Source organism: Streptomyces sp. NPDC088707 (genome assembly GCF_044752725.1).
Taxonomy (GTDB): domain Bacteria; phylum Actinomycetota; class Actinomycetes; order Streptomycetales; family Streptomycetaceae; genus Streptomyces.
This window is the reverse complement of the sequence record NZ_JBIVLV010000005.1, coordinates 111,885-168,560: the sequence shown is the minus strand read 5'-3', so window position 1 is coordinate 168,560 and position 56,676 is coordinate 111,885. Positions and strand designations below refer to the sequence as shown.

Here is a 56,676-nt window from a genome sequence, read left to right as displayed (position 1 = left end):
CGGAGCGGTACTGGGCGCTGGCGACCGAACCGATCTGGTCGCGCAGGGTGTTGAGCTCCTGCTGGCCCCGGGCCACCTTGTCCTGGAGGTTGCCGATCTCCTCCTGCAGCTTGCCGCGGCGCTCCTCGGCGAGGTTGTACTGCTCCGTGGCCTCCTCGGCCTCGTGGTGCAGCTTGTCGACCTTCGACTTGACCTCGTCGATCTTGGGCTTGGCGGGGGCCGCCTGGGCGCCCGTCTGGGCGGTGAGCGCTACGGCGGCGGCCGCGGTCGCGGTGAGTACGGTCACGCGCATGCGGCTCGGCTGCTTGGGTCGACGGTGGGACGCCACGAAGGCGAGCTCCTTCTTCCTCAGAGCCGCCCAACCGGTAAGGGCAGGCGGTTCCTCCGCCGCCACCCCGGATGGGTGATCAACCGCGCGAAGGTTCGAGCTCCGACCCTAGTGACCAACTTGTGATCAGTTCAAATCCCACTGGCAAAAATATCGCTCAGGGACCACTTAATTTACACGCACCACACAGGCAGTGATGGCCACTTGACGGTCCGCCCTCCAGAATTCGGGCATAAGACACAACAGTTGCCATGTGTGGCGATGCATCAGGAGAGCCGCGAAAGCCGCTTCAACAGCAACGCGGACGCCACGGGGCGCGCCCCGGCCTTCGCCACCCCGTCGGCCACCTCGCGGTCGGTGGAGACCACCACGACCGGCCGGCCCGGCGGCTCGGCCCGCACCAGCTGGCGGATCAACTCGTCCGCGGTCACACCCGGCTTGGAGAACAGCACCCGCACCCCGCGCGGCGGCGCGAGGAGCACCGGCGCCGCCAGCTCCGCCCCGTCGAAGACACAGGTGACCTCGGCGCCCGAGCGGGCCGCGAGGGCCGACAGACTGCCGAGCAGCCGCAGCCGCTGCTTCTCCAACGGCATCGTGGGATAGCCGGTCTTGGTGACGTTGTAGCCGTCGACGACCAGATGGGCCTGCGGCAGCGCAAGCAGCTGGTCGAGCAGCGCCGGGTCGGTCTCGGAGAGCGCCCGCGCCGCGATGTCCTTCGGGGACATCCGGCCCGGCTCCACCGCGTCCACGGTGTCCGCCGGGTGCACCGACACGGGCGGCAGCGCGAGTTCGCGGCGCAGCCCCTGGGCCGCGTCGAGCACGGTGTCGAGCAGCAGCCGCAGCCGCATGTCCTCCACCGAGCGCCCCTCCCGGGCCGTCCTGCGGCTCGCCTCCAGGGCGGCCTCGACCTCGCCGAGCCGGGCCTTGAGCCGACGGCTCTCGCTCTCGGCGGACGACACCTGGGCGGCCGCCTCCGCCTTGGCGGCGTCGATCTCGCCCTGGACGCGGCGCAGCGCGGCCTCGCCGCGCTTCACGTCGCTCTGGGCGCTGCGCAGCTTGCGGTGAAGCGATTCCGCTTCCTTCCGGGCCGCCTCCAGATCGTGCCGCAACTGCTCGGCCTCGCCCCGCGAGCGGTCCCGGGCGGCGGCGAGTTCCTCGCGCAGCCGCTCCAGCTCGCGCCGGCCCGCCTCGTCGGCCCGCTCGGCGTCGACGCGCAGGGCCTCCTCGCCCGCGGCCGCCACCAGCTTGACCCAGCCCGGCGGGCGCAGCACATAGGCCGCGGCCGCCACGTCGACGGGGTCGGCCGCGGCGGGCGGGGTGCCGGTCTCGACGGCTCCGGCCAGCTCGGGCTGGCCCTGCTTGAAGCGCTCGCCGATCCGCTGCCGGAACAGCGGGTCGCTCTCCAGGGCCGCCGCCATGGCGTTCCCGGCGAACTTGGCGCGCCGGGACGCGGTGAACCGGGCGTACTGCCTCAGGGGTGCGGGCAGCTCCGCGACGGTCAGCCCGCCGAAGGCGTCGGCGACCAGCGCGACGACCCGCCGCCGTACGCCTTCCGGCAGTGGGTGGTCGAGCGTCTCGGCAGCGTCACCTGCCGCGCCGGCCGGCTCTCCACCGTGCGCGGGCTGCTCCACGATCCGTCACCCCTATGTCGTCCGCGCCGTCCCTCAGGAGGCGGCGCCCGGCCTGTCCACCAGTTCGATCTGATCCACCGCGTTGCACCAGCGACAGCGGACCGACTCGATGGTCTCACTGACCACCTGCCGCTCCTCGACCGTCGGGTCTCCCGCGAGGTCCAGATGGACGTACTCCACGACCTTGGAGGAGCGCGTCACGTCGAAGCGGGTCAGGTTGCCGCAGAGCGTGCAGCGCCACCGGGTGTCGGCGGTCGGCAGGGGAACCGTCGTCATCGTGCCGTCCTTCTTCCTGTTGCGTGGTACCAGGTGCGGGAGCCGCGGTGCGCCGTCGAACTGCGGTCGTACTGCCCGTTACCCTACGGCCTCGCCGGTACGCGGGGGCACGGCGAGGCACTCTGTCCAGTTCGGCCCCGGTACGCCATGATCTGTCCATGATCGACTGGCGAGATGCGGTCCGCGCCGTCCGGGGGTCCTGGCGGGGCACCCTCGATGGCCCCACGGTGACGTACGGACTGATCGCCGCCTGCTGTGTGCTCTTCGTGATCGGCCCGGTCTCCGGGCTCAACCCGGTGTACGGCACGGGGGACGGGCTCCTCGCGGCGCAGGGCGAGTACTTCCGGCGCTGGGGCGTCGTCCCCGCCGAGCTGATGAGCGGCGACCCCCGCGCCCTGCTCACCCCGCTGACCGCGCTCTTCGTCCACGGCAGCTGGCTCCACCTGCTGGGAAACATGCTGTTCCTGTACGTCTTCGGGGCCATGGCCGAGGAGCGCATGGGTCCCGTCGAGTTCGCCCTCTTCTACCTGGGCACGGGCTACCTCGCGCTGCTCGGGTACGCGGTGGCGCACGCGAACAGCGAGCAGACCCTGGTCGGGGCGTCCGGGGCGATCTCCGGGGTGCTCGGGGCCTTTCTCTTCCTCTTCCCGCGCTCCCGGGTCACCAGTCTCTTCCCGTTCCTCTTCTTCCTGCCGCTGCGCTTCCCGGCCTGGATCGTGCTGATCTTCTGGTTCGTGCTGCAGTGGCTGGCGGCGCGGGCGGCCGGCGCCGGTCCGGGCGTCGCCTATCTGGCCCATGTGGTGGGCTTCTCCGTCGGCTTCCTCTACGCCTGGGGGCGCTACCGGGGTGGGGATAGAGTGAAAGCCCCAACCGCGGCGACCGAGGGAGAAAGCCAGCCGTGATCACCGCGATCGTGCTCATCAAGACCAGCGTGGACCGCATCCCCGAGATCGCCGAGTCGATCGCCGGGCTCGACAGCGTCAGCGAGGTCTTCTCGGTGACCGGCACCTACGACCTCATCGCCATGGTCCGCGTGCCCCGTCACGACGACCTGGCGGACGTCATCCCCGGCAGCATCAGCAAGATCCCGGGCGTCGAGGCCACGGACACGCATGTCGCCTTCCGTACGTACTCCCAGCACGATCTGGAGGCGGCCTTCGCCATCGGTCTGGAGTCCTGAGACCGCGTTCACGGCATGCTGAAGGGGGCCTCCCGCTGGGAGGCCCCCTTCACCCGTACGAGTGAGTGATCAGCCGCGATCGGGGACGCAGCGGCCGTCCTCGGTACGGTACTTCCACTGCGCGCCGTCGCGGACGAGCTCCTTCACGGCGCCGACGAAACGCTCCACGTGCTCGTCCGGCGTACCGGCGCCGAAGCTCACCCGGATGGCGTTGAGCGACCTCTCCCCCGGGGCCGCCTCGGGGGCGCCGCACTCGCCCGGGTCCTGCGGGTCGCTGCCGAGCAGCGTGCGGACCAGCGGGTGGGCGCAGAAGAGACCGTCGCGGACGCCGATGCCGTACTCGGCGGAGAGCGCGGCGGCGAAGTGGGAGCTGTTCCAGCCCTCCACGACGAAGGAGATGACGCCGACGCGCGGCGCGTCGTCGCCGAACAGCGAGAGCACCTTGACCTCGGGGACCTCGGCGAGTCCCTCCCGGACCTTGGCGATCAGGTGCCGCTCACGCTCGACGAGGGTGTCGAAGCCGGCCTCGGTGAGCGCCTTGCAGGCGGAGGCGATGGAGTAGACGCCGATGACGTTCGGGGAACCTGCCTCGTGCCGGGCCGCGGTGGTGTGCCACTCCACGTCCACACCGCCGTCGGCCCGACGGGCCACCTTGCGGGAGGCGCCGCCGCCCGCGAGGTAGGGCTCGGAGTCCTGCAGCCAGTCGGCGCGGCCCGCGAGGACGCCGGAGCCGAAGGGCGCGTACAGCTTGTGCCCGGAGAAGGCGATCCAGTCCACGTCGAGCTCCTGGACCGAGACCGGGTGGTGGGGCGCGAGCTGGGCGGCGTCGAGCACGATCCGGGCGCCGTGGGCGTGCGCGGCGGCGGCGAGCTCCTTCACCGGCCACAGCTCACCGGTGACGTTGGAGGCGCCGGTGACGCAGACCAGGGCGGGGCCGTAGGGGTCGCGGTCGGCGAGCGCCCGCTCCAGGGTGGCGACGGCCTGCTCCGGGGTGCGCGGGGCGTTGAGGTAGGTGACGCGGGCGTCCCGCCAGGGCAGCAGCGAGGCGTGGTGCTCGGTCTCGAAGACGAAGACCTGGCAGTCGGCCGGGAGCGTGGCGGCGAGCAGGTTGAGCGAGTCGGTGGTGGAGCGGGTGAAGACGACCTGGTCGCCGGGGCGGCAGTCGAGGAACTCGGCGACGGTGACGCGGCTGTTCTCGAAGAGGTCGGTGGAGAGCTGGGAGAGGTACCCGGCGCCGCGGTGGACGCTGCCGTAGTAGGGGGCGTACGCGGCGACGTCGTCCCACACCCGCTGGAGAGCGGGGGCGCTGGCCGCGTAGTCGAGCGCCGCGTAGGTCACCTCGCCGCCGGTGACGAGCGGGACGGTGACGTCCCGGCCGAGCACCGGGAGCGGGGCGGCGCAGCAGGGATCGGCCGATTCGGCGGCGGTCTCGGCGGAAGCGGTCTCGACGAGGGTGGCGGCGGGGGTGGCGGCGGTCTCGGCGGTGGCGACGGCGTCAGGGCGTGCGGACATGGCGGTATCTCCCGGCGGGCGGTGCGGAATGGCTTCGGTGATCCCGTACGCGGCCGGAGAGGGCGGGGTACGGGTGAGAGGCCTCGGAAGACACGGGTGCACAGGTGCACGGGGAGACTCAGGGGTACACGGGGTACGCGGAAGTGACCCTGATCCGATGATCCGAGGGTGAAGAAGGGGCGTACTCGCCCTATCGCATTCGCTTGCTCACGGAAAAAGCTCCTCGAGAGACCAGGACCCCTGGTGTTCGAGGGGTCCGCGCTTGCCGTAGACCTCGCTGCCTACGGCCTGGTCATCACCCGGGGCACCCCGCCACGGACGGAGGGTTGCCGGACAGCAAGCCGGGGCCAAAACGCTGTCACTCGTGACCTGTAGAGCATCCTGCCACATGATCGCCGAAGCGCAAGACCCCGGTCCGCATACTGGACCGGGGTCGTGGGCGTGCGCCGTGCGGAGGTCAGGCGTTGCTGGCGGCGACCCAGCGCTCCAGGGCCCGGCGGGCCTCGCCGGAGTCGATGGCCTCCGCGGCCTTCTCCATGCCGGCGCGGATCTGCTCCACCAGGGTGCCCTCCCCCGGCGCGAGCGCGGTCAGCGCCGCCGCCGAGTTGAGCAGCACCGCGTCCCGTACCGGACCGGTCTCCCCCGCGAGCAGCCGGCGGGCCACGTCGGCGTTGTACGAGGCGTCCGCGCCGCGCAGCGCCTCCACGGGGACGAGGTCGATGCCGACGTCCCGGGGGTCGAAGGCCTCCTCCCGCACCGCACCGTCGCGGACCACCCAGACCCGCGAGGTGGCGGTGGTGGTCAGCTCGTCGAGGCCGTCGTCGCCGCGGAAGACGAGCGCGGAGGAGCCGCGCTCGGCGAGCACCCCGGCGACGATGGGGGCCACCCGGGCGTCGGCGACACCGGTCGCCTGGGACCGGACGCGGGCCGGATTGGTGAGCGGACCGAGGAAGTTGAAGACGGTCCGGATGCCGAGCTCCTTGCGGGCCGTCGCCACATGGCGCAGCGCCGGGTGGAACTTCACGGCGAAGCAGAAGGTGATCCCGGCCTCCTCGGCGACCTCGACGACCCGCTTCGGGGTCAGGTCCAGGTTGACGCCGAGCTTCTCCAGGACGTCGGAGGCGCCGGAGGCGGAGGACGCGGCCCGGTTGCCGTGCTTGACGACCTTGGCGCCGGTGCCGGCCACGACGATCGCCGACATCGTGGAGATGTTGACGGTCTTGGCGCCGTCGCCGCCGGTGCCCACGATGTCGACGGTGGCGCCGGGCACCTCGATCGTGTTCGCGTGCTCGTACATGGTGCGGACGAGGCCGGTGATCTCCTCGACGGTCTCGCCCTTGGCGCGCAGGGCCACGACGAAGCCGGCGATCTGGGCGTCGGTGGCCTCGCCGCGGAGGATCCGGTCCATGGCCCAGGCGGTGTCCTCCGCGCTCTGGTCGCGGCCGGACAGCAGACCGTCCAGGACGACGGGCCAGGAGCGGCCCGCCGACGTAGGTCCTCCAGCGGGGGTCGCAGCGCTCATGGCAGCTCCTGGTCAGTCCGGTGACGGCTAGGGCTCCACCCTATCGACCCCCGTGGACGGCGAAGAGCCCCGTCCATCGAATGGACGGGGCTCTCACCGTGGCGACTTGTCGAAAGTCGGGAAGTCAGGTGATCAGTGGTGGCCGTGGCCGCTCTGGATCTCCTTGTACTCCTCGACCGTGGGCTTGGCGACCTGGCTGTCGCCGCCGTAGTAGCCCTTGTTGAGCTTGACCCGGAGCTTCTCCATGCGCCCGACCTTGCGCTCCACACCGTTCTCGTCGACCGCCGGCGGAAGCTCCGCCGCGTCGTACTGCTCGTGAGCGGTGAGGCGGTGCAGCTCGCCCTGGCTGAGCGGCTCGTGGATCTCGACGAACTCACCGTGCGGCAGGCGCTTGATGATGCCGGACTCGCGACCGTGCAGCACCTTGTCCTTGTCGCGGCGCTGGAGGCCGAGGCAGATCCGCTTGGTGACGATGAACGCGATGACCGGGCCGACGAAGAAGAAGATCCGTACGAACCAGGTGATCGAGTTGAGCGACAGGTGGAAGTGGGTCGCCCAGAGGTCGTTTCCACCACCCACGAGCATGATCATGTACGCGGTGATCCAGGCGACACCGAAGCCGGTGCGCGTCGGAGCGTTGCGCGGGCGCTGCGCGATGTGGTGCTCGCGCTTGTCGCCGGTGATCCACGACTCGATGAACGGGTAGACCGCGATCGCGGCGAGGACCGCCGGGAAGATCGCCAGCGGGATCATCACGCCCAGGACGAGCGTGTGGCCCCAGAGGTTGATCTCCCAGCCCGGCATGACACGGATCAGACCCTCGGCGAAGCCCATGTACCAGTCGGGCTGGGCGCCGGTGGACACCTGGTCCGGCCGGTACGGGCCGATGGCCCAGATCGGGTTGATCGAGGCGATCGCGGCGACGATCGCGATGACACCGAAGACCAGGAAGAAGAAGCCTCCGGCCTTGGCCATGTAGACCGGCAGCAGCGGCATGCCCACGACGTTCTTGTTCGTACGGCCGGGGCCGGCGAACTGCGTGTGCTTGTGGAAGAACACCAGGATGAGGTGGGCCACCACGAGGCCGAGCATGATGCCGGGCAGCAGCAGGACGTGGGCCGAGTAGAACCGGGCCACGAAGTCGCCGCCGGGGAACTCCCCGCCGAACAGGAACATCGACAGGTAGGTGCCGATGACCGGGACGGACAGGATCGCGCCCTGCATGAAGCGGACACCGGTGCCGGAGAGCAGGTCGTCCGGGAGCGAGTATCCGGTGAAACCGGTGAACATGCCCAGGAAGAACAGCAGGAAGCCGAACAGCCAGTTGATCTCACGCGGCTTGCGGAACGCACCCGTGAAGAACACGCGCATCATGTGCACGAACATGCCGGCGAGGAAGATCAGCGCCGCCCAGTGGTGGATCTGCCGGATGAGCAGACCACCGCGGACCTCGAACGAGATGTGCATCGTCGAGTTGAACGCCTCGGACATCAGCTGTCCCTGGAGCGGGACGTACGGTCCGACGTACTCCACCTCGTTCATCGACGGGTGGAAGAACATCGTCAGATAGACGCCCGTCAGGATGATGATGAGGAAGCTGTAGAGGCAGATCTCACCGAGCATGAAGGACCAGTGGTCCGGGAAGATCTTCCGCATGTTGGCCTTGGCCAGCGTGTAGATCCCCAGGCGTCCGTCGGCCCAGTCGGCTACCCGCTCACCGGCGGGTGCCTTCTTGGTATCGGTCACGGTGCTCATCCGCGCTCCCAGAAGGAAGGACCGACGGGCTCGTCGAAGTCGCCGAGCGCCTCCAGGAAGCCCTTGTCGTTCACGCCGATCCGCAGCTGCGGGAGGGCGTGACCGGCCGGGCCGAAGATGACGCGGGCGCCGTCGGAGAGGTCGAAGGTGGACTGGTGGCACGGGCAGAGGACGTGGTGCGTCTGCTGCTCGTACAGGGAGATCGGGCAGCCCACGTGGGTGCAGATCTTCGAGAACGCGACGATGCCCTCGTGCGACCACTCGAGCTCGCGCTTGTCCTTGATGTCCTCCGGCTGGATCCGGACGATCATCAGGGCGGCCTTGGCGATCTCGGTCTGGAAGTGGTGGTCGTGCTCCGAGAGGCCCTCGGGCATCGCGAAGGTCAGCGAACCGACCGCGACGTCCTCGGGACGCAGCGGCTCGTGCGTGTTCATGTTGATGAGCTGAAGACCCTTGGCCCACATCGTGGTCCGGAGCTTCTTCTCGGGCAGCGGGCCCATGTCACGCAGCAGCACGATGCCGGAGAGCGGAACGAGCGACAGCGCGCCGAACATCGTGTTGCGGATGAGCTTGCGACGGCCCATGCCCGACTCGGCGGCACCGGCCGCGAAGTCCGACATGACCTTCGCCTTGGTCTCGGCGTCGGCCGCGATCGGGTGACGCTCGTCCGCGATCTCGACGTCGGACATCAGGGTGCGGGCCCAGTGGACCGCGCCCGCGCCGATGAAGAAGAGCGCGAGACCCAGGGTCCAGCCCAGCGCGAAGTTGAGCGCGGACACCCGGCCGAAGGGCCAGATGTACACGATCTTGTCCACCGGGAAGATCACGTACGAGGCGATGAAGCCGATCGTGGCCAGCATCGACAGCGTGAACATGAACGCCACCGCGCGCTCGGACCGGCGCGCGGCCCGCTCGTCGATGTCCTGGATGCGGGGCTTGTGGGGCGGGAGGCCCGGGTCGGCGAACGGGTCGTCGGCGACCTTCACCGCGCCGTGCACGGTGTCCTGCCCTGCCGGCAGGTTCTCTTCTGGAATCTCTTGGCTACTCATGACTTCTTGGCCTTAGCGGTGTGGGCCGCGACCCAGATGGCAACTGCGATCAGCGCACCCAGGCCGAAGACCCAGGCGAACAGGCCCTCGGAGACGGGGCCGAGGCCACCGAGCGAGAGACCGCCCGGACTGTCGGCCTTGTCGCCGTTGACGGCCTGGACGTACGCGATGATGTCCTTCTTCTCCTTCTCCGGCATGGTCGTGTCCGGGAAGGAGGGCATGTTCTGCGGGCCGGTCTGCATGGCCTCGTAGAGGTGCTTCGGGCTCACGCCTTCGAGGTTCGGGGCGTACTTGCCGTAGGTCAGCGCGCCACCCTCACCGGTGAAGTTGTGGCACTGGGCACAGTTGGTGCGGAACAGCTCGCCACCCTTGGCGATGTCGGCACCGTCAGGGCTGTACTGGCTCTCGGTCGGCGTGATCGGGCCGGCACCGAGAGAGGCGACGTACGCCGCGAGCTGATCGATCTCAGCCTGCGAGTAGATGACCTTCTTCTTCGGGACCTGGGCGCCCGGCTGCTGGGCCGGCATGCGACCCGTGCCGACCTGGAAGTCGACGGCGGCCGAACCGACGCCTACGAGGGAGGGGCCGTCAGTGGTGCCCTGACCGCCGGTTCCGTGGCAGCTGGCGCAGCCGACGGAGTAGAGCTTCTTCCCCTCCTCGATGGCGAGGGACTGGGCGGTTTCATCGGCCTTCGCCGTGCCCGCGGGCGCGAACGCGGCGTACAGCCCCCCAGTGGCCGCCAGCGCGAGAAGTAGGACGACGACCGCCGCCAGCGGATGGCGTCGTCGTGCGGAGAGCTTTTTCACGGATTACCCCGGTGTCAGGATCTTCTGCGTCGATGCTTGCTGGATGTCTCGGTCCGCCGGGTCGGCGGCGCCGACTACTTGATCATGTAGATCGTGGCGAAGAGGCCGATCCAGACGACATCGACGAAGTGCCAGTAGTAGGACACGACGATGGCAGCGGTTGCCTGCTCGTGAGTGAACCTCTTGGCGGCGTACGTCCGGCCGAGGACCAGCAGGAAGGCGATGAGACCGCCCGTCACGTGCAGGCCGTGGAAGCCGGTGGTCAGGTAGAACACGGAGCCGTACGGGTCCGACGAGAGCGAGAGGCCCTCGTGCTTCACCAGCTCGGTGTACTCGAAGACCTGCCCGCCGATGAAGATCGAACCCATCACGAACGTGATGATGAACCACGACCGGAGCTTCTTCACGTCGCCCCGCTCCGCGGCGAAGACGCCGAGCTGGCAGGTGAGTGAGGAGAGCACCAGGATCGTGGTGTTGGTGGCCGAGAACGGGAAGTTCAAGGCATCTGCCTTTTCCGCCCAGAACTCGGCACCCATCACCGATCGAAGGGTGAAGTACATCGCGAAGAGGGCCGCGAAGAACATCAGCTCGGAGCTCAACCAGATGATGGTTCCGACGCTGGTGAGGTTCGGTCGATTGACCGACGGGTGCGCGTGCCCTGTTTCTACTGTCGTTACTGTCGCCACGACCGACATTATGTCGGTCGCTTATCCCGCCCTCACTCCGGGGGGTGCCGTTCGGAGTGTCAGAGGGGTGTGTCCAGCCCGAACGGCCCAGTGCGCGGGCCTCCTGGCACCCTTCGAACAGGTGTTGAACGGGTGTTGACGGGGTGTGGACCGGAGTAGCATCCGCGCATCGGTCGACGACGACCCACCCGCCTTCCCAGCCGGAGGAACGATGCAGTCGAGTGCCACGGTCCTGGTCTACAGCGACGACGCGAACACCCGCGAGCAGGTACGGCTGGCGGCCGGGCGCAGGCCCGCGTCGGACGTCCCCCCGGTGGAGTTCGTGGAGTGCGCGACGCTGCCGGCGGTGCTGAAGCGCCTGGACGAGGGCGGCATCGACGTGTGCGTCCTGGACGGCGAGGCGGTTCCCGCGGGCGGCATGGGCGTCTGCCGGCAGATCAAGGACGAGGTCTTCCGCTGCCCGCCGGTGCTGCTGCTCATCGGCCGTCCGCAGGACGCCTGGCTGGCCACCTGGAGCCGTGCGGACGCCGCGGTCACCCTTCCGGTGGAACCGGTCGAGTTCGCGGCGTCCCTGGCCTCCCTGATCCGCTCGCGCCTGTCGATCGACGCGTGAGCTGATCAGATCGAGGGCCTGAGGCGGGCCTTCTCCGTGGGGGCCACCGGGTTGCCGGCGGCCTCCACCAGGGCGCTGCCCTCACGCCACTTGGCCCACGGCAGGTTCCAGTCGCCGAAGCCGTTGCCGAAGGTGTCCATCGTGTCGCCGTAGCTGTTGACGACGCGGACGATGTCGCCGGGGCGGACGGTCTCGTAGAACCAGGCCGCGTTCCCCGTCGACATGCCGACACAGCCGTGGCTGACGTTCGCCACGCCCTGCGAGCCGACCGACCAGGGCGCGGCGTGGACGTACTCACCGCTCCAGGTGACCCGGGTGGCGTAGTAGACCGGCAGGTCGTACGACTCGGAGCTGCCCTCCGCGATGCCGATGCTGGTGCCCCGCATCCGGACGTAGTACTCCTTGCCGAGCACCACTTTGATGCCGTTTCGGGTGGAGAAGCCCGGTTTGCCGGTGGTCACCGGAATGGTATTGATCACTTCTCCGTTGCGCCGCACGGTCATGTAGTGCGACCCGGCGTCCGCGACGGCCTCGATCCGGTCGCCGATCGTGAGCTTCAGCGGCTTGGACGCGCCGCCGTAGAGCTTGTCGCCGACCTTGAGGCCGTCCAGGTTGCCGGTGACCGTGACGCTCGCGCCGGCCGGCCAGTACTCCTTCGGGCGGAAGTGCAGCTTCTTGTCGTCGACCCAGTACCAGGCGCCCTCGACGGACGGCGTGGAGCGGACCTTGAGCGCCCGTTCGACGACGGCACGGGCCGCGCGGTCCTTGACAGGGAGGCTGAGGTCGGCCGTGATGGGCTGTCCGACGCCGTACGTGCCCGCCTCCGGGCCGAAGGTCGCGGTGAGCGCCCGTTTGGCCGGGGCCGTCTCGAAGGTGAACGTACGGGCTCCTGGAGCCCCGTCCTCGTCCTCGGTGGCGACGCGGACCGTGTAGCGGGTGCCGGCCGCCAGGGCGGCCGTGGAGCGCCAGCGCTGCCCGTCCGCGGTGAGTTCGCCCGCCAGGTGGTGGCCGGAGGCGTCGACGGCGGTGACGTCGGTGATCCTGCCGTCGTCGCCCTTGGCGGTGACCTCCAGAGGCTTCTCCGGGTCCGCCTTGGCGCCGTCCTCGGGGGCGCTGACCGCGAGCTGGTCCGCCGCGTCATACGCCCTCGCCGACAGCGGATGGCCGTCGGAGCCCGAGCACGCCGAGGCGGCTGCGGTGACGGTGACGGCCAGAAGAGTGCAACTCAGAACAGTCCGAATGCGCGGCGTGTCGTTCATGACTTCACGCTAAGGACAATCCTCGCTCCCAGCGCGCCGAGTGCTGCAAAAGAGGGGCCCGGGCACTTCGGTGACGAAGTGTCCGGGCCCCTCGGGTGCTCCGGTGCGGAGCGGGGTACCGCTACTGGTTCTGGTTCTCGCCGCGGTAGAACTCGAAGACCCAGCCGAACAGGCCGACGAGGATCAGCGGGGCGGAGAAGTACAGGATCCACCAGCCCATCGCGATGGCGAGGAAGGCGAGCGCACCGCCGACGGCCAGCGACAGCGGCTGCCAGCTGTGCGGGGCGAAGAAGCCCACTTCACCGGCCTCGTCCGCGACGTCGGCCTCCTTGTCGTCCTGCGCCATCGCGTCGACACGCTTGGCCGTGAAGGCCAGGTAGTAGCCGATCATGATGGACAGGCCGAAGGCCAGGAACAGCGCCGTCGTACCGACCGGCTCCTTCGACCACACGCCGTACAGGACGGCCATGGCGAGGATGAAGACGCTCAGCCAGATGAACATCTTGCCCTGGATCTTCACTTGCCGGCCTCCTTGCCGCCCGCGAGGGCCTCGGCCACGTGACCCTTGTTCTCGAGCTGGTCGAGAGCCGCGATCTCAGGGTGGTGCAGATCGAACGCCGGGGATTCCGAACGGATCCGCGGCAGGGTGAGGAAGTTGTGCCGCGGCGGCGGGCAGGACGTCGCCCATTCGAGCGAACGGCCGTAGCCCCACGGGTCGTCGACCTCGATCTTCTTGCCGTACTTGGCGGTCTTCCAGACGTTGTAGAGGAACGGCAGGATCGACAGACCGAGCAGGAAGGAGGAGATCGTCGAGATCGTGTTCAGCGCGGTGAAGCCGTCGGCGTCGAGGTAGTCCGCGTAACGACGCGGCATGCCCTCGGCACCGAGCCAGTGCTGCACCAGGAACGTGCCGTGGAAGCCGATGAACAGCGTCCAGAACGTCATCTTGCCGAGCCGCTCGTCCAGCATCTTGCCCGTGAACTTCGGCCACCAGAAGTGGAAGCCGGCGAACATCGCGAAGACCACGGTGCCGAAGACGACGTAGTGGAAGTGCGCGACGACGAAGTACGAGTCGGAGACGTGGAAGTCCATCGGCGGCGAGGCCAGGATGACACCGGTCAGACCACCGAAGGTGAAGGTGATCAGGAAGCCGATCGTCCACAGCATCGGTGTCTCGAAGGACAGCGAGCCCTTCCACATCGTTCCGATCCAGTTGAAGAACTTCACGCCTGTCGGTACGGCGATGAGGAACGTCATGAAGGAGAAGAACGGGAGGAGCACGCCACCGGTGACGTACATGTGGTGCGCCCACACGGTCACGGAGAGACCGGCGATCGCGATGGTCGCGGCCACCAGACCGATGTAGCCGAACATCGGCTTGCGGCTGAAGACCGGGATGACCTCGGAGATGATGCCGAAGAACGGCAGCGCGATGATGTACACCTCTGGGTGGCCGAAGAACCAGAAGAGGTGTTGCCAGAGCAACGCTCCGCCGTTGGCCGCGTCGAAGACGTGTGCACCGAACTTGCGGTCCGCCTCCAGGGCGAACAGCGCGGCCGCGAGGACCGGGAAGGCGAGCAGGACCAGAACACCGGTCAGCAGCACGTTCCAGGTGAAGATCGGCATGCGGAACATCGTCATGCCCGGAGCGCGCATGCAGATGATCGTGGTGATGAAGTTGACCGAGCCGAGGATCGTGCCGAAGCCGGAGAAGGCCAGACCCATGATCCACATGTCGGCGCCGACACCCGGCGAGCGGACGGCGTCCGACAGCGGGGAGTAGGCGAACCAGCCGAAGTCGGCCGCACCCTGCGGGGTGAGGAAGCCGGCCACCGCGATGATCGAGCCGAAGAGGTACAGCCAGTACGCGAACATGTTCAGCCGCGGGAACGCCACGTCGGGCGCGCCGATCTGCAGCGGCATGATCCAGTTGGCGAATCCGGCGAACAGCGGCGTCGCGAACATCAGCAGCATGATCGTGCCGTGCATCGTGAACGCCTGGTTGAACTGCTCGTTCGACATGATCTGCGTACCCGGACGGGCCAGCTCGGCGCGCATGAAGAGCGCCATGAGTCCGCCGATGCAGAAGAAGACGAACGACGTGACCAGGTACATCGTCCCGATCGTCTTGTGATCGGTGGTGGTCAGCCACTTGATCACGACGTTGCCGGGCTGCTTGCGCCGTACGGGCAGCTCGTTCTCGTACGAGTCCTCAGCTGCGGCGGCACCCTGGGTTTCGTTGTGGATGCTCACAGTTGGTTCTTCTCCGCATTCCTGGCCGGGTCCGTCTGCTCGATGCCAGACGGGATGTAGCCGGTCTGCCCCTTCTCGGCCAGCTCCTTCAGGTGCTGCTGGTAGCGCTCCGGAGAGACCACCTTGACGTTGAAGAGCATCCGGGAGTGGTCGACACCGCACAGCTCGGCGCACTTGCCGAGGAAGGTGCCTTCCTGCGTCGGGGTGACCTCGAAGGCGTTGGTGTGACCCGGGATGACGTCCTGCTTCATGAGGAAGGGGACCACCCAGAAGGAGTGGATGACGTCACGGGAGGTCAGGACGAACCGGACCTTCTCGCCCTTCGGCAGCCACAGGGTCGGGCCCGGGTTGCCGGTCTGCGGGTTCCGGTCACCAGGGATACCGGCGTCGTAGACGCCGCCGGCGTTCGCCGGGAAGTCGTCCTGGAACTTGTCCGGGATGGCGGCGAGGTTCGGGGCCGTCTGCGCGTCGCCCTTCACACCCGGCACGTTCTCGATGTAGTTGAAGCCCCAGCTCCACTGGTAGCCGACCACGTTGATGGTGTGGGCCGGCTTGTCGGCGAGCGAAAGGAGCTTCGACTCGTCGCGCGCGGTGAAGTAGAAGAGGACCGACACGATGATGAGTGGCGTCACCGTGTACAGCGCCTCGATGGGCATGTTGTACCGCGTCTGCGGAGGTACCTCGACCTTGGTGCGGGTGCGCCTGTGGAACATGACGGACCACAGGATCAGCCCCCAGACCAGGACGCCCGTGGCGAGCGCAGCCGCCCACGAGCCCTGCCAGAGGGAGAGGATCGTAGGAGCCTCTTCCGTGACCGGAGTGGGCATACCCAGGCGGGGGAAGTCTTCCCAGTTGTACGAGCAGCCGGTGGCTGTCGCCAGGATCAGGCCCGCAGTCAGCACCTGCGGCAGCTTCCGCCGCATCGGGCGCCGCGACGAGCGGTCGGAGCCGTTGGGACTCACGTAGCGCCTTCCCGAGAGTCTCGGCCCGCGTTGGTCGGCCACGGCCGTCCGTCTCGCTGGTCGGTCGCCGCCCCGGCCGCGGGCAGGGGTTTGGATGTTTATGCGGACCAAACCCTACTGGACGCTATTTGGGGTCGCGCGGGGAGGGTGCCCAACGCGCCGTCCGAGTCCCCGAAGGGGTGGACTCCGGGGTTCCGGAGGGGGGTCGGACGCGTCCGTTCGGCGGTCTGCCGGTCTCAGGGGAGACGATTCTGACGAGGGCTCACGGAGGGGATGGGGCGGGTCGGGGGACAGCGCTCGGGGTGAGGGGACGGGCCGGGCGGAGCGCTGGGGGACGGGGCTCGCGGCGGTCCCGGCCGGGACCGGCCACGGGCTCACCCCGACCGGCCACGGCCGTGCTGCGGGCAGGCCCGGGGAACGGGCCGCCGACAGGCCCGGACAAGCGGCGGACAGACCGCGGACGGGCTGTGGGCAGGCCCGGAGCCGGACCGCGGCCCGGCTCGGGGCAGGCCCAGGGCCGGGCCGCGGCCCGAAACGGCGGCCCCGTCGCGGGCGCCACCCGGGTGCTCGAAGGGCGCCGGAGTACGGGGTCCGCCCAGGCCCTACCGTGGACGGATGCCGTACTTCGACGCCGCGTCCGCCGCCCCGTTGCACCCCGTCGCCCGCCAGGCACTGCTCGCCTCCCTCGACGAGGGCTGGGCCGATCCGGCCCGGCTGTACCGGGAGGGGCGGCGCGCCAGGCTGCTGCTCGACGCCGCGCGGGAGGCCGCGGCGGAGGCCGTGGGCTGTCGCCCGGACGAGCTCGTATTCACTCCTTCGGGGACGCGCGCGGTTCACGCGGGAATCTCGGGAGCTCTCGCCGGGCGTCGGCGTGTCGGAAACCGGATCGTGGTCTCCGCGGTCGAGCACTCCTCCGTACTGCACGCGGCCGAGAGCCATGCGGGGGCGGGCGGAGCGGTGACGGAGGTTCCGGTGGGGCGGACCGGGGCGGTGGACGCGGACGTCTTCGCGGCCGCGCTCGACGCCGGGGGCGCGGACGCGGTCGCCCTGGCGTGTCTCCAGTCGGCCAACCACGAGGTGGGGACCGAGCAGCCGGTGGCGGAGGTGGCCGAGGCGTGCCGGGCGGCGGGCGTTCCGCTGCTCGTGGACGCGGCCCAGTCGCTGGGCTGGGGGCCGGTGGAGGGCGGCTGGTCGCTGCTCGCGGCGAGCGCGCACAAGTGGGGCGGGCCGGCGGGGGTGGGGCTGCTCGCCGTACGCAAGGGAGTGCGGTTCGCGCCCCAAGGCCCGTCGGACGAAAGGGAGTCGGGCCGGGCGCCCGGGTTCGAGAACCTGCCGGGGATCGTGGCGGCGGCGGCCTCGCTGCGGGCGGTACGGGCGGAGGCGGCGGCCGAGGGGGCGCGGCTGCGGGCTCTGGTGGACCGGATCCGGGCGCGAGTGCCGGAGCTGGTCCCGGACGTGGAGGTGGTGGGAGACCCGGTGCGGCGACTGCCCCACCTGGTGACCTTCTCCTGTCTGTACGTCGACGGGGAGACGTTGCTGCACGAGCTGGACCGGGAGGGTTTCTCCGTTTCGTCCGGTTCGTCGTGTACGAGCTCGACACTGACGCCCAGCCATGTGCTGCGCGCGATGGGGGTGCTGAGCGAGGGGAACGTACGGGTGTCGCTGCCGGTGGGCACGGCGGCGGAGGACGTGGACCGCTTCCTGGATGTGCTGCCGGGGGTGGTGGCGGGGGTGAGGGAGCGGCTGGGCGCGCCGGCGACGTCGCCGGCTGCCTCGCCGGGGCCCGACTCCTTGGTGGTGGACGCGCTCGGCCGTCGCTGCCCGATCCCGGTGATCGAACTGGCGAAGGTCATCGGGGACGTGCCGGTGGGCGGGACGGTGACGGTCCTGGCGGACGACGCGGCGGCGCGGCTGGACATTCCGGCGTGGTGCGAGATGCGGGGCCAGGAGTACGTGGGCGAGTCGCCTGCGGCGGGGAGCGGGGTGGCGTACGTGGTGCGCCGACTGAACTGACACCGGCGCGTAGCGTGCCGCCCCGGCTGCGGGCCCGCCCGCCCGGACGCCCGCGCCTCGCGGGCCGCGCCCGCCCCTGTCGCCCGCCCCGTGTGGGCGGCGGGCGGGCACCGCCCCGGCGGAGCGGAAGGGCCACAGCCTTGGGCGGGTGGGCGGCGCGCCAGCGGGGCGGAAGGCCACGACGTGGGGCGGCGGGGGCGGCGCCCCGCCCACGACGGCGGGTGGCCGGGCAGGGCCCGGGTCCGCAGAGGGTCCTGGGGGTCAGGACAGGTGGGACTGGACCTCTGACGCGGCCTCTTCGCCGTACGCCTTCTTGAAGCGGTCCATGAAGTTCGCGCGCCGCAGCGTGTACTCCTGCGTCCCCAGCGTCTCGATGACCAGCGTCGCCAGCATGCAGCCCACCTGCGCCGCGCGCTCGTGCCCCACGCCCCACGACAGACCCGTCAGGAAGCCCGCGCGGAAGGCGTCGCCGACGCCCGTCGGGTCGACCTTCGCGGTCTCCTCCGCGCACGCGACCTCGATCGGCGTGTCGCCGGCGCGCTCGATGCGCACACCGCGCGAGCCGAGCGTGGTGACGCGGTGGCCGACACGGGAGAGGATCTCGGCGTCGGTCCAGCCCGTCTTGGACTCGATGAGGCCCTTCTCGTACTCGTTGGAGAAGAGGTACGTCGCGCCGTCCAGGAGCGTGCGGATCTCGTCGCCGTCCATCCGCGCGATCTGCTGCGAGAAGTCCGCGGCGAAGGGGATGCTCCGCGTCTTGCACTCCTCCGTGTGGCGGAGCATCGCCTCGGGGTCGTCGGCGCCGATGAGGACGAGGTCGAGCCCGCCCACCCGGTCGGCGACGGCCTTGAGCTCGATCAGCCGGGCCTCGCTCATCGCGCCCGTGTAGAAGGAGCCGATCTGGTTGTGGTCCTTGTCGGTGGTGCAGACGAAGCGGGCCGTGTGCAGGACCTCGGAGATGCGGACCGAGCCGGTGTCGACGCCGTGGCGGTCGAGCCAGCCGCGGTACTCGTCGAAGTCGTAGCCGGCCGCGCCGACCAGGATCGGGGTGCCGCCGAGCTGGCCCATGCCGAAGCAGATGTTGGGGCCGACGCCGCCGCGCCGGACGTCGAGGTTGTCGACGAGGAAGGAGAGGGACACCGTGTGCAGCTGGTCGGCCACCAGCTGGTCGGCGAACCGGCCGGGGAAGGTCATGAGGTGGTCGGTGGCGATGGAGCCGGTGACTGCGATACGCACGGCGGGGTGCTCCTGCGGGAAGGCGGCAATGACGGACATTCACGCTACCGGCTGGTGGCCTCACTGCCGAACAGCGGAAACTACCCCAGAGTAGGCCTTTTCCCCGGGGGCGTGCGGTGCATACGGTGCGCCCATGACCATCTACCCCGCTTCACGTGAGCGACACGAGTCCGAGCCGAGCCTCGCCGACCTGCGGGGCGACGGCGCGCGGATGGCTCCGCACTGGGTGACTCCGGCCTCCCCCGCGCCCGCTCCGGTCTCCCCCGCGCTGATCCACGGGGTCGTCGTCCCGGCGGCCTCGGCACGGCTCATCGAGGCGACCGCCGAATACGGCGGCTGACGGACGGAACCGTCCGCGCACCCGCTCCGTCCCATCGGCGTCCGGTCGAGACGATGGGAGCGTTGCGGTGAGCGGTACGGAGAACGTACGGAGGCGGCGGAGTGTCATCGCCGCCTCGGTGGCGGCGGGTGTGCTGCTAGCCGGGGGCGGTGGCATCTACCTCGCCACCACGGCATCCGGTGACGGCACCGGCGCGGACGCGGCCGCCAAGGCCGCCGACGCGGCCGGTCCGCCGCCTCCGCTGCGCCTGGAGGGCGGCAGCGGCGACGCCACCGGCGGTGGCGACACACGGGGCGGCCCGGGCATCGCGCCCGGCGAGCCGGACCCCGGGGGCGGCCCGAACGGGACCGTCTACACAGCCAAGGGCCCACTCCCCCAAGGGCCCTCCTCGGCCGCGGTCCACCGGCCCGAGGGCCTGGTCACCTCGGCGGAGGTGACCAGGCTGGCCGAAGCGCTGGGCATCTCCGGGAGTCCCTCACTGGTGGGTGAGGTGTGGACGATCCGGCCCGAGAAGGACGGTTCGGGAGCCCGCCTCGACGTGGCCCGGAAGGCGCCGGGGAACTGGACGTACTCCTGGTACGACGGCGGTCCGGCCGGCGACGCCTGCCTCAAGGGCAAGGCCTGTCCGCCGCCGGGCGAGTCGAAGCCCGCGCCGGGCGGTACGCCGCTGAGCGAGGCGGCTGCGAAGGCGGCGGCCGCGCCGATCCTGAAGGCGCTCGGCCAGGACGACGCCAAGGTCACCGCGACCGGTGTGGTGAACGGTTCGGTACGGGTGGTCAACGCCGATCCGGTGGTGGGCGGACTGCCGACGTACGGCTGGTCGACTGGGCTGCACATCGCGCGGGACGGCCGGGCGGTCGCCGGGAGCGGGACGCTCAAGGATCCGGCCGAGGGCGCCACGTACCCGGTGATCGGGGCGGCGAAGGCGCTCGCCGGGCTGAACGAGGACGCGAAGGGCACCGGCCCGATCGGCGTCGGGCACTGCCCCACGGCCCCGCCCGGCGTGGACGGGAACGGGAAGCCCGAGGACACCCGGACCGGCGGAAAGCCGGCGCCGGGGCACGTCGAGCCCACTTCGCCCTGCCAGACGATCGGGGACCTGGCCGCGCCCGACCGGGTGCCGGTGACCGCCGCGGTGTTCGGTCTGGCCGCGCGGGACGTGGACGGCGAGCGGCTGCTCGTACCGTCGTGGCTGTTCACCGCGGACCCGGTGGACGGCGCGCCGTACACGGTGGCGCGGACGGCGGTGGCCCCTGAGCACCTGGCGCCGCCGTCGAAGCCCTCGCCGGAGCCGACGCCCCCGCCCGGGGACGGTACGCGGGCCGCGCGGGTCGTCGAGTCCGTCCGGGTCCAGGGGGACGGCAGGGAGCTGGCCGTCACCTTCTGGGGCGGGGTGTGCAGCACGTACACCGTGAAGGCGGACGAGCAGCCGGACCGGGTGACGGTGCGGATCGTCGAGAAGACCGACCCCGACCGGGTCTGCATCATGATCGCCAAGGACTTCACGAAGACGGTGACGCTGAAGAGTCCGCTGGGCGACCGGCCGGTGGTCGACGCGGCGAGCGGGGAGGCGGTGCCGCGCCGCTGAGTCCGGCGGGCGGGCACGACCGAGGGCGGCGGCCCGGGATCTCTCCCGGGCCGCCGCCCTCAGGTACGTACAGCAGGTGCGGCTTAGCTGAACGAGTCGCCGCAGGCGCAGGAACCCGTGGCGTTCGGGTTGTCGATGGTGAAGCCCTGCTTCTCGATGGTGTCGACGAAGTCGATCGAGGCGCCGCCCAGGTACGGGGCGCTCATGCGGTCGGTGACGACCTTGACGCCGTCGAAGTCCTTCACGACATCGCCGTCGAGCGAACGCTCGTCGAAGAACAGCTGGTAACGCAGGCCGGAGCAGCCGCCGGGCTGAACGGCGACGCGCAGGGCCAGGTCCTCGCGGCCTTCCTGGTCGAGGAGGGCCTTGACCTTGGCCGCGGCGGCGTCGGACAGGAGGATGCCGTCGCTGACAGTGGTCTTCTCGTCCGATACGGACATCTGCTTCTCTCCCGGTGTGTACGGAGACTGCTTGCCGACGGTTGCAACCGACGGTGCCCCGGATTCATTCCGGGCCGTGTGGGGTCTTTCTCTCTTCATGCTCGCACACCCTGTCCAACTGCGGGGACGACGAAGTCCAGCGGGGGCCGGGGCGAAGTCCGGTGACGGCGGCGGCGAATTCGTCACATCGACACTATGGACATCGTCAACGTGACGTGAAGCGGTTATGATAGATAGCGTCATTTCGACGAAAAGGTTCCCCGAAGAAAGGGTGCGTGACGTGACCACGGCCCAAGCCCGTCATGATCTCGACGTCCAGCCGTCGCCGCTCGCCCTGCTTCTGCTCGGCCGCGAGGCCGACCCGAAGAGCGAGCGCGGCGTGGAGTGCCCCGGCGATCTGCCGTCGCCCTCCGACCCTGACCTGGTGGAGCGCGCCCGCGCGGCCAAGGAGAAGCTCGGGGACAAGGTCTTCGTGCTCGGCCACCACTACCAGCGCGACGAGGTCATCCAGTTCGCCGACGTCACCGGCGACTCCTTCAAGCTCGCGCGTGACGCGGCGGCCAAGCCCGAAGCCGAGTACATCGTCTTCTGCGGTGTGCACTTCATGGCGGAGTCGGCCGACATCCTGACCGGCGACGAGCAGAAGGTCGTCCTGCCCGACCTCGCGGCCGGCTGCTCGATGGCCGACATGGCCACCGCCGAGCAGGTCGCCGAGTGCTGGGACGTACTGACCGAGGCCGGCGTCGCCGAGCAGGTCGTGCCCGTCTCGTACATGAACTCCTCGGCCGACATCAAGGCCTTCACCGGCAAGCACGGGGGCACCATCTGCACCTCGTCCAACGCCGAGCGCGCCCTGAACTGGGCGTTCGAGCAGGGCGAGAAGGTGCTGTTCCTGCCGGACCAGCACCTGGGCCGCAACACGGCCGTCCGCGACATGGGCATGTCCCTCGACGACTGCGTTCTGTACAACCCGCACAAGCCGAACGGCGGGCTGACCGTCGAGGAGCTGCGCGCCGCCAAGATGATCCTGTGGCGGGGTCACTGCTCGGTGCACGGCCGCTTCTCGCTGGACTCGGTGAACGACGTCCGCGAGCGCATCCCGGGCGTGAACGTGCTCGTCCACCCCGAGTGCCGGCACGAGGTCGTCGCCGCCGCGGACTACGTGGGCTCGACCGAGTACATCATCAACACCCTGGAGGCGGCCCCGGCCGGTTCCAAGTGGGCGATCGGCACGGAGCTGAACCTGGTCCGCCGCCTGGCGAACCGGTTCGCCGACCAGGACAAGGAGATCGTCTTCCTCGACAAGACGGTCTGCTTCTGCTCGACGATGAACCGCATCGACCTCCCGCACCTGGTGTGGACCCTGGAGTCGCTGGCCGAGGGCAACCTCGTCAACCAGATCCAGGTCGACAAGGAGACCGAGAGCTTCGCGAAGCTCGCGCTGGAGCGGATGCTCGCTCTGCCGTAACGGTTCTTCCCCGGACATGCCCGAAGGGCGCCCCGCAGACTGCGGGGCGCCCTTCGGCGTACACGTGCGTCCTGGAAGGTCCAGCGCGTCAGACGTCCAGCGCGTCCAGCGGAGCCTTGTCCGTGCCGGTGTTCGCCGCCGTCGGCTGCTCCGGGATGTCCTTGCCCTTCTTCGCCGCCCTCTTCTTCGCGCGGCGCTCCTTGCGGAGCTCCACCATCGCGTAGAGCGTCGGGACGAGGAGCAGCGTCAGCAGCGTCGACGTGATCAGACCGCCGATCACCACCACGGCCAGCGGCTGGGCGATGAAGCCGCCCTCGCCGGTGATGCCGAGCGCCATCGGCAGCAGGGCGAAGATCGTCGCCAGGGCGGTCATCAGGATCGGGCGCAGCCGGTGCCGGCCACCCTCGATCACCGCTTCGACGACGCCCAGGCCCTGCGCCCGGTACTGGTTGATCAGGTCGATCAGCACGATCGCGTTGGTGACGACGATGCCGATGAGCATCAGCATGCCGATCATCGCCGGCACGCCCATCGCGGTGTCGGTGACCACCAGGAGACCGATCGCGCCGGTCGCCGCGAACGGGATCGAGACCAGCAGGATCAGCGGCTGGATCAGCGACCGGAAGGTCGCGACGAGCAGCATGAAGACGATCGCGACGGCCGCGAGCATCGCCAGGAACAGGTTGAGGAAGGCCTCGGACTGGTCCTCGGAGACACCGCCGATGCTGGCGGTGGCGCCCTCGGGCAGGTCGAGTGCGTCGATCTTCTGCTGCAGGGTGGCGCTCACGGCGCCGGTGTTGTCACCGACCGGCTTGGCCGTGATCGTCGCCGCGCGGGCGCCGTCGATCCGGGTCATGGACACCGGCCCGGGGACGAGCTCGACGGTGGCGATGTCGCCCAGCTTCACCGGGCCGAGGGGCAGCGCCTTGAGACCGGCCAGGGTGGTGACCGGCTTCGCCGAGGTGATGAGGACGTCCCGCTCGCTGTCGTCGAGGATCGCCTTGGCGGTCGGGGTGCCCCGGACGGCCTGGCCGACGATCATGCCGAGCGAGGCGGAGTCGAAGCCGGCGTCGGCCGCGGCGGGCTTCACCTTGACCGAGATGCGCGGGACGGACTGCGAGAGGTCGCTCTGGACGTCGGTGACGTCCTTGATGCCGGCGATCGCGGCCCGGACCTGCTCGGAGGCCTTCTCGAGGACCTCGGCGTCGGCGGCCTTGACGACCACGCTCAGGTCCTGGCTGCCGAAGCCGTCGCCGGCGGCGAGCTTGGTGTCGCCGATGCCGTCGAGGGAGCCGAGGCCCTTCTCGATGGCGTCACGGGTCTTCTCGAAGTCGGCGGACTCCTCCAGGCTGACCTGGTAGGTGGCCTGGTTGGTGCCGGTGCCGCCGCCGAAGGCCGCCATGAAGCCGGACGAGCCGACGTTGACCTGGTAGTCCTTGACTCCTTCGGTGTCCGCGAGGAGCTTCTCGACCTTCTTCGCGGCCGCGTCGGAGGCGTCGAGGGCGGTGCCGGGCGCCAGCTCCTGCTGGATGCTGAGCACCTCCTGCTCGCCCTGGTCGAAGAAGTTCGTCTTCAGGAGCGGCGCCATGCCGAAGGTGACGACCAGGACGACGAACGCGATGGCGAGGCTGGTCAGCCGGCGCCGGGTCGCGAACTTCAGGACCGGCACGTACAGGCGCTGGAGACGGCTCTTCTCCTCCTTCTCCTCGGCCAGCCTGCGGGCCTCGGCCAGGTCCTCCGGGGTGCCCTTGGGAGCGCGCAGGAACCAGTACGAGAGGACCGGGACGACCGTCAGGGAGACGAGCAGCGAGGCCAGCAGGGCCGCCGTGACCGTCAGCGAGAACGAGCCGAACAGCTCGCCGATCATGCCGCCGGTCAGACCGATCGGCAGGAAGACGGCGACGGTCGTGAGCGTCGAGGAGGTGACGGCGCCCGCGACCTCGCGGACCGCGGTGAGGATGGCGGTCTGCCGCTCCTCGCCGTAGCCGAGATGACGCTTGATGTTCTCCAGTACCACGATCGAGTCGTCGACGACCCGGCCGATGGCGATGGTGAGCGCGCCGAGCGTCAGCATGTTGAGCGAGAGGTCACGGGTCCAGAGCACGATGAGCGCGAGGACGACCGAGAGCGGGATGGAGACCGCGGTGACCAGGGTGGAGCGGATCGACGCGAGGAAGACCAGGATCACCAAGACCGCCATGACGAGGCCGAGGGCGCCCTCGGTGGTCAGGCCCGAGACGGCCTTGGCGACGGCCGGACCCTGGTCGGAGACCACGGTCAGCTCGGCGCCCGCGCCGAGGTCGGCGCGCAGCTCGGGCAGCTTCTCCTTCACGGCGTCGGAGATCGCGACGGCGCTGCCGTCCTTGTCCATGGTGGCCATGACGGCGAGGCTGGGCTTGCCGTTGGTCCGGGTGAGGGAGACGCGCGGCGACTCCTCCTGGCGGACGGTGGCCACGTCACCGAGGCGGACCGCCTTGCCCTTGCCGGGGGTGGCCGCCGGGATGCGGAGGTCCTCGATCTGCTTGAGCGAGGTGAAGCCGCCGCCGACCTGGATGGTGCGGCTCTTGCCCGTCTCGGAGAAGGAGCCGGCCGGGAGGGTGCCGCCGCCGGAGCGGAGGGCCTCACCGAGCTTCATGGTCGTGAGTCCGGCCGCGGCGAGCTTGCGGTCGTCCGGGGTGACGGAGACCTGGAGGTCCTGGACGCCGGTGACGGACACCTGGCCGACGCCCTCGACGTCCTCCAGGGCGGGCACGACGGTGCGGTCCAGGAGGTCGGCGAGCGCCTGCGGGTCCTGGTCGGAGGCTGCGGCGAGGACGACGGTCGGGATGTCGTCCGTGGAGCCGGCCACGACCTGCGGGTCGACGGTGTCGGGCAGTTCGGCGCGGGCCCGGTTGACGGCCTGCTGGACGTCGGCGACGAGCTGCTTCGTCGACTCGTCGCCGTAGTCGAAGGAGGCCATGACGAGCGCCATGCCCTCGGAGGCCGTGGAGGTGACCGACTTCAGGCCGTCGACGGCCTTGAGGTTGTTCTCCAGGGGCTCGACGACCTGCTTCTCGACCACATCGGGAGAGGCACCCTGGTAGGGGGCGAGGACCGAGACCATGGGCAGCTCGATCGAGGGGAACAGCTGCTGCTTCAGCTGCGGTATCGCAATCGCCCCGAACACCAGGGCGACGATGGAGATCAGCCCGATCAGGGCCCTTTGCGCGAGGCTGAATCTGGACAGCCAGGACATGGGGTCTCTCTTCTGTGGCGTACTCGTCGACAGGCGGGAGCAGCCAAGACCCCGGCCCGGATCCGAGGGATCCGCCGGAGGTGCCCCCCGTCCATACGATCTGCCATCGAGGCCCGGAAGTCCTCGCCCCCCGGGTCCACATCCTTATCCCGCGCATACCGCGTCTGGAGTACGCCGGAGCCCCGGGTCACTCCACCCTCGGACGTACCAGTCCCGATTCGTAGGCGGTGACGACCAGCTGGGCCCGGTCGCGGGCACCGAGCTTGGCCATGGCCCGGTTGACGTGGGTCTTCACGGTGAGCGGGCTGACGTCGAGCCGCTCGGCGATCTCGTCGTTGGACAGACCGCCGGCGACGAGGACGAGGACCTCGCGCTCCCGGGCGGTGAGCGCGGCGAGCCGCTCGGTACGGCCCCGGCCGCCGTCGCCCACGACGTCCGCGCCGGGGCCCTGGGCCAGGAACGTGGCGATCAGGCCCTTGGTGGCGGCCGGGGAGAGCAGCGCCTCGCCGGCGTGGGCGATCCGGATCGCGCCGAGCAGTTCCTCCGGTTCGGCGCCCTTGCCGAGGAAGCCGGAGGCCCCGGCGCGCAGCGACTGCACGACGTACTCGTCGACCTCGAAGGTGGTCAGCATGACGATCCGTACGGCGGAGAGCTCCGGATCGGCGGTGATCATGCGGGTGGCCGCCAGGCCGTCCGTGCCGGGCATCCGGATGTCCATGAGGACCACGTCGGCCCGCTCGGAGCGGGCCAGGGCCACGGCCTGGGCGCCGTCGGCGGCCTCGCCGACGACCTCCATGTCCGGTTCGGAGTTCACCAGGACCTTGAAGGCGCTGCGGAGCAGGGCCTGGTCGTCGGCGAGCAGTACCCGGATCGTCATGTGTGGTCCTCCCCCGTGCGGGACGTCACCGGCAGTATCGCCTGGACGCGGAACCCGCCGCCGTACCGGGGGGCCGCGGTCAGGGTGCCGCCGAGCGCGCCGACCCGCTCCCGCATGCCGAGCAGGCCGTGGCCGCCGGTGGGCACGGAGTCGGGGTCGGGGGTCGACGTGCCGTTGTCGAGGACGGTGATCTCGACGGTGCGGCCCACCCGGACGACGCTCACCTCCGCCTTGGCGTCCGGACCCGCGTGCTTGCGCACATTGGTCAGCGCCTCCTGCACGATCCGGTACGCGGCCAGGTCGACGGTCGCGGGGAGCGGCCGCTCCCCGTCGGTGCGGGCCAGGGCGACCGGGAGCCCGGCGTTGCGGAAGCTGTCGAGCAGCCCGTCGAGGACGGCGAGGCCGGGGGCCGGCTCGGTGGGGGCCTCCGGGTCGCCGGACTGGCGCAGCAGGCCGACGGTGGCGCGCAGCTCGTCGAGCGCGGAACGGCTCGCGTCCCGGACGTGCGCGAGGGCCTCCTTGGCCTGGTCGGGGCGCTTGTCCATGACGTGCGCCGCGACGCCGGCCTGGACGTTCACCAGGGCGATGTGGTGGGCGACGACGTCGTGGAGGTCGCGGGCGATCCGCAGGCGCTCCTCGGCGACCCGGCGGCCTGCCTCCTCCTCGCGGGTGCGCTCGGCCCGCTCGGCCCGCTCCCTGATGGCGTCGACGAAGGCCCGGCGGCTGCGGACGGCGTCTCCCGCGGCCGCCGCCATACCGGTCCAGGCGAAGAGGCCGACGTTCTCCTGGGCGTACCAGGGGGTGGGGCCGAAGGCCATGGCCGCGGCCGTCAGCACCGCCATGGTGACGAGGCCGACCCGCCAGGTGGTGGGCCGGTCGGTGCGGGCGGCGACCGTGTAGAGCGCGATGACGGCGCTCATGGAGACGGTGGCGGGCCGGGTGTCGTTGACCAGCTCCAGGAGGCTGACCCCCACCGTGAAGCAGAGCACGTGGAAGGGGTGGCGCCGGCGCAGCACCAGGGCGCCGGCCGCCAGCGCCATGAGCAGCACGCTCGCCGCGCTGGGCACACGGTCGCCGAAGGTCGGCCCGGTCGGGCTGCCGTGCGGGTCGGTGAAGGACCCGGCGATCATCGCGACGAGCACGCCGCACGCGAGCGTCGCGTCGAACGAGAGCGGATGCGCGCGGAACCAGTCGCGGAGACGGGCGAAGAGCGTGCCGGTGGCGGGTCCGGTGGGGGTCACGGGCAACAACGGTACGGGGCGGGCCGGGGCGGCCGTGCCCGCTCCGGCCCGGCCCCGGCGGGAGACACGCGGTCCCGCCGACCCCTAGGGGTGGGCGGGACCGTCGTTCAGGGTCGTCAGCCGGGGATGAGGCCGTCGTCGGAGAGCATCTCCCTGACCTCGTCCAGGCCCGCGTCCGGAGCGGGGAGGATCAGCTCCGAGGGTTCGAGCGCGTCGTCCGGCAGGGGTGTGCCGAGCCGCCGGACCTCGTCCAGGAGGGCGTTCAGCGTGCGCCGAAAACCTGCCTGGTCCCCCGACTCCATCTCCTCGAGCAGCTCGTCGTCGAGTCTGTTCAGCTCGACGAGGTGGCTGTCGGCCAGCGTCAGCTGGCCCTCCCCCATGATCCGTACGATCATGACGCGTCCTGTCTGTGCGCGGGCTGTCGCCTACGTGACGCCGCCGGCATGTCGCCGACGACGCGTGTGTCGTCCTTCGTCGCCTACTTCTCGAAACGCGGGTGGGACTGCGGCTGCTGGTGCGGAGCGGCGTCCTGCGGCGCGGCCGCGCCGCCGCCCTCGATCGCCTGCTGCTGCGCGGACGGGCCGCCGGCCAGCTCCGCCTTCATGCGCTGGAGCTCCAGCTCGACGTCCGTACCGCCGGAGAGCCGGTCGAGCTCCGCCTGGATGTCGTCCTTCGCGAGCCCGGACTGGTCGTCCAGGGCGCCCGAGGCGAGCAGCTCGTCGATCGCGCCGGCGCGCGCCTGGAGCTGGGCGGTCTTGTCCTCGGCCCGCTGGATCGCGAGACCGACGTCGCTCATCTCCTCCGAGATGCCGGAGAAGGACTCGGCGATCCGGGTCTGCGCCTGGGCCGCCGTGTAGGTCGCCTTGATGGTCTCCTTCTTGGTGCGGAAGGCGTCCACCTTGGCCTGAAGACGCTGGGCGGCGAGGGTGAGCTTCTCCTCCTCGCCCTGCAGCGTCTGGTGCTGCACCTCCAGGTCGCTGACCTGCTGTTGGAGCGCGGCGCGGCGGGACAGCGCCTCGCGCGCCAGGTCCTCGCGGCCGAGTGCCAGCGCCTTGCGGCCCTGGTCCTCCAGCTTGGCCGACTGGCCCTGCAGCTGGTTCAGCTGGAGTTCGAGCCGCTTGCGGGAGGTGGCGACGTCGGCGACGCCCCGTCGCACCTTCTGCAGCAGCTCCAGCTGCTTCTGGTAGGAGTAATCGAGCGTCTCGCGCGGATCCTCGGCCCGGTCAAGGGCCTTGTTCGCCTTCGCGCGGAAGATCATCCCCATACGCTTCATGACACCGCTCATGGGCTTCGCGCGCCCCCTTCTGACGGACTTCGGCTCCAGCTTTTCGACAGGATCCACAGTACGGGCCCTGTCTCCATTACCGCACTGTTCGGAGCCGGATGCGCTCCTCCCAAAGGACGACTACGCCCGGCGTCCCCTCCCGCGCAGGGAGTAGATGGATCTAGGGGAAACCGCGCCTGTCCTGCGTACGTACCGCCGTAGACGCACTCTGTTAGCGGATCGTTCCCGCCCGGCATGGGGTTCATGCCCGCCACCCCGTACCCTTGGGTTTTGTGTTCCGTAGCCGTTCGAAGGACGAGAAGGCCCCCACCGACAAGGTGACGGCGGACCTTTCCAAGCAGCCCCGCGACCCCGAGGCCCCCAAGGGCCGCCCGACCCCGAAGCGGAGTGAGGCGCAGACCCAGCGCCGTCGCGCCGCGACGGTGCCGACCGACCGCAAGGAGGCCGCCAAGCGCCAGCGCGAGGCACGCCGCTCGGACCTCGCCCGTCAGCGCGAGGCGCTGGCCAGTGGCGACGAGCGTTACCTGCCGGCCCGCGACAAGGGTCCGGTCCGCCGCTTCGTGCGCGACTTCGTCGACTCGCGGTTCGCGATCGCCGAGTTCTTCCTGCCGATGGCCGTGGTGATCCTGGTGCTGTCGCTGTTCGGCAACGCCAACCGGTCGCTGCAGAACATCTCGCTGCTGCTCTGGCTCGGTGTGATCATCCTGATCGTCATCGACTCGGTCGGCATCTGGATCCGGCTCCGGAAGCAGCTCAACGAGCGCTTCCCGAACGAGCCGAAGCGCGGCGCCATCGCCTACGGTCTGATGCGTACGCTCCAGATGCGCCGACTGCGACTGCCGAAGCCGCAGGTCAAGCGCGGAGAGCGGCCCTGAGCGCCGACAGTTCGGAGTCCGTCGAGCGCGCCTTCGGTGCCGCGACGTCGGAGTCGGGCGGTCCCGTGCTGCCCGTCGTCGTGCACTGGCCCGCCGGTTCCGGCGGGCTGCGCGACACCATCCGCCAGGAGATCGTCGCCCGTCAGCTCGACGAGCAGATATCCGGCCGCTATCCCGTGGGACAGCGACTCCGCATCCTCGACGCCGGCATGGGCCAGGGCACGCAGGCACTGCGCCTGGCCCGCGCGGGCCACACGGTGACCGGCCTCGAAGCCGATCCCGATCTCCTGAAGGCCGCCCGCGAGTCGCTGGCGACCGAGCCCGCCGGGATCCGTGAGCGGGTCCGGCTGATCGAGGGCGACGGTCGCGAGACCGGGGTGCACTTCCTCCCCGGCAGCTTCGACGTGGTCCTCTGCCACGGCGTCCTCATGTACGCGGACGAGCCCGACGCGCTGCTCGCCGGCCTGGCCCGGATGCTCGCCCCCGGGGGACTCCTCTCGCTGGTCGTACGGAACGCCGAGGCCCTCGCCATGCGGCCGGGGCTCGCCGGCGACTGGTCCGGCGCGCTGAGCGGCTTCGACTCGGACGTCTACACCGACGACAACGGCGTGAAGGTACGGGCCGACCGCCTCGACGCGCTGACCGCGACGCTGGCCGGGATCGCCGCGCCGCTGCACGCCTGGTACGGGGTACGGGTCTTCACCGACAGCGTCCCGGCCGATGCGGGCCTGCCGGCCGCCGAGGAGCTGGAGCGGCTGCTCGCCGCCGAGGACCGGGCGGGCCGGACGGAGCCGTACCGGCGGGTGGCGGCGCTGTTGCATCTGTGCGGGGTACGGGGCTGACGGAGCGGCGGCTTCTGCGCTGCTTCCTCTTCTGCCTGTCGTCCTGCTTCTCCGCCCGGCGGTCGCGCACCCCTGATCGGGTGCGCTCGCCGGGCCCGGGGCCGGGCCGAAACGGATACTCCGGACATGGACGTATCCCGTGCCCGCGCCGCCCGTCCCCTTCTGCCCCTGGCCGCCGCCGCGTGCGCCGTCGCGCTCGTCGGCGGCTGCTCCGGCGGCGGAGGCACGCCCGCGCCGGAGCGCTCCACGCAGGCGGCGGCGCCGCTCGCCGCCAACGACCTCGAGGACGACTACAAGACCGTCATCAAGAACGTGCTGCCCTCGGTCGTGCAGATCGACGCGAGTGAGAGTCTCGGATCCGGCGTCGTCTACGGCGACAGGGGCCACATCGTCACCAACGCGCATGTCGTGGGCCGGGAGAAGTCCTTCAGGGTGACCGCCGCGACGGGCGGGCAGCCGGTCACCGCCCGGCTCGTCTCCTCGTACCCCGAGCAGGACCTCGCGGTGATCAAGATGGATTCCCTGCCGCAGGGACTGAAGCCGGCCAGGCTCGGCGATTCCGCGTCCGTCGACATGGGGCAGATCGTGCTCGCCATGGGCTCGCCCCTGGGCCTGTCCGGCAGCGTGACCCAGGGCATCGTCTCGGCGACGGGCCGCACGGTCAGCGAGGGACAGACGGGCGGCGGCACGGGCGCGACCATCGCGAACATGGTCCAGACGTCGGCCGCGATCAACCCCGGCAACAGCGGGGGCGCGCTGGTGAACCTGGACGGCGAGGTGATCGGCATCCCGACGCTCGCGGCGATCGATCCGGAGATGGGCGGCGGTTCGGCCGCCGGCATCGGGTTCGCGATCCCGGCGTCGACGGTGCGGACGATCGCGGACCAGATCGTCAAGGACGGCAAGGTCACGGACTCGGGCCGGGCGGCCCTGAACATCACCGGCCGTACGGTCCTGGACGACGACTACGAGCCGGCGGGCGTGGCGGTGGTCGAGGCGCCGGCGGACGGGGCGGCGGGCGCGGCGGGGCTGAGGCCCGGGGATGTGATCACGCGGCTGGGGGACACGGATGTCACGACGATCACGTCGCTGTCGGAGGCGTTGGCCGCGCGGCGGCCGGGTGAGGTGGTGACGGTGACGTACGTCCGGGGGACGGCGACGCGGGAGGCCCGGGTCACGCTGGGCGAGATGTAGCCCTTGCCGGGCCCGGGCTTCCGCGCCCGGACCCGCACCCCGTGTCCGCGGCACGACCGGGTGCGGCGCACGGGGGTGCGGGACCGGGCAGAAGGTGCGGGCGCCGCGGGTTCCTCTAGCCCTCCGCGTTCAGGGGCATCGGGCCGTAGATCTTCGTCCCGTCCTCCGACAGCGTCACCTGGTCCGCGCCCCCGCCCAGCAGGTCCCGCCAGTTCTCGCCGATCCAGCTCTCCGCGTCTCCCTGGGTGGTGAACTCCTCAGGCGTCACCACCGGCTCGACCTCCGTGCCGTCGGACTTCTCGAACCGCCACGTCCATGCCATGTCCGCCTCCTGGCGCTCACCGGATGATCGGTTTCCTGCCCGCAGAGTAGCCGGGCGCGCACCGCTCGCGGTGGCGCGGGAGGATCTGAGGGTGGAACTGACTCTGCTCGGCACCGGCGCCCCGCTCGGACTGCCCCGTCCCGACTGCTCCTGCGCCGTGTGCGCGCTCTCCCGCGGGCCACGGGTGCGCGCCGCGACGGCGCTGCTCGTGGACGGGGCCCTGCTGCTCGATCTGACGCCGGGGGCCGCTCTCGCCGCCGCGCGGTCCGGGCATTCCCTGGTGGGCGTGCGGCAGGTGCTGCTGACCCATCCCCACGACGGGCCCGCGGTGGAGGTGCCCGCGGGGCTGCCCACCGCCGGGCGGGTGCCGGACGGACGGGAGTTGACGCTGATCTCCGGGCACCGGGTGCGGGCGGTGCCGATGGACTCCCCCGGCACCGGGTACGAGGTGACCTCGGCCGACGGCGAGACGCTGCTCTATCTGCCGCCGGGCGGGTCCCCTGCGGGGCTCCCGGACGATCACCGGGTGCCGTACGACATGGTGGTCGCCGATGTGACGGGTCGGCCGGACGCGCTGGCCAGGCTGCGGGCCACCGGGGCCGTCGGGCCGGCGACCGATGTCGTCGCCGTCCACCTGGACCACGACGCCCCGACCGGCGCCGAGCTGGACCGGCGGCTCGCGGCGGCGGGCGCGCGGGCGGTGCCGGACGGGACGACGCTGTACGTGGGCGAGTACCACGAGGTGCCGGACGTGCCGCGGCGGACCCTGGTGACCGGCGGGGCCCGGTCGGGGAAGTCCGTGGAGGCCGAGCGGCGTCTGGAGACCTTTCCCGACGTGCTGTACGTGGCGACGGGCGGGAGCCGGGAGGGCGATCCGGAGTGGGCGGAGCGGGTGGGCCTGCACCGGGAGCGGCGGCCGGGGTCCTGGCGTACCGCCGAGACGTGTGACCTCGTACCGCTGCTCGAAGGGGAAGGGCCGGCGCTCCTCGTCGACTGCCTGTCGTTGTGGCTGACGGATGCCATGGACCGGGTGGGCGCCTGGGACGACGAGACGTGGGCGGCCGGCGGGCAGAGCGCGCTGCGCGAGCGGACCGCCGAGCTGGTGGCGGCGGTGCGGGCGACCCGGCGTACGGTCGTCGCCGTGACGAACGAGGTCGGCTCGGGCGTGGTGCCGGCGACGGCGGCGGGGCGCCGCTTCCGTGACGAGCTGGGCCGGCTGAACGCGGCGTTCGCGGACGAGTGCGAGGAGGTCCTCCTCGTGGTCGCCGGTCAGGCGCTCATGCTGCGCGGGTAGGGTGCGAGCACCGATGGCCCTCGCTGATCCACAAGGCGGAATCCCGTGAACCTGGACGACTTCTCCGATCTGATCGAGCGCCCCGACGGGGGGATCCGGCGGGACGCCGAGGAGCGCCGTGAGCGGCTGGCCGTGCCGCCGGGGGCGCTCGGCCGGCTCGACGAGCTCGGTGAGTGGCTGTCGGCCGCGCAGGCCTCGGTCAAGGTGCGGGCGATCGAGCAGCCGAAGGTGGTGCTCTTCGCGGGCGACCACGGGGTGGCCTCGCTCGATGTGTCGGGTCGCCCGGCGGGCACCGCGTACGAGCTGGTGCGCGCGGTCCTGGACGGGGCGAGCCCGATCGCGGTCCTCGCCCGGTCGACGGACGTGCCGGTCCGGGTCGTGGACGCGGGTCTGGACTGCGACCCGGAGCTGCTTCCCGCCGAGGTGGTACGGCACCGGGTGCGGCGCGGCAGCGGCCGGATCGACGTGGAGAACGCGCTGACGGTCGAGGAGACCGAGGCGGCGGTCCGGCTCGGGATCGCGATCGCCGACGAGGAGGCGGACTCGGGTACCGATCTGGTGGTGCTCGGGGATCTGAGCGTCGGTGGGACGACGCCGGCCGCCACGCTGATCGCGGCGCTCTGCGGTACGGACGCCTCCGTGGTGACGGGCCGGGGCGGCGCCGGGATCGACGATCTGGCGTGGATGCGGAAGTGTGCGGCGATCCGGGACTCGCTGCGGCGGGCCCGGCCGGTCCTGGGTGATCAGCTGGAGCTGCTCGCGGCGGTCGGCGGGGCGGATCTGGCCGCGATGACGGGCTTCCTGCTGCAGGCCTCGGTGCGGCGGATGCCGGTGATCCTGGACGGTGTGGTGGGTGCGGCGTGCGCGCTGGTGGCCCAGCGTGCGGCGTTCCGGGCGCCGGACTGGTGGCTCGCGGGTCAGGTGAGCGGGGAGCCGGCGCAGGCGAAGGCGCTGGACCGGATGGCACTCAACCCTCTGCTGGACCACGGCGTCCATGTGGGTGAGGGAACCGGGGCATTGCTCGCACTCCCCCTCGTCAAGGCCGCGGCGGCGTTCGCCGCAGAGCTGCCCGAGCGTCCGGATCCGACCACTCCGGACGACGAGGGCGCTGCGGCGGCCTGAGGTCGGGGGACGGGAACGATCGACTCCGAGGCGGTCACGCGCGACGCGCGCGTGGCCGTCTCCGGCGTCTCCGCGCGGCGAGCACTGCCCCATATGATCGCTTTTCATGGGAGAAGTCCGCTTGCCTGCCGAAGCCGCACCCCGGGGCACGACCGCCCGTTCACGGCGCAGCGCCGCGTTCGCCGTCTGGTACCTGCGCGTCGTCACGTTCATCAATTTCCTGAGTGCCGTCTGGGTCTCCTTCGGGCAGGACCTGCGCCGCCACAACGAGGACAACTACTTCACCCCGTACATGCTCACGGCGGGCTTCGCCTCGGGGGTCTTCACGCTCTTCCTGGCGATCACCATGCGGCGGCGCAAGCGGGCCGCGTGGATCCTCAACATGGTGCTGGGCGGGCTCTTCCTGCTGCTCTTCGCGCTGGTGATGTTCTTCCCCGAGATCCGTCAGCACGCCCAGAACTGGATCTCGCTGGTCCTGACCGCCGCGTTCGTCCTGGCGCTGGTGCTGGGCCGCAAGGAGTTCTACGCGAAGGGCGACCGCTCCAACCCGTGGCTCGCCGCGATCGTCGCGGTCGGCGGGCTGCTCGTCACCTCGCTGCTCGCGGCCGTCCTGGTCACCGTCACCAACACCTCCACCGCCCACTCCACCTTCCTGGAGCGCTGGCGGTACGGCGTGATGCGGCTGATCACGCTGGCCTCGGACGACTCCCGGTTCGCCGGGATCACCACCCCCGGCTGGGTGGACGTCACCATCAACGTCCTGTCGACGCTGCTGCTGTTCGCGGTGCTCTTCGCCGCCTTCCGCTCCCGCCGGGCCACCGACCCGCTGACCGAGGAGGACGAGGAGCGGCTGCGGGCCCTGCTGGACAAGCAGGGGGACCGCGACTCGCTCGGCTACTTCGCGCTGCGCCGCGAGAAGAGCGTCGTCTGGTCGCCGAGCGAGAAGGCGGCCGTCACCTACCGGGTGGTCGGCGGGGTCTCGCTCGCCTCGGGCGACCCGATCGGCGACCCGGAGGCCTGGCCCGGGGCCATCGAACCGTGGCTGGCCGAGGCGCGCGAGCACGGCTGGATCCCGGCGGTGATGGGCGCGAGCGAGGAGGCCGGGGTCATCTACGCCCGGCACGGTCTGGACGCCCTGGAGCTGGGCGACGAGGCGATCGTGGAGACCGACGAGTTCACCCTGGACGGGCGGGCCATGCGGACGGTCCGGCAGGCCTATAACCGGGTCAAGCGGGCCGGGTACGAGGTCCGGATCCGGCGTCACGAGGACATCCCGGCCGAGGAGATGGCCGCGTTGCTGCGGAAGGCCGACGACTGGCGGGACGGGGCCACCGAACGCGGCTTCTCGATGGCGCTCGGCCGGCTCGGCGACCCGCGGGACGGGCGGTGCGTGATGCTGGAGTGCAGGGATGGCGGCGACGGGGAAGGTGCGGGTGAGCTGCGGGCGGTGCTGTCCTTCGTCCCCTGGGGCCCGAAGGGGCTCTCGCTCGACCTGATGCGCCGGGACCGCGAGTCGGAGAACGGCCTGATGGAGTTCATGGTCATCGAACTCCTCCAGCGGGCCAAGGAGATCGGGATCACTCAGGTCTCGCTGAACTTCGCGATGTTCCGGTCCGTCTTCGAACGTGGCTCGAAGCTCGGGGCGGGACCCGTGCTGCGCATGTGGCGTTCACTGCTCAGTTTCTTCTCCCGCTGGTGGCAGATCGAGTCGTTGTACCGCGCCAACGCCAAGTACCGACCGATCTGGGAGCCCCGATTCATGCTCTTCGAGAAGAGTGCGGACCTGCTGCGCATCGGCCTGGCGGCCGGTCGCGCGGAGGGGTTCCTGGAGGCACCCGGGCTGCCGAAGTGGATGCACCGCCGGCATCTGGAGAGCGGCCGTTGACCCGCGCGCTCCGGGAGTTCGCCCGCCGCGAGTGGGGCCCGCTGTTCTTCACCGTACGGACGGCGCTCCTCACGAGGAGGTGGCGGGCGGTCCCGATGACGCTCGCCGCCGTCTGCCTCACCGCCCTCTTCCAGCTGGTGCAGAACCAGGACTGGGGCTATCAGCCGGTCCAGAACATCGGCTCCGTAAGGGCCGAGGATCCGTTCTGGCTGGCGCTGCTCCGCACTCCGCTCTCGCTGTTCGTGCCCGCGCTCGACCTGCCCGTGTGGGGCGCCCTGGCGCAGGTCCTGCTGGTCTTCGGGATCGCCGAGATCTGCCTGGGCCGGTGGCGCACCCTCGCCGTCGCCTATCTGGCGACCCTCTGCGGGACGCTGTACGCGCGCGTGGGGATCGCCCTCGGCCCGGACAACCCGCTCGGGCTGCCCGCCTCCGACGCGCAGGTTCACGACACCGGGCCCTCGGCGGCCGTGGTCGGCCTCGCCGTCTACGTCTGCTGGCGGTACGGGGCCCGGTGGACGGGCACGCTCGTGGTCGTGGCGATGGTCGTCGAGGTGATCATCAAGCCGAACCTGGCGGGCAGGGAGCATCTGGCGGCCATCGCGGGAGTCCTCGTCCTGATGGGGATCCAGGCCTGGCGCGAGCGCGGTCAGGAGGGCGTGGAGCCGCCCCGCCCGGGGACCCGCTCCTGGAAGCCGCCGATCAAGTCCTGAGCCCGGCGCCGGATCCTGGTCCAGCGCTTGTCGTGGCGGTACGTACGGATCCGGGAGCGGGCCCTGGCCCGGTGGCGTCGTCCGTAGAACCGGCGGGCCCACCAGGAGCCGGGGCGGGCGAGCCGGAGGGCGCCGACGATCGCCACGAACGGGATCAGGGTCCCGATCACCGCCATCCTGAACTTCCCCTTCACCAGGGTGATCAGGATCAGGAGGAAGTTCAGCGCGAGGGTCAGGAGGAAGGTGAGCCGGTCCTGGCGTTCGTCGGCGGTCATGTCGTCGACACCCAGGGGCGAGAAGCCGCTCAGGGTGAGCCCGACCAGGGCGGCGGTGAGGACGACCACCTCGACGCTCTTGCGGCCCTCGTCGGACCAGTACACGTCGTCGAGATGGAGGATCAGCGCGAACTCGTCCAGGACGAGCCCCGCGCCGATCCCGAAGACCACGGCGAAGAGGGCGGCGCCGAAGCCGTGCCGGTCGCTGCCCACCGCGCCGAAACCGCCGATGACGGTGAGGACCACGCCCGGTACGACGTGATGGATGTGGAGCCCGCCCGAGGAGACGTTCCCGAAGGGCCCCTTCCCCGCCCGGATGAGACGGACGATGGTCCTCGTGACCAGGAACGTCACGATGAACGAGGTCAGCGCGAGAAGCATCGGGAGCTTGCCCGGCTCGACGATGTTGCGGGAGAACCAGTGACCCATGCCACCCCGATCCGATTTGCGCGGTATGCGCAATCTACCGTCCGGAGGCGGCGATTACCCTGCCCGGATGGACGGCCTGCGTTTCGCCTTCGGCACCCTCACGGTGTTCCCCGCCCGCATCACCCGCTGGGACCGGGACGCGGCGCGCGCCGGCATGCTCTGCGCTCCGCTGGCCGGTCTGGTCGTCGGGCTCTTCGCCGCCGGGCTCGGCGGCGCGTTCCTCGCGCTCGGCTCGGGCCCGCTGCTCGCCGCCGTCGTCTCCACCGCCGTGCCCGCCGTCCTCACCCGCGGCCTCCACCTCGACGGCCTCGCCGACACCGCCGACGGCCTGGGCAGCGCCAAGCCCGCCGAGGACGCGCTGCGCATCATGAAGCAGTCGGACGTCGGCCCGTTCGGCGTCATCGTGCTGCTCCTCGTCCTGCTCGCCCAGGTCGCCGCACTCTTCGAGCTGTACGGGGAGAGCTGGGCGCACGGCGCGGTCGGCGCCGCCCTCGCCGCCACCGTCGCCCGCCTCGCCCTCACCCACGCCTCCCGCCACGGCGTCCCCGCGGCCCGCCCCGAGGGCCTCGGCGCGATCGTCGCCGCGACCGTCCCGGTGCGGTCCGCGACCCTCTCGACGGCGGTCGTCCTGGTCCTCTGCGCCGCGTCCGGTCTGCTGTTCTCCCCGTACGACGCGATCCACAACGTCCTGGCGGCGGGTGCGGCCCTGGGCGCGGCGGCGGCGCTGCTGCGCCGCTGCGTACGGCGGTTCGGCGGTGTGACGGGGGACGTGTTCGGGGCGGTGGAGGAGACGGCGACGACGACGGCGCTCGTGGCGCTCGCCCTGGGGTGACCGCGCCGTGCCCCGCGCGCCCCGCCCGGCTCAGCGGGCGGGCTCCGGGAGGTGCGGGAGGGTGCCCCAGGGGTGCGCGCCCGTGCCGGGGACGGCGCAGTGCACCGGGGTGACCGGGCGGACGTCGGGCGGAGCCGCGTACACGAGGTGGCAGTAGTGGGGGGCGACCGGCAGGTCGAGGTTCCGGTACGTGTCCCAGGGGCCCTCGAAGGTGACGAGGAGGTCGGCGAACTCCTCGTAGCCCGGGTCCGGATGGGCGCCGTGGTTGAGCACCAGGGTCGCCGCCCCGGCGGACCGGGCCGCGACCGCGACCCTGCGGTAGTGGGCGAGGGCGTCGGGCGCGGTGGACACCTGGTCGAGGAAGGCGCCGTCGGTGCCGTACCAGTCGCGGTGGCGGATCAGGTCGGTGACGACCTCGGCGTGCGGGCGGCGCCCGTAGGCGGTGTCCACGTAGCCGAGGAGCCGTACCCCGGCCGCCCGTAGCCGGTCGGCGGCCTCCGCGAACGCCGCGTCCGGGGCCTCGCCCGCGCCGCTCGCCGGGTTGACGACGACGCCGTACAGGGACGGCGCCGCGTCGACGAGGGCCGACCAGGCCTCGGGCCGGTCGGCCGGGTGCTCGTAGAACGGCACCAGGAGGAAACGATTCACGGGACGGGCCCCCTAGACGCGGTGGGCGGTCGGTCGTACCAGCAGGACACCGGTGAGGACGGCGAGCACGGCCGCCGCTCCCCCGGCCGCCACCGGGCCCGCCGCGGGTTCCAGCGTCTGCGCCGCCGCCGCGAGCAGACAGACGGCGGCCGCGCTGAGCACCGCCCCGAAGGCCTGGAGCAGCAGCCCCAGCCAGAGCACGGTCCCGATCAGGAGCAGGGTGACGAGCCGCGGCGGCGTCGGCCAGGGCGCCCCGGGCCAGGCCAGGGTCACGCCGACGGTGAGCGTGACGAGGACGCCGAGGTAGCCGCCGAGGCAGAGCACGAGGGTGCCGGTGACCGCGCGGCGGAACTCGCGCGCGGTGGCCAGGGTCCGCAGCCGGGTCAGGCTCTCGCCGCGGAAGCGGTGCAGCAGCCACTCGGCCGGCCCCATGGAGAGGGTGAGCGCGATGACGGCGCCCGCCCCGCTCACCAGGGTGTCGCCGATGCCGGCGTGGAGCACGAGCAGACCGCTGCCGAGGCCGAAGAGGCCGTACGGGAGGGAGGTCGCGCGCGGGGGTCCGCCGCGTCCGGCCGCGCCCCGCCGGGCGCCCGGCCGCAGGACGAGCCCGGCGAAGGCGACGCTCGCGGTGAGCGCGGTGAGCAGGAGGCCGGCGCGCAGGAGGTCGGGCAGGTCCCAGCGGAAGGCGGGGACGGCTCCGGCGAGCGGCGCCAGGGCGCAGAGCAGGGCCCGTTCGCGGCCGAGGACCAGGAGCACGGTCGCGGCGGCGAGGTAGACCGACTGCCCGGCGGCGAACAGGGCCGCCGGGGTCTCGCCGGGCGCGGCCGCCGCGAGGGCGACGACCGTACCGGCGAGGGCGCCCGCCGGGGCCCCGAGGAGCAGCGCGCGGGCGGCGGCGGGCCGGTCGCCGAGGCCCAGCCAGGTGTAGGCGCGGTGGGCGAGGCTCTGGTTCCAGACCCAGCCGGTGACGGCGCCCGCGAGCAGCGGAACCGTTCCGCCTGGGAGCCCGAACCGGCCCTGCTCCCCGGCGAGCAGGGGTGCGGCGAGGACATAGGCGAGTCCGGGCAGGGCGAAGACCAGCCCGCGCAGGAGACAGCCCGCGAGCCCGGTGTGCCAGGCACCTCCGGGCGGCGCCTGCGGGGCGGGGTGGCGGCGCTCCACGCGCGCGTAGAGGTCCTCGGCGAGCGCGAAGGAGTCGGCGCGGCCGTAGGTGAGCCGGATGTGGTCGTCGGTCATGCCGTCGGACTCGAGGACGGCGGCGATCTCGTCGGGGTGCACGGCGACCGCGACGAGCCCCCCGAGCCGTTCGGTGAGCTCGTCGAGCGGATCGTCGGCGAGTTCGCCTCCGGCCGGGGCGGTCGGCCCCGCCGGGTGTCCGCCCGGGGCCGCCGACGCGTGCCCGGCGGCACCGGCCGGGGGCGGCGCCCCGGCACCGCCGGCCGGCGGGGGCGTGGCTCGCCCCGCACGGTCCTCGCGGCGGGGCCGCGGGATCGCGGGGAGCGGGGCCTGCGTGGTCGGGGGCTTGAGCCAGAGCGAGCCGCTCATGCCGGGGTGCCTCCTGGTACGAGGGCCGTGGAGGCACGGCGCGGGGCGGGGATGCTCAGGCGGAGGGGCGTGGGGGTGAGGGCCGGGGCCCGGCGCGGCGCGGGGAGGATCCGGTCGCCCGCGAGTTCGCGGTAGATCTGGCGGAATCCGTCCACCGAGCGGTGCAGGGTGAAGCGGTCGACGACCCGCTGCCGTGCGAGCCGGCCGAGTTCGGCGCGACGGGCCCCGTCGCGGAGGAGTTCGGTGACGGCGGCGGCCATCACGGCCGGTTCGCGGGGCGGGACGACGATCCCGGTGTCGCCGACGGCCTCCCGCACCCCGCCGACGTCGGTGGAGACGGTGGCGCGGCCGCAGGACATGGCCTCGATGAGGGAGAACGGGAAGCCCTCGCTGATGGAGGAGAGCATGACCACGCTGCCGGCCGCGTAGGCGCTGGGCACGTCGGAGATCCGGCCCTCGAAGGTGATCCCGTCAGTGACGCCGAGTTCGGCGGCGAGCTTCTCCAGGCGGGTGAGGTAGTCCTCGTTCCCGGCGGGGACCGGACCGAACAACCGGAGGCGCAGCGCGGGCAGTTCGGCACGGCAGATGGCGTACGCCCTGATCAGGGTTTCGAGGTCCTTGATGGGGTCGACGCGCCCGCACCAGCTGAGCGTGGGGGTCTCGGGTTCGGGCCCGGCCTCGGGGAAGAGGGCCGGGTCGACGCCGTTGTAGACGGTGCGGATGCGGTCGGCGGGGGCGCCGCCGCGCTCCTCCCAGCGCCGGTTGTACTGGTTGCAGGGGGTGATGAGGTCGGCCTTGCGGTAGCCGAGGGTGTTGAGCTCACGGTAGAAGCCGAGCATGAGGGCCTTGACGGGCCAGCGCTGCGCCTCGGTGCGGTAGCCGAGGTAGCGCTCGCGGAGGTAGATGCCGTGTTCGGTGAGCAGGAAGGGCACCCCTTCGAAGTGCTGTGCGGCGAGCGCCGGGAGGGTGGCGAGGCCGCTGGAGACGGCGTGGGCGACGCCGTCGGTGGATATCCGGGCGGCCAGCGGCCGCAGGGCGTGTTCGAGCAGGTCGGTGGCGGTGAGCGCGTCGTGGACGGTGGGCCGGGCCGCGAGCGTCGGGAGGTGCGGCATGGTCCAGATCCACATCAGGGAGCGCAGGGCGGCCTCGGAGCGCAGGGCGTGGGTCAGGCGGCCCTGCCGGGCGAGTTCGGCGAGTCCGTACAGGCTGGTGCCGAAGTCGTAGCCCGCCTCCGGGTCGAGGAGGGCGAGGAGCAGGCGCTCGTAGGTGTCGAGGAAGCGGCGGCGCTCACGCCCCCGCAGGGGCCGGCGCGCGGCGGCGAACAGGCCGGGCGCGGTCGGCCCCTGCGGGAGTCCCCAGAGGGGGTAGGCGGTGTGCCGGGTGACGTTGGGCGGCAGCTCCCAGGTGACGGGTTCGCGGCCGCTGCCGGTGAGGGCGAGGATCTCGAAGTCGACCTCGGGCATGCCGCGGACGAGCTGGTCGCACCAGGTGCTGACGCCGCCGTGGACATGCGGGTAGGTGCCTTCGGTGAGCATGGTGACATGACGGCCACTGCTCGGCATGTGCGGTTCCCCCCAGAACGTGCTGGTCAGGCGGTCGGGAGCGTGAGTGTGACGCTGGTCTGGAGCAGCTCGGGCGCGGTCCAGGCGGAGCGGGTCCCGGCGTACGGCGTGCCGAAGACGGCGGTGCCGAGGAGGAGGCGCTTGCGGGTGCCCTCGGGGGCGGTGAGGGGCACGGTGAGGCCGGCGGGGGCCTTGACGGTGACCGCGGTGCCGATGCGGTAGGCGGTGACCTTTCCCGCGGCGAGGGCCTGGTCCCAGGCGGCGCGGCGGGTCAGTTCGGTGCCGACGTCCCGCTGGGCCGGGTTGACCAGGGGCGCGCTGGGTGCGAACAGGCCCCGGTAGTCGGCGAGCACCCGGTCGAGGACGGGGTAGAGCAGCCGCTCCTCGGCGAGGTTCGACTGGTGCACGTAGTGCGGCCGGGGGTCGTTGCCGAGGACGTGGGAGAGGGCGGTGCGGGCTTCCTGCGGCACGATGTGGTCGGCGTAGCCGGTGGCCGTGGGGAGCGGGGCGGGCAGGCAGGTGGAGGCCGGGTTGGACTCGCAGATGCCGCTGCCGCCGTCGGCGCGGGAGGTGTAGATCCAGTTGTACTCGTCGGCCATCTCGGCGGCGGTGCCCACGTTGTAGTACACGTTCATGGGGTGGCGGGGCACGGTCTTCGCGGCGCCGGACGCGGTGCCGACCGCGCGCTGCTGGGGCTCGCGGGAGTTGTCGCTGCCGGTCCACTTGACGCCGTTGTCGGCGAGGGCGCCGGCCAGGTTCGGGTTGTCGACGGGCTGCTGGGGCAGGGTCCTGAGGCCGGAGTGCTCGCCGGTGACGAGTTCGGAGCGGTCGACGGAGATGCCCTTGCGGACGGCCCAGTTGTGGTTGTCGCGGATCTGGGCGGACAGCTCGGCGCGGCTGACCCAGAGGGTGTTGCCCTGGGCGTCCTTGGCGCACTGCCAGGGGACGACGGCGTTGTCCTGGACGCAGCCGAGGAAGGGATGGGTGTACGTGTGGTTGATCCACCGGTACTGGGCGCGGTCGGCGACGAGCCGGTCGGTGAGCGGGTCGGAGCCGGCGTGCTCGGTCTTCCACTGCTCGCCCTGGCCGCCGTTGTAGACCATGTCGAGGGTGAAGCCGGAGGACTTCTGCCAGGCGGCGGCGTACTGGGCGTCGGCGACCGTCATCCGGATCGGGTCGGCGCCCTCGCCGTCGTCGCCGACGCAGTCGAAGTCGCCGGGCGTGCAGTCGAGTGCGGTGTCCCAGCGGGCGTCGGGGGCGAAGACGTCGTCGACGTGCACGGAGAGGTAGTTGCGGCTCTGGCCGAGGTGGACGCCCTGGGTGAGCCATTCGACGATGCCGCGGGCGAGGGCCCGGAACTGCCGCTGGTACTGGTTGTAGGCGAAGGTGACGACCAGTTCGCGGCGTCCGTCGGCGGTGTACTCGCCGACGAGGCTGGCCCGGCCGCCGCCGTCGGCCGGGACGTCGACGTAGCTGGTGTAGCCGGCCCGGGGGCGGCCCGCGTAGCCGTAACTCTCGGCGATCGAGGGGTCGTTGTCCTCGAAGGTGAGCGCCCCGGCCAGGTACTGGAAGGGGCCCGTCCGCCCGGCGGCGGTGATGCCCGCGGTGGTCCCGTCGAGGACGCCGGACCAGCCGCCCTCGTTGGTGTAGTCGAGGCCGACGCCGGGGTGCGACCAGGTGTAGGCGTCGACCTGCGGGATCCCGAAGGTCCGTTCGTACGTCTGGAGGGCGGTGTGCTCGGCCGAGTCGGGGCCGAAGGCGCTCTCGTGGGGCAGGACGACGCCCTGGTACTTGGCGCGGGGGCGGCCGTCGAGCGTGTCGCTGAGGAAGGCCGCGTCGAGAACCGGCCGGTTCGGGTCGTTCAGGTCGATCCTGCGGTACGGAACGCCGGAGCCCTTCAGCTCGGCGGTGATCGCCCCGACCGCGCTGCCGCCGTCGTCCACCACCAGGACGGTGAGGTCGATCCGGGGCACGACGGCCGCGGGCGCCGCGGCGGCCTGCGCGGACGGGACGACGGTCGCGAGGAGCGCGGCTGCGGCGAGCGCCGCGACGCGGGCGGTGCGGGGCGCGGTGCGGGCGCCGCCGCGGGTGCGGTGCGCGCTTCCGGGCGTACGGATTCGGCCGGAGTCCATCAGGTGGTGTCCCCCCTCTGCAGGTCCCCGCGCACCGGGGCCGGGGCGGCGAACCTGTGGAGATGTTGCAGATGATGCGAAGACGAGTGGGTCGTCCTTGCGTGACTGAGGCGAGTGTGAACGAGCGCTCCGAGCCTGAACGGTAAACATGAAAGAGACACCACGGATGAGTGAATCAACGCCGCCGTGAGCGAACCGGGCGAGCGAGCGTAGGCTCGTTCTCGGCGCTCTCCGGGCCGAAATACGATGCGGCGGGCACGGTCGGCCCATCCCTCGACCGCCACAGAACTCAATGGAAGCGAGATTTCACCACCGTGACTGCTCTCACTCTCAGCACTGCCGGCGCGGCGACGCTCCGCGCCGACGCCCTCGTCATCGGCGTCGCGAAGTCCGGGAAGACGCTTGTCGTCGCTCCGGGCGCCGAGGCCGTCGACAAGGCCTTCGACGGTCGGCTCGCCGCCGTCCTGGAGACGCTGGGTGCCTCGGGTGCCGAGGGTGAGGCGACCAAGCTGCCCGCCCCCGCCGGCCTCAAGGCCCCCGTCGTCCTGGCCGTCGGCCTGGGCTCCGCCCCCGAGGACGGCGCGTCCTACGCCGCGGAGACCCTCCGCCGGGCCGCCGGTGTCGCCGCCCGCACCCTGACCGGCTCGAAGAAGGCCGCGTTCGCGCTGCCGATCGACGACGCCGAGGACGCCGCCGCCATCGCGGAGGGCGCCCTGCTCGGCGCGTACGCCTTCGACCAGTACAGGACGTCGGGGGACGCCAAGGACGCGAAGAAGCCGCTGGGCGAGGTCGCCCTGCTCGGCGCCAAGCCGCGCGACAAGGCCCACAAGGCCGCCGCCGAGCGCGCCCAGGCCGTCGCCGAGGAGATCAACCGCGCCCGCGACCTGATCAACATGCCGCCGAACGACCTGACCCCGGCCGCCTTCGCCGCCGCCGCCCAGGCCGCCGGCAAGGAGCACGGCCTCAAGGTCCAGGTCCTCGACGAGAAGGCGCTCGCCAAGGGCGGCTACGGCGGCATCCTCGGGGTCGGCGTCGGCTCCGAGAACCCGCCGCGCCTGGTCCGCATCGGCTACACCCACCCGAAGGCGGAGAAGACCCTCGCCCTGGTCGGCAAGGGCATCACCTACGACTCGGGCGGCATCTCGCTGAAGCCGGCCGGCCACAACGAGACGATGAAGTGCGACATGAGCGGCGCCGCCGCCGTGTTCTCCACCGTCGTCGCCGCGGCCCGCCTCGGCCTCGAGGTCAACGTCACGGGCTGGCTCGCCCTCGCCGAGAACATGCCGTCCGGCTCCGCCACCCGCCCGGGTGACGTGCTGCGCATGTACAGCGGCAAGACCGTCGAGGTCCTGAACACCGACGCCGAGGGCCGGCTCGTCCTCGCCGACGCGCTGACCAGGGCCTCCGAGGAGCACCCGGACGCGATCGTCGACGTGGCGACCCTCACCGGCGCGATGGTCCTGGCGCTGGGCAACCGCACCTTCGGCATCATGGCCAACGACGACGACTACCGCTCCGCGATCCACGAGATCGCGGAGGAGGTCGGCGAGGCGTCCTGGCCGATGCCGCTCCCCGCGGACCTGCGCAAGGGCATGGACTCCCCCACCGCCGACATCGCGAACATGGGCGAGCGGATGGGCGGCGGCCTGGTCGCCGGTCTCTTCCTCCAGGAGTTCGTGGGCGAGGGCATCAGCTGGGCCCACCTGGACATCGCGGGCCCGGCCTTCCACGAGGGCGCCCCGTACGGCTACACCCCCAAGGGCGGCACCGGCTCCTCGGTCCGCACCCTGGTGCGGCTGGCCGAGCTGACGGCGGCCGGCGAGGTCTGAGCAGTCGTGTGACGGCGACGGCCCCGGGCTGCGTGCCCGGGGCCGTCGCCGTTCGCCCGCGACGAAATCCGCAGGTTCGTACGCTCTGGTCCGCCCGCCGTACGGACGATCGGCCGTCCCAGAGCACGGCCCCGCGTCCCGCCATCCGTCAACAAGTGCGAAGATGGGTTCTCGGCAGGACAGGGCCCCCACCACAGGGCCGAAAATAAGCGGCCGCACACCAGCCGACCGACCGGTCCTCACCCGAAAGGGGAACGAGGGGACCGGCGACGAGCGCACATGCATGGAGGACGTGACGTGGCGAACGACGCCAGCACCGTTTTCGACCTAGTGATCCTCGGCGGCGGTAGCGGCGGTTACGCCGCGGCGCTGCGCGGAGCGCAGCTGGGCCTGGACGTCGCACTGATCGAGAAGAACAAGCTCGGCGGCACCTGCCTGCACAACGGCTGCATCCCGACGAAGGCCCTGCTCCACGCCGGCGAGGTCGCCGACCAGACCCGCGAGGCGGAGCAGTTCGGTGTCAAGGCCTCTTTCGAGGGCATCGACATCAAGGCCGTGCACAAGTACAAGGACGACGTGATCTCGGGCCTGTACAAGGGTCTGCAGGGTCTCGTCGCCTCCCGCAAGGTGACCTACATCGAGGGCACCGGCCACCTGTCCTCCCCGACCTCCGTCGACGTCGACGGTCGTCGTGTCGAGGGCCGTCACGTCCTCCTGGCCACCGGTTCCGTGCCGAAGTCCCTCCCCGGCCTGGAGATCGACGGCAACCGGATCATCTCCTCGGACCACGCGCTGACCCTGGACCGCGTCCCGGAGTCCGCGATCATCCTGGGCGGCGGCGTCATCGGCGTCGAGTTCGCCTCGGCGTGGAAGTCCTTCGGCACCGACGTCACGGTGATCGAGGGCCTGAAGCACCTGGTCCCGGTCGAGGACGAGAACAGCTCGAAGCTTCTTGAGCGCGCGTTCCGCAAGCGCGGCATCAAGTTCAACCTCGGCACCTTCTTCCAGTCCGCCGAGTACACCGACAACGGCGTCAAGGTCACCCTGGCCGACGGCAAAACCTTCGAGGCCGAGGTGCTGCTGGTCGCCATCGGCCGCGGCCCGGTCTCCGCCGGTCTCGGCTACGAGGAGCAGGGCGTCGCGATGGACCGCGGCTACGTCCTGGTCGACGAGTACATGCGCACCAACGTGCCGACGATCTCGGCCGTGGGCGACCTCGTCCCGACGCTCCAGCTCGCGCACGTCGGCTTCGCCGAGGGCATCCTCGTCGCGGAGCGCCTGGCCGGCCTGAAGGCCGTCCCGATCGACTACGACGGCGTGCCCCGGGTGACGTACTGCCACCCCGAGGTCGCCTCCGTCGGCATCACCGAGGCCAAGGCCAAGGAGATCTACGGCGCGGACAAGGTCGTCGCCCTCAAGTACAACCTGGCGGGCAACGGCAAGAGCAAGATCCTCAAGACCGCGGGCGAGATCAAGCTCGTCCAGGTCAAGGACGGTGCCGTGGTCGGCGTCCACATGGTCGGTGACCGCATGGGCGAGCAGGTCGGCGAAGCGCAGCTGATCTACAACTGGGAGGCGCTGCCGGCCGAGGTCGCGCAGCTCATCCACGCCCACCCGACGCAGAACGAGGCGCTCGGCGAGGCCCACCTGGCCCTGGCCGGCAAGCCTCTGCACTCCCACGACTGACGCTCACGTCATCACAGGGCGCGACGACCACTTCCCGCAATTCGTTAGGAGCAACTGAAACCATGTCGGTTTCCGTAACCCTGCCGGCGCTCGGCGAGAGCGTCACCGAGGGCACCGTCACCCGCTGGCTCAAGGCCGAGGGTGAGCGTGTCGAGGCCGACGAGCCGCTGCTCGAGGTCTCGACCGACAAGGTCGACACCGAGATCCCCGCCCCCGCCTCGGGCATCCTGGCCTCCATCAAGGTCGCCGAGGACGAGACGGTCGAGGTCGGCGCCGAGCTGGCCATCATCGACGACGGCACGGGCGCCCCGGCCGCTGCCCCCGCTCCGGCCGCCGAGCCCGCCGAGGCCCCGGCCACGGAGGCCCCGGCCGCCGAGGCTCCGGCCGCCGAGGCTCCGGCCCCCGCCGCCGAGGCCCCCGCTGCCGAGGCCCCCGCCGCCCCGGCCGGCGGTGCCACCGGCACCGACGTCGTGCTGCCCGCGCTCGGCGAGTCCGTCACCGAGGGCACCGTGACCCGCTGGCTGAAGTCGGTCGGCGAGACCGTCGAGGCCGACGAGCCGCTGCTCGAGGTCTCCACGGACAAGGTCGACACCGAGATCCCCGCCCCGGCCTCCGGCGTTCTCCTGGAGATCGTCGTCGCCGAGGACGAGACCGCCGAGGTCGGCGCCAAGCTCGCCGTCATCGGTGCCGCGGGTGCGGCTCCGGCCGCCGCCCCGGCTCCGGCCGCCCCGGCCCCCGCCGCCGCTCCGGCTCCCGCCGCCCCGGCGCCCGCCGCCGCTCCGGCCCCGGCCCCGGCCCCGGCCGCTCCGGCTCCGGCCCCCGCGCCGGCGGCTCCGGCCGCCCCGGCCGCGGCTCCCGCGCCGGTCGCCCAGACCCCGTCGATCGCCCCCGCGGTCGTCACCCCGGTCCCGGCGGCCGCTCCGGCCGCGCCCTCGGAGGACGGCGCGTACGTGACTCCGCTGGTCCGCAAGCTCGCCACCGAGAACGGTGTCGACCTCGCGGCCGTCAAGGGTTCGGGTGTCGGCGGCCGTATCCGCAAGCAGGACGTCCTCGCGGCCGCCGAGGCCAAGAAGGCCGCCGCCGCCCCCGCCGCGGCTGCTCCGGCCGCCGCCGCCAAGGCTCCGGCCCTGGAGGTCTCCCCGCTGCGCGGTCAGACCGTCAAGATGACCCGCATGCGCAAGGTCATCGGCGACAACATGATGAAGGCGCTGCACGGCCAGGCCCAGCTGACCTCGGTCGTCGAGGTCGACATCACCAAGCTGATGAAGCTGCGCACCCGCGCCAAGGACGCCTTCGCCGCCCGTGAGGGCGTCAAGCTCTCCCCGATGCCGTTCTTCGTGAAGGCCGCGGCCCAGGCGCTGAAGGCCCACCCGGTCATCAACGCCCGGATCAACGAGGACGAGGGCACGATCACCTACTTCGACACCGAGAACATCGGTATCGCGGTGGACTCCGAGAAGGGTCTGATGACCCCGGTCATCAAGGGTGCGGGCGACCTCAACATCGCCGGCATCTCGAAGAAGACCGCGGAGCTGGCCGGCGCCGTGCGCGCCAGCAAGATCACCCCGGACGACCTGGCCGGTGCGACCTTCACCATCTCCAACACCGGTTCGCGCGGCGCGCTCTTCGACACGATCATCGTGCCCCCGAACCAGGTCGCCATCCTGGGCATCGGCGCCACCGTGCGCCGTCCGGTCGTCATCAACCACCCGGACCTGGGTGAGACGATCGCGATCCGCGACATGACGTACGTCGCGCTGTCCTACGACCACCGTCTGGTGGACGGCGCCGACGCCGCCCGCTACCTGACCTCGGTCAAGGCGATCCTGGAGGCCGGCGAGTTCGAGGTCGACCTCGGCCTGTAGGCCGTACGCCGAAAGGCATACGCCGAGGCAACGTAACGAGCCTCACCTGCGGCGCCCCCGTCCGGAAGTGTTTCCGGACGGGGGCGCCGCCGTATTGTCTTGAGAGTCAACACTCCCCGAGGAGCCGCTTCATGACCGTCCCCGTCGTCCACTCGCTGCGCGAGCAGATCCGCGAGCACATCGTGGAGGGGATCGTCAGCGGCCGCTGGAAGCCGGGCGAGCGGATCGTGGAGCGCCGGATCGCGACCGAGCTCGAGGTCAGCCAGACGCCCGTGCGCGAGGCGCTGCGCGAGCTGGAGTCGCTGCGGCTGATCGAGTCGGCGCCGAACAAGGGCGTCCGCGTCCGCAACCTGACCGCGGCCGACCTGGAGGAGAGCTACCCCGTACGGGCCGGTCTGGAGCAGATCGCGGCCGAGCTGGCGGCCGGCCGGCTCGCGGCCGACTGCTCGGCCCTGGAGCCCCACGTGGCGGCCCTGTACGAGGCGGACGCGACCTCCGACGGCACGGCCCAGGTGCGGCACACGGTGGCCTTCCACCGGGAGCTGGTGAAGGCCGCGGGGAACGCCGTCCTGCTGCACACCTGGGAGACCCTCGGCATCGAGGTCTTCACTGCCCTGTCGATCCGCTGGCTCGGCACCGTCCAGAAGTCGTACGCGGAGGAGCACCAGGAGCTGGTGGAGGCCTTCCGGCGGGGCGATCCGAACATCGGCGCGCTGGTGAAGGCGCATGTGCTGGGCTGCGCGCCGCGCGCCTGACCCCCCTTCTCTCGTCACGGACAGTGAGCGGGCCTGCCTTCCGGTGGGCCCGCTCATTCGTGCGCGCTTCTCCCTGGTGAGCGGCCTCTCCCTGCTCTCACCTGCGAAAACAAGGCACCGGGTGCCCCCTTTCGCGGCACCCTGTGCCGACTTTCTCGATCTGAAGAGGTTTTCACCTTCAACCCTTTGATCGATCATCGATCGCCGGTTTACAGTCTTCGGCGGGCCGCTACCCGGCCCTTCGCCCTGTCCTGCCAGACAAGGCACCCCTTCTCCACCCCCACCTGTCCGGAAGGCGGCGATCATGACCGATCCCGTAGGCAAGATTCCGAGCGAGCTCGACCAGCTCCCGGACCGTGACACCGAGGAGACCGCCGAGTGGGCGGCCTCCCTGGACGCCGTCACCAAGGCCGCCGGCCCCCACCGGGCCGCCTACCTGATGCGCCGCACGCTCCAGCACGCCGAGGGCGCGGGCCTCGCCCTGCCCAAGCTGCTGGAGACGGACTACGTCAACACCATCCCGACCTCCGCCGAGCCGACGGGCGCCGACTTCGACGGCGACGAGGCCATGGAGCGCCGGATCACCGCCTGGAACCGCTGGAACGCGGCCGCGATGGTCACCCGCGGCTCGAAGTACGGCGTCGGCGGTCACATCGCCACGTTCGCGTCGGCCGCCTGGCTGTACGAGACCGGCTTCAACCACTTCTTCAAGGGCAAGGAAGCCGACGGTTCCGGCGACCAGCTCTACATCCAGGGCCACGCGGCGCCCGGCATCTACGCCCGCGCGTTCCTGGACGGGCGCCTGAACGAGGCCCACCTCGACCACTTCCGGCAGGAGTCCGGCGGCAACGGTCTGCCCTCCTACCCGCACCCGCGCCGCCTGCCCTGGCTGTGGGAGTTCCCGACCGTCTCCATGGGTCTGGGCCCGCTCTCCGCGATCTACCAGGCGCGCTTCAACCGCTACCTGACCAACCGCGCCATCAAGGACGTCTCCGCCTCGCACGTGTGGGCGTTCCTCGGTGACGGCGAGATGGACGAGCCCGAGTCGACCGCGGCCCTCGCCCTGGCCGCCCGCGAGGGTCTGGACAACCTGACCTTCGTCATCAACTGCAACCTGCAGCGCCTCGACGGCCCGGTCCGCGCCAACTTCAAGATCGTGCAGGAGCTGGAGGCCCAGTTCCGCGGCGCCGGCTGGAACGTCGTGAAGTCGCTGTGGGGCAACGCCTGGGACGAGCTGTTCGCGCTCGACACCACCGGCGCCCTCGTCCGCCGCCTCCGCGAGGTGCCGGACGCGCAGGTCCAGACGTACCAGACCCGCGACGCCGCCTACATCCGCCAGGACTTCTTCGGCAAGGACCCGGCGCTCGTCGCGATGGCGCAGCTGCTGAGCGACGACAAGATCCTGGAGTGCTTCCACCTCTCGCGCGGTGGCCACGAGCCGCGCAAGGTGTACGCCGCGTACAAGGCCGCCGTGGAGTTCAAGGGCGCGCCGACGGTCATCCTCGCGCAGACCGTCAAGGGCTTCACCCTCGGTGAGGGCTTCGCGTCGAAGAACGCGAACCACCAGATGAAGAAGCTCTCGAACGACGAGTTCAAGAACATGCGTGACCTTCTTGAACTGCCCATCTCGGACGCGCAGTTCGCCGACGGCCAGGTGCCGTACGGCCACCCCGGCGCCGACTCCCCCGAGGTCCGCTACCTGCAGGAGCGCCGCGCGGCGCTCGGCGGTCCGGCCCCGGCCCGTCGTACCCACGCGATCGCCCCGCTGCCGGCCCCGGCCGAGAAGGCCTTCACGGCCTTCGACAAGGGCTCCGGCGCGCAGTCGATGGCGACCACGATGGCCTTCGTCCGCCTGGTCAAGGACCTCATCCGCGACAAGGAGACCGGCAAGCGCTGGGTCCCGATCGTCCCGGACGAGGCCCGTACCTTCGGTATGGAGTCGCTGTTCCCGTCGCTCGGCATCTACTCGCCGAAGGGCCAGACGTACGAGCCGGTCGACCGCGACCAGCTGATGTACTACAAGGAGGCCGTCAACGGCCAGATCCTCAACGAGGGGATCACCGAGGCCGGTTCGATGGCCGACTTCATCGCCGCTTCCACCGCGTACTCCACGCACGGCGAGGCGATGATCCCGTTCTACATCTTCTACTCGATGTTCGGCTGGCAGCGGACCGCCGACCAGATGTGGCAGCTCGGCGACCAGCTCGGCCGCGGCTTCCTCGTCGGCGCCACCGCGGGCCGTACGACCCTGACCGGTGAGGGCCTGCAGCACGCCGACGGCCACTCGCCGGTGATCGCGGCGACCAACCCGGCGGCGCTGACGTACGACCCGGCGTTCGCCTACGAGGTCGCGGCCATCGTCAAGGAGGGTCTGCGCCGGATGTACGGCGAGGCCGCCGAGGGCGAGGACCAGAACGTCTTCTACTACCTCACCGTCTACAACGAGCCGATGCCGCAGCCCGCCAAGCCGGCCGGCGTCGACGAGGGCATCGTCAAGGGCCTCTACCGCTTCAACACGGCGGAGTCCGCGGGCCTCGACCTCCCGGCGAACGCCTCGCGCATCCAGCTCCTCTCCTCGGGTACGGCCATCCACTGGGCCCTTGAGGCGCAGAAGCTGCTCGCCGCCGAGTGGGGCGTGGGCGCCGACGTGTGGTCCGCGACCTCCTGGACGGAGCTGCGGCGCGACGCGCTGGAGGCCGACGCGGCGCTGCTGCGCGGCGAGGAGCAGGTGCCGTACATCCGCCGGGCCCTGGAGGGCGTCGAGTCCCCGGTCCTCGCGGTCTCCGACTACATGCGCCAGGTCCCCGACCAGATCGCGCAGTGGGTCGAGCAGGACTGGTCCTCGCTCGGTGCCGACGGCTTCGGCCTCTCGGACACCCGTGACGCGGCCCGCCGCCACTTCGGCGTCGACGCCCAGTCGATCGTCGTCGCGGCCCTCGCGCAGCTCGCCCGCCGCGGCGAGGTCCCGGCCTCGGCCGTGAAGGAGGCGCGCGAGCGCTACGGCCTGTAGGCCCTGCCCGGTCGCCGGTGCGGGCGCGCATGATGGGTTCATGCGCGCCGCCCGGCTGATCAAGATGGTCCTTCTCCTCCAGTCCCGTCCCTCGATGACGGCGGCCGAACTCGCCGCCGAGCTGGAGGTGTCGGAGCGCACCATCACCCGCGATGCCCTCGCCCTCTCGGAGGCGGGGGTTCCGGTGTATGCGGACCGGGGCAGGGCCGGCGGGTACCGGCTCGTCGGCGGCTACCGCACCCGGCTCACGGGCCTGGCGCGGGGCGAGGCCGAGGCGCTGTTCCTGTCCGGGCTGCCGGGCGCGCTGCGGGACATGGGCCTGGAGGACGCGGCCTCGGCGGCCCGGCTGAAGGTGTCCGCGGCGCTGCTGCCGTCGCTGCGGAACGCCCCGGACTCGGTGGCGCAGCGCTTTCTGCTCGACGCGCCCGGCTGGTACCAGGAGCCGGAGACCCCGGATCTGCTGGCGCCGATCGCCGAGGCGGTCTGGGACGACCGGATGGTCTCGGCCCGCTACCGGCGCGGCGACCGTGAGGTGGAGCGTGAGCTCGCCCCGTACGGCCTCGTCCTGAAGGCGGGCGTCTGGTACCTGTGCGCGCGGTCCGGTACGGCGTTCCGCACCTACCGGGTGGACCGCTTCGCCTCCGTCGCCCTCGCCGTGGAGCACTTCGAGCGGGACGAGGCCTTCGACCTGTCCGCCTTCTGGGCCGAGCGCGCGGCGGAGTTCGCCCGGTCGATCCTGCGCGCCGAGATCGTCGTACGGCTCACGGAGACGGGCGCCCGCCGGCTGCCGTACGTGACGGACCGCGCGGCGGCCGAGGAGGCCCTCGCGGCGGCGGTCGCCGAGGACGGCGGGCTCCGGGTGGTCCTCCCGGTGGAGAGCGAGGAGGTCGCGTTCTCCCAGCTGCTCACGCTCGGCCCGGAGGCCGAGGTGCTCGCCCCGGCCTCCCTGCGCGAGCGCTTCGGGGCGGCCGCCCGCGCGATGGCCTCGCGGTACGCGTGAGGGTCAGCGGTAGTCGTTCACGTCCGGGCTGCCCTTCTCGTCGGCGAGCATGAAGCCCCAGGCGTCCGGCCGTGAGCCGTCCGCGTCGGTGAAGCCGTACTCCCCCGCGAGCTGACCGCTCGACAGCGACCGGCCGTTCCAGCGGTGCCGCTCGGGGTCGGCGGCGAGCGCGGCGATCGCCCTGCCCACGTACACCGGGGACTCGGCGATCGCGAAGCCGGGGATCTTCTCGACGGCGTCGCGCCAGTTCTCCTCGGTGACGCCGAACGCGGTGAGCATCTGCTCGGACCTGAGCCAGCCGGGGGTGACCGAGACCGCCGTGCCGCCGTACTCCTCGAGTTCCTTCCCGAGGCCGAAGGCCATCCGGATGGGGGCGTTCTTGGCGAGGTCGTAGAAGAGGTTCTCGCGGTAGCGGGTGCCGTTGTACTCGGAGGTGCCGTCGGTGACCTCGACGACGAGGCCACCCCGGTTCCGGATGAGCAGCGGGATCGCCGTGTGCGAGGTGATGGCGTGCGTCCGCACCCCGAGTTCCAGCATCCGCAGCCCGCCGGCGAGGTCGTTCTCCCAGGTCTTCCCGCCGAAGACGACGAGGTGCTCGCCGCCCCAGACGTCGTTCACGAGGACGTCGAGCCGCCCGTGCTCCCGGTCGATCCGGTCGACCAGCGCCTTCACCTGGTCGACCTCCAGGTGGTCGGTGGGGACGGCGATGCCCTCGCCGCCGGCGGCCGTCACCAGTTCGGCGGTCTCCTCGATGGTCTCGGTGGCCCGGCCGACCTCGCTGAGCTTCTCGCGGGTGGTCCGCCCCGTGACGTACACCGTCGCCCCGGCCGCGCCGAGCTGGACGGCGATGCCGCGTCCGGCGCCCCGGGTGGCCCCGGCGACCAGGCAGATCCGTCCGCGCAGGCTGTTCGTCTGGTTCGTCTCGTTCGTCTCCGTCGTCATGCGCACCAGACTCGCAGGGAAGTACGACATCTTCTGTCTGGATTCATTTCGGGCTTTCCGGGTGCGTCGCACCTCCCGAACCAGGATGCTGGTCCCGTGATGGACGAGACGGAGTTCTGGGAGATCATCGACGCCAGCCGCGAGGCCGCCGAGGGCGACCCCGAGGAACAGGCCGACCTGCTCGTGGAACGGCTGACCCGGCTGGACCCCGACTCCGTGCTCGACTACGCACGCCATTTCGAGGCCCGCTACAACCGCGCGTACCTCTGGGATCTGTGGGGAGCGGCGGCGGTGCTCTTCGACGGCGCCGGCGACGAGACCTTCGACTCGTTCCGCTGCTGGCTCATCGGCCAGGGCCGTGAGGTGT

The 56,676-nt window shown here is 71.4% G+C and carries 49 protein-coding genes and 1 riboswitch (2 of these 50 running past the window's edge); of the genes, 22 read left to right on the top strand and 27 right to left on the bottom strand.

Features of this window, described 5'->3' with window-relative positions:
• The 3 genes from ACIP84_RS17235 to ACIP84_RS17225 form a co-directional block, all read right to left on the bottom strand.
• On the bottom strand, positions 1-328 hold the start of the coding sequence (locus ACIP84_RS17235; protein WP_355956720.1) for an NlpC/P60 family protein. The gene continues 722 nt to the left of window position 1, outside the view; 328 of the gene's 1,050 nt are visible here — the first part of the coding sequence; its start codon is at positions 326-328; its stop codon lies off the left edge, out of view.
• A 266-nt stretch (positions 329-594) separates the two neighbouring features.
• Positions 595-1,959 (bottom strand): NYN domain-containing protein, encoded by a 1,365-nt coding sequence (locus ACIP84_RS17230; protein WP_355956722.1) that lies wholly within the window; start codon positions 1,957-1,959, stop codon positions 595-597.
• A gap of 33 nt (positions 1,960-1,992) precedes the next feature.
• Complete coding sequence (locus ACIP84_RS17225) at positions 1,993-2,235, bottom strand: hypothetical protein (RefSeq protein WP_030314394.1); 243 nt, start codon at positions 2,233-2,235, stop codon at positions 1,993-1,995.
• A gap of 158 nt (positions 2,236-2,393) precedes the next feature.
• Between ACIP84_RS17225 and ACIP84_RS17220 the strand changes: the two genes are divergently transcribed.
• Both ACIP84_RS17220 and ACIP84_RS17215 read left to right on the top strand, forming a co-directional pair.
• Positions 2,394-3,137, top strand: a complete 744-nt coding sequence (locus ACIP84_RS17220) for a rhomboid family intramembrane serine protease (RefSeq protein ID WP_401798452.1) — start codon at positions 2,394-2,396, stop codon at positions 3,135-3,137.
• Positions 3,134-3,415: an Lrp/AsnC family transcriptional regulator gene (locus ACIP84_RS17215; RefSeq protein WP_015033007.1), complete on the top strand. Its 282-nt coding sequence runs from the start codon at positions 3,134-3,136 to the stop codon at positions 3,413-3,415. The genes ACIP84_RS17220 and ACIP84_RS17215 overlap by 4 nt, the downstream gene beginning before the upstream one ends.
• Before the next feature lie 69 nt (positions 3,416-3,484).
• On the opposite strand, the gene ACIP84_RS17210 is transcribed toward ACIP84_RS17215, so the two are convergent.
• The 6 genes from ACIP84_RS17210 to ACIP84_RS17185 form a co-directional block, all read right to left on the bottom strand.
• Positions 3,485-4,927: an aminotransferase class V-fold PLP-dependent enzyme gene (locus ACIP84_RS17210; RefSeq protein ID WP_401798451.1), complete on the bottom strand. Its 1,443-nt coding sequence runs from the start codon at positions 4,925-4,927 to the stop codon at positions 3,485-3,487.
• A gap of 253 nt (positions 4,928-5,180) precedes the next feature.
• Positions 5,181-5,297, bottom strand: a riboswitch (SAM riboswitch).
• A gap of 87 nt (positions 5,298-5,384) precedes the next feature.
• A complete protein-coding gene (trpD, locus tag ACIP84_RS17205) occupies positions 5,385-6,449 on the bottom strand; it encodes an anthranilate phosphoribosyltransferase (protein WP_355956729.1) in 1,065 nt (354 codons plus the stop codon).
• Between the two features lie 132 nt (positions 6,450-6,581).
• Positions 6,582-8,204, bottom strand: a complete 1,623-nt coding sequence (locus tag ACIP84_RS17200; RefSeq protein ID WP_355956731.1) for a cytochrome bc complex cytochrome b subunit — start codon at positions 8,202-8,204, stop codon at positions 6,582-6,584.
• The gene (locus ACIP84_RS17195; protein ID WP_355956733.1) at positions 8,201-9,253 is read right to left on the bottom strand and encodes a Rieske 2Fe-2S domain-containing protein; all 1,053 of its coding nucleotides are present in this window, start codon (positions 9,251-9,253) and stop codon (positions 8,201-8,203) included. The genes ACIP84_RS17200 and ACIP84_RS17195 overlap by 4 nt, the downstream gene beginning before the upstream one ends.
• Positions 9,250-10,059 (bottom strand): c-type cytochrome, encoded by an 810-nt coding sequence (locus tag ACIP84_RS17190; RefSeq protein WP_055598824.1) that lies wholly within the window; start codon positions 10,057-10,059, stop codon positions 9,250-9,252. The genes ACIP84_RS17195 and ACIP84_RS17190 overlap by 4 nt, the downstream gene beginning before the upstream one ends.
• A gap of 74 nt (positions 10,060-10,133) precedes the next feature.
• Positions 10,134-10,754 carry a heme-copper oxidase subunit III gene (locus tag ACIP84_RS17185; RefSeq protein ID WP_189830686.1) on the bottom strand — a complete coding sequence of 207 codons (621 nt, stop codon included), beginning with the start codon at positions 10,752-10,754 and terminating at the stop codon, positions 10,134-10,136.
• A gap of 202 nt (positions 10,755-10,956) precedes the next feature.
• Between ACIP84_RS17185 and ACIP84_RS17180 the strand changes: the two genes are divergently transcribed.
• Positions 10,957-11,358, top strand: coding sequence for a hypothetical protein (locus tag ACIP84_RS17180; RefSeq protein ID WP_355956736.1), 402 nt, complete (start codon positions 10,957-10,959; stop codon positions 11,356-11,358).
• A gap of 5 nt (positions 11,359-11,363) precedes the next feature.
• On the opposite strand, the gene ACIP84_RS17175 is transcribed toward ACIP84_RS17180, so the two are convergent.
• From ACIP84_RS17175 to coxB, 4 genes are all read right to left on the bottom strand, one after another.
• Complete coding sequence (locus ACIP84_RS17175) at positions 11,364-12,617, bottom strand: Ig-like domain-containing protein (RefSeq protein ID WP_355956738.1); 1,254 nt, start codon at positions 12,615-12,617, stop codon at positions 11,364-11,366.
• Positions 12,618-12,738: 121 nt separating this feature from the next.
• Positions 12,739-13,137 carry a cytochrome c oxidase subunit 4 gene (locus ACIP84_RS17170; RefSeq protein ID WP_017238857.1) on the bottom strand — a complete coding sequence of 133 codons (399 nt, stop codon included), beginning with the start codon at positions 13,135-13,137 and terminating at the stop codon, positions 12,739-12,741.
• Entirely contained in the window at positions 13,134-14,870 is a 1,737-nt protein-coding gene (gene ctaD, locus ACIP84_RS17165; protein ID WP_229314107.1) for a cytochrome c oxidase subunit I, read from the bottom strand. Before ctaD ends, ACIP84_RS17170 begins: the two co-directional genes overlap by 4 nt.
• Entirely contained in the window at positions 14,867-15,832 is a 966-nt protein-coding gene (gene coxB, locus ACIP84_RS17160) for a cytochrome c oxidase subunit II (RefSeq protein WP_055598818.1), read from the bottom strand. Before coxB ends, ctaD begins: the two co-directional genes overlap by 4 nt.
• Positions 15,833-16,447: 615 nt before the next feature.
• On the opposite strand from coxB, the gene ACIP84_RS17155 reads away from it, so the two are divergent.
• Positions 16,448-17,845, top strand: a complete 1,398-nt coding sequence (locus ACIP84_RS17155) for a cysteine desulfurase/sulfurtransferase TusA family protein (RefSeq protein WP_401798450.1) — start codon at positions 16,448-16,450, stop codon at positions 17,843-17,845.
• A gap of 261 nt (positions 17,846-18,106) precedes the next feature.
• On the opposite strand, the gene ACIP84_RS17150 is transcribed toward ACIP84_RS17155, so the two are convergent.
• Positions 18,107-19,081 carry a carbohydrate kinase family protein gene (locus ACIP84_RS17150; RefSeq protein WP_401798449.1) on the bottom strand — a complete coding sequence of 325 codons (975 nt, stop codon included), beginning with the start codon at positions 19,079-19,081 and terminating at the stop codon, positions 18,107-18,109.
• 133 nt (positions 19,082-19,214) lie between these two features.
• Between ACIP84_RS17150 and ACIP84_RS17145 the strand changes: the two genes are divergently transcribed.
• A complete protein-coding gene (locus ACIP84_RS17145) occupies positions 19,215-19,421 on the top strand; it encodes a hypothetical protein (protein WP_209494403.1) in 207 nt (68 codons plus the stop codon).
• A gap of 67 nt (positions 19,422-19,488) precedes the next feature.
• Complete coding sequence (locus tag ACIP84_RS17140) at positions 19,489-21,009, top strand: hypothetical protein (protein ID WP_401798448.1); 1,521 nt, start codon at positions 19,489-19,491, stop codon at positions 21,007-21,009.
• A gap of 83 nt (positions 21,010-21,092) precedes the next feature.
• On the opposite strand, the gene ACIP84_RS17135 is transcribed toward ACIP84_RS17140, so the two are convergent.
• A complete protein-coding gene (locus ACIP84_RS17135) occupies positions 21,093-21,449 on the bottom strand; it encodes an iron-sulfur cluster assembly accessory protein (RefSeq protein WP_015033024.1) in 357 nt (118 codons plus the stop codon).
• Positions 21,450-21,720: 271 nt separating this feature from the next.
• On the opposite strand from ACIP84_RS17135, the gene nadA reads away from it, so the two are divergent.
• The gene (gene nadA / locus ACIP84_RS17130; protein WP_355956749.1) at positions 21,721-22,917 is read left to right on the top strand and encodes a quinolinate synthase NadA; all 1,197 of its coding nucleotides are present in this window, start codon (positions 21,721-21,723) and stop codon (positions 22,915-22,917) included.
• An 88-nt stretch (positions 22,918-23,005) separates the two neighbouring features.
• Here the strand turns inward: nadA and ACIP84_RS17125 are convergent, their stop codons facing one another.
• The 5 genes from ACIP84_RS17125 to ACIP84_RS17105 all read right to left on the bottom strand — a co-directional run bounded on the left by ACIP84_RS17125 (position 23,006) and on the right by ACIP84_RS17105 (position 29,555).
• The gene (locus ACIP84_RS17125; RefSeq protein WP_401798447.1) at positions 23,006-26,152 is read right to left on the bottom strand and encodes an efflux RND transporter permease subunit; all 3,147 of its coding nucleotides are present in this window, start codon (positions 26,150-26,152) and stop codon (positions 23,006-23,008) included.
• A 187-nt stretch (positions 26,153-26,339) separates the two neighbouring features.
• On the bottom strand, positions 26,340-27,029 hold the full coding sequence (locus ACIP84_RS17120) for a response regulator transcription factor (RefSeq protein ID WP_073916662.1): 690 nt from the start codon (positions 27,027-27,029) through the stop codon (positions 26,340-26,342).
• Positions 27,026-28,270, bottom strand: a complete 1,245-nt coding sequence (locus ACIP84_RS17115; protein ID WP_401798446.1) for a sensor histidine kinase — start codon at positions 28,268-28,270, stop codon at positions 27,026-27,028. Before ACIP84_RS17115 ends, ACIP84_RS17120 begins: the two co-directional genes overlap by 4 nt.
• 116 nt (positions 28,271-28,386) lie before the next feature.
• Positions 28,387-28,665 carry a hypothetical protein gene (locus ACIP84_RS17110; protein WP_401798445.1) on the bottom strand — a complete coding sequence of 93 codons (279 nt, stop codon included), beginning with the start codon at positions 28,663-28,665 and terminating at the stop codon, positions 28,387-28,389.
• An 83-nt stretch (positions 28,666-28,748) separates the two neighbouring features.
• The gene (locus ACIP84_RS17105) at positions 28,749-29,555 is read right to left on the bottom strand and encodes a PspA/IM30 family protein (protein ID WP_073916660.1); all 807 of its coding nucleotides are present in this window, start codon (positions 29,553-29,555) and stop codon (positions 28,749-28,751) included.
• 272 nt (positions 29,556-29,827) lie between these two features.
• Between ACIP84_RS17105 and ACIP84_RS17100 the strand changes: the two genes are divergently transcribed.
• The 3 genes from ACIP84_RS17100 to ACIP84_RS17090 all read left to right on the top strand — a co-directional run bounded on the left by ACIP84_RS17100 (position 29,828) and on the right by ACIP84_RS17090 (position 32,466).
• Positions 29,828-30,430, top strand: a complete 603-nt coding sequence (locus ACIP84_RS17100) for a DUF3043 domain-containing protein (RefSeq protein ID WP_055599508.1) — start codon at positions 29,828-29,830, stop codon at positions 30,428-30,430.
• 65 nt (positions 30,431-30,495) lie between these two features.
• Complete coding sequence (locus tag ACIP84_RS17095; RefSeq protein ID WP_355956760.1) at positions 30,496-31,272, top strand: methyltransferase domain-containing protein; 777 nt, start codon at positions 30,496-30,498, stop codon at positions 31,270-31,272.
• 126 nt (positions 31,273-31,398) lie between these two features.
• Entirely contained in the window at positions 31,399-32,466 is a 1,068-nt protein-coding gene (locus tag ACIP84_RS17090; RefSeq protein WP_401798444.1) for a S1C family serine protease, read from the top strand.
• A 115-nt stretch (positions 32,467-32,581) separates the two neighbouring features.
• On the opposite strand, the gene ACIP84_RS17085 is transcribed toward ACIP84_RS17090, so the two are convergent.
• Complete coding sequence (locus tag ACIP84_RS17085; RefSeq protein WP_030314349.1) at positions 32,582-32,788, bottom strand: hypothetical protein; 207 nt, start codon at positions 32,786-32,788, stop codon at positions 32,582-32,584.
• A 91-nt stretch (positions 32,789-32,879) separates the two neighbouring features.
• Here ACIP84_RS17085 and ACIP84_RS17080 point away from each other — a divergent pair, with 91 nt between their 5' ends.
• The 4 genes from ACIP84_RS17080 to ACIP84_RS17065 all read left to right on the top strand — a co-directional run bounded on the left by ACIP84_RS17080 (position 32,880) and on the right by ACIP84_RS17065 (position 37,799).
• Positions 32,880-34,082, top strand: coding sequence for a bifunctional adenosylcobinamide kinase/adenosylcobinamide-phosphate guanylyltransferase (locus ACIP84_RS17080; RefSeq protein ID WP_401798443.1), 1,203 nt, complete (start codon positions 32,880-32,882; stop codon positions 34,080-34,082).
• 45 nt (positions 34,083-34,127) lie between these two features.
• Entirely contained in the window at positions 34,128-35,204 is a 1,077-nt protein-coding gene (gene cobT / locus ACIP84_RS17075; RefSeq protein WP_355956766.1) for a nicotinate-nucleotide--dimethylbenzimidazole phosphoribosyltransferase, read from the top strand.
• A gap of 106 nt (positions 35,205-35,310) precedes the next feature.
• Positions 35,311-37,089: a phosphatidylglycerol lysyltransferase domain-containing protein gene (locus ACIP84_RS17070; RefSeq protein ID WP_401798442.1), complete on the top strand. Its 1,779-nt coding sequence runs from the start codon at positions 35,311-35,313 to the stop codon at positions 37,087-37,089.
• Positions 37,086-37,799 carry a hypothetical protein gene (locus ACIP84_RS17065; RefSeq protein ID WP_401798441.1) on the top strand — a complete coding sequence of 238 codons (714 nt, stop codon included), beginning with the start codon at positions 37,086-37,088 and terminating at the stop codon, positions 37,797-37,799. The genes ACIP84_RS17070 and ACIP84_RS17065 overlap by 4 nt, the downstream gene beginning before the upstream one ends.
• On the opposite strand, the gene ACIP84_RS17060 is transcribed toward ACIP84_RS17065, so the two are convergent.
• Positions 37,736-38,503: a hypothetical protein gene (locus ACIP84_RS17060; RefSeq protein ID WP_355956772.1), complete on the bottom strand. Its 768-nt coding sequence runs from the start codon at positions 38,501-38,503 to the stop codon at positions 37,736-37,738. The genes ACIP84_RS17065 and ACIP84_RS17060 overlap by 64 nt on opposite strands.
• Before the next feature lie 67 nt (positions 38,504-38,570).
• On the opposite strand from ACIP84_RS17060, the gene cobS reads away from it, so the two are divergent.
• Complete coding sequence (cobS, locus tag ACIP84_RS17055) at positions 38,571-39,335, top strand: adenosylcobinamide-GDP ribazoletransferase (RefSeq protein ID WP_401798440.1); 765 nt, start codon at positions 38,571-38,573, stop codon at positions 39,333-39,335.
• Between the two features lie 30 nt (positions 39,336-39,365).
• Here cobS and ACIP84_RS17050 read toward each other — a convergent pair whose 3' ends face one another.
• From ACIP84_RS17050 to ACIP84_RS17035, 4 genes are read right to left on the bottom strand one after another with little or no spacing between them, the layout of a single operon-like run.
• The gene (locus tag ACIP84_RS17050) at positions 39,366-39,983 is read right to left on the bottom strand and encodes a spherulation-specific family 4 protein (RefSeq protein ID WP_401798439.1); all 618 of its coding nucleotides are present in this window, start codon (positions 39,981-39,983) and stop codon (positions 39,366-39,368) included.
• A gap of 12 nt (positions 39,984-39,995) precedes the next feature.
• Positions 39,996-41,528: a hypothetical protein gene (locus ACIP84_RS17045; RefSeq protein WP_401798438.1), complete on the bottom strand. Its 1,533-nt coding sequence runs from the start codon at positions 41,526-41,528 to the stop codon at positions 39,996-39,998.
• Positions 41,525-43,090: a GT4 family glycosyltransferase PelF gene (gene pelF, locus ACIP84_RS17040; protein WP_401798437.1), complete on the bottom strand. Its 1,566-nt coding sequence runs from the start codon at positions 43,088-43,090 to the stop codon at positions 41,525-41,527. Before pelF ends, ACIP84_RS17045 begins: the two co-directional genes overlap by 4 nt.
• A gap of 26 nt (positions 43,091-43,116) precedes the next feature.
• Positions 43,117-45,222: a hypothetical protein gene (locus tag ACIP84_RS17035; RefSeq protein WP_401798436.1), complete on the bottom strand. Its 2,106-nt coding sequence runs from the start codon at positions 45,220-45,222 to the stop codon at positions 43,117-43,119.
• A 314-nt stretch (positions 45,223-45,536) separates the two neighbouring features.
• Here ACIP84_RS17035 and ACIP84_RS17030 point away from each other — a divergent pair, with 314 nt between their 5' ends.
• The 6 genes from ACIP84_RS17030 to ACIP84_RS17005 all read left to right on the top strand — a co-directional run bounded on the left by ACIP84_RS17030 (position 45,537) and on the right by ACIP84_RS17005 (position 55,367).
• Positions 45,537-47,051 (top strand): leucyl aminopeptidase, encoded by a 1,515-nt coding sequence (locus tag ACIP84_RS17030; RefSeq protein WP_401798435.1) that lies wholly within the window; start codon positions 45,537-45,539, stop codon positions 47,049-47,051.
• Between the two features lie 297 nt (positions 47,052-47,348).
• On the top strand, positions 47,349-48,737 hold the full coding sequence (gene lpdA, locus ACIP84_RS17025) for a dihydrolipoyl dehydrogenase (protein ID WP_073919526.1): 1,389 nt from the start codon (positions 47,349-47,351) through the stop codon (positions 48,735-48,737).
• A 62-nt stretch (positions 48,738-48,799) separates the two neighbouring features.
• Positions 48,800-50,602 carry a 2-oxoglutarate dehydrogenase, E2 component, dihydrolipoamide succinyltransferase gene (gene sucB, locus ACIP84_RS17020; RefSeq protein WP_401798434.1) on the top strand — a complete coding sequence of 601 codons (1,803 nt, stop codon included), beginning with the start codon at positions 48,800-48,802 and terminating at the stop codon, positions 50,600-50,602.
• Between the two features lie 131 nt (positions 50,603-50,733).
• Positions 50,734-51,357: a GntR family transcriptional regulator gene (locus tag ACIP84_RS17015; RefSeq protein WP_030314321.1), complete on the top strand. Its 624-nt coding sequence runs from the start codon at positions 50,734-50,736 to the stop codon at positions 51,355-51,357.
• Positions 51,358-51,661: 304 nt separating this feature from the next.
• Positions 51,662-54,367 (top strand): pyruvate dehydrogenase (acetyl-transferring), homodimeric type, encoded by a 2,706-nt coding sequence (gene aceE, locus ACIP84_RS17010; protein ID WP_355964720.1) that lies wholly within the window; start codon positions 51,662-51,664, stop codon positions 54,365-54,367.
• 40 nt (positions 54,368-54,407) lie between these two features.
• Complete coding sequence (locus ACIP84_RS17005) at positions 54,408-55,367, top strand: helix-turn-helix transcriptional regulator (RefSeq protein ID WP_401798433.1); 960 nt, start codon at positions 54,408-54,410, stop codon at positions 55,365-55,367.
• Between the two features lie 3 nt (positions 55,368-55,370).
• Here the strand turns inward: ACIP84_RS17005 and ACIP84_RS17000 are convergent, their stop codons facing one another.
• Positions 55,371-56,309 (bottom strand): SDR family oxidoreductase, encoded by a 939-nt coding sequence (locus tag ACIP84_RS17000; protein ID WP_355964718.1) that lies wholly within the window; start codon positions 56,307-56,309, stop codon positions 55,371-55,373.
• Between the two features lie 99 nt (positions 56,310-56,408).
• On the opposite strand from ACIP84_RS17000, the gene ACIP84_RS16995 reads away from it, so the two are divergent.
• Positions 56,409-56,676: the 5' portion of a DUF4240 domain-containing protein gene (locus ACIP84_RS16995; RefSeq protein ID WP_355964727.1), read on the top strand. Its footprint extends 254 nt past the window's final position; only the first 268 of its 522 coding nucleotides appear in the window; it begins with the start codon at positions 56,409-56,411; its stop codon lies beyond the right edge, outside the window.

Bases quoted from the DNA above. Each gene is read 5' to 3' on its own strand.
- cobS (WP_401798440.1), top strand. From the start codon at position 38,571: ATGGACGGCCTGCGTTTCGCCTTCGGCACCCTCACGGTGTTCCCCGCC.
- ACIP84_RS17085 (WP_030314349.1), bottom strand. From the start codon at position 32,788: ATGGCATGGACGTGGCGGTTCGAGAAGTCCGACGGCACGGAGGTCGAG.
- ACIP84_RS17035 (WP_401798436.1), bottom strand. From the start codon at position 45,222: ATGGACTCCGGCCGAATCCGTACGCCCGGAAGCGCGCACCGCACCCGC.
- ACIP84_RS17145 (WP_209494403.1), top strand. From the start codon at position 19,215: ATGACCATCTACCCCGCTTCACGTGAGCGACACGAGTCCGAGCCGAGC.
- ACIP84_RS17155 (WP_401798450.1), top strand. From the start codon at position 16,448: ATGCCGTACTTCGACGCCGCGTCCGCCGCCCCGTTGCACCCCGTCGCC.
- ACIP84_RS17210 (WP_401798451.1), bottom strand. From the start codon at position 4,927: ATGTCCGCACGCCCTGACGCCGTCGCCACCGCCGAGACCGCCGCCACC.
- ACIP84_RS17185 (WP_189830686.1), bottom strand. From the start codon at position 10,754: ATGTCGGTCGTGGCGACAGTAACGACAGTAGAAACAGGGCACGCGCAC.
- aceE (WP_355964720.1), top strand. From the start codon at position 51,662: ATGACCGATCCCGTAGGCAAGATTCCGAGCGAGCTCGACCAGCTCCCG.
- ACIP84_RS17135 (WP_015033024.1), bottom strand. From the start codon at position 21,449: ATGTCCGTATCGGACGAGAAGACCACTGTCAGCGACGGCATCCTCCTG.
- ACIP84_RS17005 (WP_401798433.1), top strand. From the start codon at position 54,408: ATGCGCGCCGCCCGGCTGATCAAGATGGTCCTTCTCCTCCAGTCCCGT.
- trpD (WP_355956729.1), bottom strand. From the start codon at position 6,449: ATGAGCGCTGCGACCCCCGCTGGAGGACCTACGTCGGCGGGCCGCTCC.
- ACIP84_RS17000 (WP_355964718.1), bottom strand. From the start codon at position 56,309: ATGACGACGGAGACGAACGAGACGAACCAGACGAACAGCCTGCGCGGA.
- ACIP84_RS17220 (WP_401798452.1), top strand. From the start codon at position 2,394: ATGATCGACTGGCGAGATGCGGTCCGCGCCGTCCGGGGGTCCTGGCGG.
- sucB (WP_401798434.1), top strand. From the start codon at position 48,800: ATGTCGGTTTCCGTAACCCTGCCGGCGCTCGGCGAGAGCGTCACCGAG.
- ACIP84_RS17125 (WP_401798447.1), bottom strand. From the start codon at position 26,152: ATGTCCTGGCTGTCCAGATTCAGCCTCGCGCAAAGGGCCCTGATCGGG.
- ACIP84_RS17060 (WP_355956772.1), bottom strand. From the start codon at position 38,503: ATGGGTCACTGGTTCTCCCGCAACATCGTCGAGCCGGGCAAGCTCCCG.
- ACIP84_RS17015 (WP_030314321.1), top strand. From the start codon at position 50,734: ATGACCGTCCCCGTCGTCCACTCGCTGCGCGAGCAGATCCGCGAGCAC.
- pelF (WP_401798437.1), bottom strand. From the start codon at position 43,090: ATGCCGAGCAGTGGCCGTCATGTCACCATGCTCACCGAAGGCACCTAC.
- ACIP84_RS17110 (WP_401798445.1), bottom strand. From the start codon at position 28,665: ATGATCGTACGGATCATGGGGGAGGGCCAGCTGACGCTGGCCGACAGC.
- ACIP84_RS17070 (WP_401798442.1), top strand. From the start codon at position 35,311: ATGGGAGAAGTCCGCTTGCCTGCCGAAGCCGCACCCCGGGGCACGACC.
- ACIP84_RS17120 (WP_073916662.1), bottom strand. From the start codon at position 27,029: ATGACGATCCGGGTACTGCTCGCCGACGACCAGGCCCTGCTCCGCAGC.
- ACIP84_RS17180 (WP_355956736.1), top strand. From the start codon at position 10,957: ATGCAGTCGAGTGCCACGGTCCTGGTCTACAGCGACGACGCGAACACC.
- ACIP84_RS17045 (WP_401798438.1), bottom strand. From the start codon at position 41,528: ATGAGCGGCTCGCTCTGGCTCAAGCCCCCGACCACGCAGGCCCCGCTC.
- ACIP84_RS17225 (WP_030314394.1), bottom strand. From the start codon at position 2,235: ATGACGACGGTTCCCCTGCCGACCGCCGACACCCGGTGGCGCTGCACG.
- ACIP84_RS17200 (WP_355956731.1), bottom strand. From the start codon at position 8,204: ATGAGCACCGTGACCGATACCAAGAAGGCACCCGCCGGTGAGCGGGTA.
- ACIP84_RS17090 (WP_401798444.1), top strand. From the start codon at position 31,399: ATGGACGTATCCCGTGCCCGCGCCGCCCGTCCCCTTCTGCCCCTGGCC.
- ACIP84_RS17105 (WP_073916660.1), bottom strand. From the start codon at position 29,555: ATGAGCGGTGTCATGAAGCGTATGGGGATGATCTTCCGCGCGAAGGCG.
- ACIP84_RS17175 (WP_355956738.1), bottom strand. From the start codon at position 12,617: ATGAACGACACGCCGCGCATTCGGACTGTTCTGAGTTGCACTCTTCTG.
- ACIP84_RS17195 (WP_355956733.1), bottom strand. From the start codon at position 9,253: ATGAGTAGCCAAGAGATTCCAGAAGAGAACCTGCCGGCAGGGCAGGAC.